We start from the raw sequence: 57,671 nt of genomic DNA on the forward strand, positions 1-57,671 counted from the left end.
GCGTCGCTTGCAGCATGGATCTTTGTGCTCATTCCGCCGCGTGAGCGGCCAAGACCCTGGGCATTCGGCCCCCTTTTGCCCGGCGGGCACCCGTCGCGTGCTGATGCGCCCGCACGATGGTGGAATCGATCATCAGCCATTCAATGTCGGCTTCGCGGGCAAGTGCCTCAAACATGGCATCGAGAACACCCATCTCGATCCAGCGATAATAGCGCCTCTTCACCGTCGCGTAGTCGCCAAGCCGCTCGGGAAGATCTCGCCAGCGCCCACCTGAGCGGGCCATCCAAAGCAACGCATTGAGGAACTTGCGGTTGTCCGTGCGAGGTCCGCGTTTGCCCCTTACCGCCGCCTAGGACCAGTGGCGTCAGGCGCTCCCACTGGTCATCGCGCAGTTCATTACAGTCCATCGCTGATCTTTCAAAAATCAGCGTTGAATCTGATTTGCGCCTCTCTGGGAATCCCCAAATATTAAATCGTCACTACCGCCTAGCGATGACAAGGGCTGTCTGACTGCTCACGAAGGCGAGCCCGATCATGCCGGTTGCGGACTACGAAAGCATGATTGCGAGCACGCCGTCCAAGGTCGCACTGGAAGAAATTCCGGCGATCGTCGGTCGACGAGTGGGTTGCGGAAGACGAGTCGCATAGTGACTCCCAAATGCCAAGGCCCATGCCGCGAATATCACTAAAGAGATGTACGGCAACGCATGATCTCGACGATGACTCTGGCGTATTGGTGTAATCCGCCGTGGCGTTGAGGGGCGAAGTCGTGAAAACTATATGGGTCACTTCGAAACAGGACGTAAGATACGCCCGAGCGTTAGCGAAAACTGCATGCCGAGAATGGCGGTCTCAAAAGCCGATAAACAATATACAAAATACAAACGCCTGCTCGCCAAAGGCGGGCAGGCGCTGGGGTGCATAAAAGAAACGGAAAGCCGTTTAATTCAGGCGCGCGGCGATCACGTTGCGCAGATCGTGATGATGCAGATCGGACAGGGCGCAGCTGAGTTCCTGCACGAGTTCTTCATGATCACGGATATCCGGACCAAAGATCTCCTCAATGCTCAGGAAGGCTCGGGCGAGCTTTGTATGATCCTCTCCGGCGGTGGTACACAGGTCACGGAGTTCGATCGTCAGCGGATCGTTGAGTTCGACCTTGGTGCCTGACGTATCCTCGAGGGCGAACCAGCGGATCCAGGCGGCGATCGCCAGAACGGCGCAAGGCGAGGGCCGGCCGGCCTTGAGATTTTCCCGCAGCGGATCAAGGATGCGCATGGCGAGCTTTTCCGAACCATTGCGCCCGATCCGTCCGACATCATGCTGCAGGGCCGGATTGCGCCAGCGCTGCACGAGCAGCTTGGCGTAGCGGCTCGGATCCGGAGCGGTCGCCGACAGGGTCGGGGCCTGTTCCTCCAGCATGAAGCGCATGGCGAAATCGACCATCAGAGGATCATTGGCGACCTCGGCGATGGTCGCGTGACCGGCCAGCCCGCCCAGATAGGCGAGGACCATATGGGTGCCGTTGAGCATACGCAATTTGGCTTCTTCCCAGGGGGTCACGCTGCTCACGATCTGAGCTCCGCCAGCTTCCCACAGGGGCCTTTCGCCCTCGAAATCCTCGATCACCCATTGCAGATAGGGTTCGGCGCTAACGGGCGCTGCGTCGAGAACGCCCAGAACATCCTGGGCCATGCGCAGATCATCCTCGGTTGTCACCGGGACGATCCGGTCGACCATCGTATTAGGGAATTGTACGTTGCGTTCGATCCAATTGGCTAGTTGATCATCCTTGAGCGCAGCACAATCGATGACGGCCTGACGGACCGTGTCGCCATTGGCACTGAGATTGTCGCAGCTGAGAATGACCGGCGGTTCCTGACCCGCCTTGCGCACGGCGTCGAGACCCTGCATCAAGGTTCCGATCGTCGTCACTGGCCGTTCGGCCGAGAGATCGTTCTGAATCTCGGGGTCATCGGCGAGCAGCCGGCCACTCGAAGGCTCCAGCGAATAGCCGCCCGCGGTGACGGTCATGGTGACGATCTTGGTGGTCGGGTCAGCAAGACGTTCGACGAGCCCACGCTCATCGGCCGGGGCATAAAAAGCCTCACTCAAACTGCCGACGATTTCAGCCTTCGTGCCGGTTGCGTCGCGCTCTAGGACCGTAAACAGGCCATCCTGCTGTTCGAGCGCATCCGGGGTCGTGGGGCGACGAAGGCTTGCCGAGGCGATACCCCAGGAAAGTCCCTTCTTGCCTTCCGCCTCGATCGCGCGTTGCGTGATCACGGCCTGATGAGCGCGGTGGAAGGCGCCACAGCCGAGATGCAAAATGCCACTCTTGAGGTGGGTAACATCAAATCCCGGCCGGCGAACGCTTTTCGGCACCATATCAAGGACGGCGGAGGAAAGCTGAGGCTGTTCGCTGCCCGCATCAATCATGTCGGGTAGATCGATGGTGGTAGCATTGAGCGGTTTTATGCCTAGAGGGGATTGCAAGAAGGTCACGAAAAACTCCTGGTGGACGCGCGAGGAGTGGTCTCTCCTGATTGGACTCGACTCGTCATTGACGTCGTACGGACAAAAACCTGTCCGCGGGTTTGGTCACATCACTGTTGAAGAATGTAAGGGAGGTCACAGGCCGAGGGCAACCCCTGGCCATGTGTAAATATGTCGCACAATCAGAAATGCGTTATTTTGTTATTGACATGTGAAAAACGAAAACGGGTAGCGATTCGAATTGAGCAAATCACCAATTTTTGGGCAAAAAATCACATAAATGCCGCCATTACCGCCGAAACGCGAACTGCAGCATACGAATTTGTGAATTAAAAAAAGTACAAGTGCGGTAATTTCAGCACATCTCACAAAAATTTTTTTCTAAAATTCTCGCGTTCTTGTGCTGGTCCGGGCCATGCTTTAGTGGCCGCTCGAATTTGGACCAATAGTCGTCGTGGAAATTTACACGAGCCAAAACTTCACATAAGACCAAATCAGATCAATGTGACTCCGCATGATTTGGTTCTGGGTGGATTTGGCGTTCGCAAAAGCGGCCGGCGAGTTTCGAGCAGAACCTCATGGGTCACGATCGGCCGGGATCAAGGCGAGCCGCGATATGGTTCAGGCGATCTCGTGCCGATATTATATATATGAAACTGTGGATGATGCGGACTTTGCCGCTTCAAATCCTTTCACTGCATCGGGTGCATCCGGAAACCGGGTTTGCCTCGATGCTTTAGCCACCTGCGAAGATGTCGAGGCTGTGCCTCGCCAGCTTTGCGGTCATTCAGGAAAGTTTGCAGAATATGCGCGCCGAAGCCGAAGCGCTCGTCGAAACGATCAAGCAATCCTTGGGATTGCTGAGGAGGCATCTTTGACGTCGATACATCGACGCGCCGCCTCGCGGAACTCAATGCAAAAGTAGAAAATCCCGATCTCTGGAATGATGCCGAAGCCGCGCAGAAGATCATGCGCGAGCGTACCGAGCTCGAAGAGCGTCTCGGGTCGCTCAAACAATTCGAAACCGAACTCGATGATGCGGCGACGCTGATCGAGCTGGCCGAGGCTGAAGGGGATGAAAGTGTCGAAAAGGAAGGGATCGAACAGCTCAAATCCTTGAAGACCGAAGCCGAGCGGCGTCAGATCGAGGCGCTTTTGTCGGGTGAGGTTGATGCCAATGACACTTATATAGAAGTGCATTCCGGTGCCGGTGGCACGGAAAGCTGCGATTGGGCGCGCATGCTGTTTCGCATGTATGCCCGATGGGCAGAACGGCATAAGTTCAAGGTCGAGATCATCGAAGAGACTGCGGGAGATGAGGCTGGCATCAAATCCGCCACGCTGCTCGTCAAGGGTCACAATGCACATGGCTGGGCGAAAACCGAATCCGGCGTCCATCGGCTGGTGCGCATCTCGCCTTTCGACTCCAATGCCAGGCGGCATACGAGCTTCGCTTCCGTCTGGGTCTATCCGGTGATCGATGACAAGATCGAGATTGATGTGAAGGAAAGCGACTGCCGGATCGATACTTATCGATCTTCGGGCGCTGGCGGCCAGCACATCAATACGACCGATTCCGCAGTGCGTATCACCCATATTCCCTCAGGCATTGTCGTTGCCTGTCAGGGCGAGCGTTCCCAACACAAGAACCGGGCGACAGCCTGGAACATGCTGCGGGCACGCCTTTATGAAAAGGAACTCGAGCGCCGTGAGGCCGAGGCCAATGCCACGGAGGCGACGAAGACCGATATCGGTTGGGGGCACCAGATCCGCTCTTACGTTCTCCAGCCTTATCAGCTCGTCAAGGATTTGCGTACGGGCGTGACATCCGGCACACCGGATGAAGTGCTCGATGGTGACCTTGACCTCTTCATGGAGGCGGCTCTCGCTCAAAAGGTAAATGGCGGAGGGCCGGTCGTCGTCGACGATGTCGAATGATGAGATCATTTGCCGGGCCTCATGCCATACGGCCCGGTAATTCTCTGTGCTGTCACGGATGCGATCGCCATAAACACGATACCCTGTCGCTACCGGCCGGAGGCGTCGCGTTGTCCGGAAAGCGGTTGCTGACAGTTGATCCACAAGCCATTCTGCGCAATGCGCTAAACCAGGTTGAGGCCCATGTTGGCGAAACGGGAACGAATCTTCAATATTCCCCCCGTGGTTCTCACGCTGCTTGTCATTTTCTTCGCCATTCAGGCGATCATGGACTGGCTTTCGCCTGAAAACATGCTCCTTGTGGTGCGGTCCTTCGCCTTCGTGCCGGGCCGTCTCACTTTTGCTATTGATCCAGACCGGATCACGGCTGTTTTGAATGCGCTCGCCCGCGAGGATGAATTCAAGATGCAGGCGGCCTTGTTCTTTTTGGGCAATGGCGAACCGCATTATTGGAGCGTTCTGACTTATGCCTTCCTGCATGGCGGGTGGATGCATGTCGGCATGAATGGTCTCTGGTTTGGGGCCTTTGGCTCGGCGGTGGCGCGTCGTTTCGGATCTCGTCGTTTTCTGCTTTTCTGCGCTGGCGGGGCCGTCGCCGGTGCCTTCATGCATTATCTGACGCATATGGCCGATCTTCAGCCGGTGGTCGGTGCTTCGGCCGTGGTCTCCGCGACAATGGCCGCAGCCATCCGGTTTGTCTTTCAGCCTGGCGCACCGCTCGGACGCAGCCTCGGCTTCATCGACAGCCGGGATGAGGATTTGTACAGGCAACCGGCCTTGCCGCTCCGTGCCATTTTTTCCGATCAGCAGGCGCTGACTTTTCTCACCTTCTGGTTCCTGTCGAATTTCCTGTTCGGTGTTTTACCGGGCTCCTTTGGAGTGACCGATGCGACCGTCGCCTGGGAGGCGCATATCGGCGGCTTTCTGTTCGGGCTCGTCGCCTTTCGCTGGTTCGACCGCGCCAATGGGTAAAGGCCTCCGTGCGTGAAAGCGCGCATTCGCGGCTAAGATGCTGAAACGTCGCGGAGGGCAACATTGCCCGTAAATCACCCATTACTCGTCGTACCGTTTCGTTGTCGTCTGCAACAGACGTTGCCTACCGGAGTCAAGCGACACGGCCCGACGGTGCGGAAGGGCCGCCTTGCGTCAGGCGCATTCTTTCAGGGTGAAGGGAGGGAAGAAACATACGCCCATCCTTCAGAATGAAATCCCAGAGTTTGCTCGTCGCTGTGCTGAGTGTCCGGTTGGCGTGACGGACGATGAACCATTGCCGGATGATTGGCAAGCCATCGACGTCAAGAACCACGAGACGTCCATCTGCTACTTCCGCCTCGACTGTATGCGCGGAAATCAACGTCAATCCTAAACCCGCCATTACCGCCTGTTTGATCGTTTCATTCGAGCCGATTTCCACTTTCACCCGCGGCGGCTGGATAATGATTCCATCAAAGAAATATTCGAAGATACTGCGCGATCCGGATCCTTCCTCCCGCACCAGGAAGCTTTCGTTGGCGAGATCGGTTCGTTTGAGGCAGCGTTTGTGTGCGAGCGGATGATCGGGGGGCGCCACGAGCACCTGCGGATGCGGACCAATCATCCCGCTGTGGACGGGAAAATCGAGCGGAGGGCGCCCCATCAGGGCGATGTCAATCGCATAATCGCGCAGGGCGGTGATTGTCTCTGACCGGTTGCCGACAATGATCGATAATTCGATGTCCGTATGTTCTCGCATGAAAGCTGCGAGCAGTCGCGGAGCAAAATATTTGGCGGTGGAAACGACGCCGATCGTGACATGACTGAGGCCCATGTCGCGATGTGCGCTCAATGAATTGTTGAGCTCCGTCAATAATTGCTCGATGCGGGTGGCGACATTCACGACTTCCTGTCCGGCTGCATTCACCCGCAACCGACCACTCGTACGATCGAACAATGGGACGCCGGCATCTTCCTCGAGAAGCTTGATGCGGGCCGTCAGGGCCGCCGCAGTGACGCCTAGCTCGTCGGCTGCAGCCACGATGGTGCTGAATTTCGAGACGGCCTTGATGGTAGTGAGCTGCTTGAGCGTCAGCCGCTGCATGATATTTTCCTCCCCTAATAGTTGTATATCTGGCTTTGCACTAGTTTTGAGATCGTCAAGACTCAATTTTTTTGAGTTCATCCTCAATATTATTCATTTTTATTTTAGCCGAACTTCCGCGACAGTGCATCAACGAAACAAAACACATAGGGCGGAAATGCTGCGGAGTGCTCGAACCCCGGATCTGCAAAATTATTTGGATCAAGCGAGTGTGGCCGCTCCGGATCTGCGCGGCGCTGCCAGGATTATCGCCGCAATTGCGGCGAGCGCGGCCGAACTCGCTGATCTCATTGCCCTTGGTGGGCTCGCCGGCAAGCTTGGCGCGCAGAAGGGCAGTGCCAATCAGGATGGAGACATTCAGAAAGAGCTGGATGTCGTTGCCAATGATGTTTTCGTGAGTGCGCTGCAACAAGCTGGCGCCGGCGTGGTCGTCTCCGAGGAACTGCGTGATCCGCTTGTTCTCAACAGCGATGGCGTATTGGCCATCGCGATCGATCCGCTTGATGGCTCGTCCAATATCGATGCGAATGTCTCGATCGGTACGATCTTTTCGATCATGCCCATGCTGCCTGCGGCGGCTGATCTCAGAATGCATTTTCTGCAGCCAGGCCATCAGCAACTCGCCAGCGGGTTTGTGATCTACGGCCCGCAAACGTCGATCGTCTTCACGCTGGGCTCAGGGACCACGGTCTTCACGCTCGACCGTAAGGAAGGGCAATTCCGTCAAGCGGTTGAACATGTCTCCATTCCGCGGGATTCCGTGGAATATGCCATCAATGCTTCCAATACACGGCATTGGAGCGATGCGATTCAGGCTTTCATCAATGCCTGTGTGAAGGGCACTGAAGGTCCCTTGAAGCGCAATCATAATATGCGCTGGATCGCTTCTCTGGTGGCTGATTGTTATCGCATCCTGATGCGTGGCGGTTTGTTTCTTTATCCCGCCGACCAGCGCACCGGCTATGGCGAAGGCCGGCTACGGCTCCTTTATGAAGCCAACCCGATCGCCTTCCTCGTCGAACAGGCAGGTGGCAAGGCGACAAACTGTCGCCAGCGCATACTTGACGTCATACCGACTGACATTCATGGGCGTGTCCCGCTCGTCCTGGGTTCGGCGGATCAAGTGGATCTCGTCCAGCGTTATCATGCAGATCCGCAATTCTATGCAGAACAGGCACCGCTTTTCGGCAAACGCGGTCTCATCCGGAACTGAGGGCAAAGACCATGTCCGCGAGACATCCGATCATTTCCGTGACCGGCTCATCAGGGGCTGGCACAACTTCGGTGCGCAAAACATTCGAGCAGATCTTCCGCCGCGAGAAGGTCGGCGCGGCCTATATCGAAGGGGATGCCTTCCATCGCTACGATCGCCTCGAAATGCGTAAGCGCATGGCCGAGGAGGAGGCGAAAGGCAATTTCAATTTCAGCCACTTCGGGCCAGAAGCCAATCTTCTCGAGGAGCTCGAGTCGGTCTTCCGCACCTACAGCGAAACCGGCCTCGCCAAGACGCGCCATTATGTGCATGATCTCGTCGAGGGCGACCAGTACAAATGTCCTCCAGGTACATTCACCGAATGGGAAGCGCTGCCCGAAGGGAGCGAAATTCTCTTCTATGAAGGTCTGCATGGCGCGGTCGTGACCGAGAAGGTCAATACGGCGCAATATGGCGATCTCAAGATCGGTGTCGTTCCCGTCATCAACCTCGAATGGATCCAGAAGATCCATCGTGACCGCTCGGCGCGTGGCTATTCAATGGAAGCGGTCATGGATACGATCCTGCGCCGTATGCCAGATTATATTCACTATATCTGTCCGCAATTCACCGAGACGGATATCAACTTCCAGCGTGTTCCGCTGGTGGATACATCAAATCCGTTCACCGCGCGTTGGATTCCGACGGCGGATGAATCGATGGTCATTATCCGGTTCCGTAACCCGCGTGGCATCGACTTTCCCTATCTGCATTCGATGATCCGCGACAGCTTCATGTCGCGCGCCAATTCGATTGTCATTCCGGGAAGCAAGCTCGATCTCGCAATGCAACTGATCCTGACACCCTACATCATGCAGCTCTGCGAGCGGCGCCGGCGCATCATCTGACGGAGACAGACATGAACATGCTTGCCAAGGTCGAACAATCCGTCACCCATGCGCAGATGGCTAATGCTTTGCGTGTGCTTGCCATGGATGCGGTGGAAAAAGCCAAATCCGGCCATCCCGGAATGCCGATGGGCATGGCCGATGTCGCGACAATCCTCTTCACGCGTTTCATGAAATTCGATCCGGCCGATCCCACGTGGCCCGACCGCGACCGTTTCATCCTGTCGGCTGGCCATGGGTCCATGCTGCTCTATGGCCTGTTGCATCTCCTCGGCTATGGCGACGTGACGCGGGCGGAACTCGAACGTTTCCGCCAGCTCGATTCAAAGACGCCGGGTCATCCTGAATATGGCCACACACAGGGCGTCGAGACGACGACGGGACCGCTCGGTCAGGGGATTGCCACGGCGGTTGGCATGGCGCTCGCCGAACGGATGCAGGCTGCCCGCTACGGCGCTGATATCATCGATCATTATACTTATGTCATCGCCGGAGATGGATGCCTGATGGAAGGCATCAGCCAGGAGGCGATTGCGCTCGCAGGACATCTCCGTCTCTCCAAGCTCATTGTCTTCTGGGATGATAATGGCATCACCATCGACGGTCATATCGGGCTTTCCGATTCAACCGATCAGCTCAAGCGTTTCGAGGCGTGCGGCTGGGCCGCAAGCCGGATCGATGGCCATGATCCCGAAGCGATCGCTGCCGCAATCGAAGACGCGCGGCGGTCCGACCGTCCGGTTCTGATTGCCTGCAAGACGACCATCGGTTTCGGTGCACCGACCAAGGCCGGCACCCATCATGTTCATGGCGCCCCCCTTGGGGCTGAAGAGATCGCCGCCGCGCGGAACAATTTCGGCTGGAAGGAGCCGCCCTTCGAGCTACCTGCTTCTGTTGCCTCCGCCTGGGTGGAAGCAGGGCGCGCGGCGGCGCGGCACCATCGCGCCTGGAGCGAACGCCTGACGGCCTTGAATCCGGAGAAGCGTGCACGTTTCGAAAAGGATCTCGCTGGTCATGCCGAACCGGCCGTTCGCGACGCGGTTCTGGCCTTCATCGGGCAGGCGCGAGAGGCGGGTAAGCCCCAGGCGACGCGCGTCTCCTCACAGAAAGTGCTTGACCTTCTGGCGGAAGCTCAACCGAATTTGATTGGTGGTTCGGCGGATCTCACGGGATCCAATAATACACTTGCCGTCGGCATGAAGCCGATTACGGCGGAAGATTTTTCGGGCCGCTACATTCATTACGGCATACGCGAACACGGCATGGCGGCGGCCATGAATGGCATCGCCCTGCACGGCGGTTTCATTCCCTATGGCGGCACCTTCCTCGTCTTCGCCGATTACAGCCGGCCGGCGATCCGTCTCGCCGCCTTGATGGGTAAGCGTGTTATCCATGTGTTGACCCATGATTCGATCGGGCTCGGCGAGGATGGACCGACGCATCAGCCGGTCGAACATCTTGCCGCCCTGCGCGCCATTCCCAACCTGCTGGTCTTCCGCCCGGCGGATGCTGTGGAGACGGCGGAAGCCTGGGAAATCGCTATAGAGACTGAAACCGGCCCTTCCGCTTTGTGTCTCACGCGCCAGAACCTGCCGATCGTGCGCACCGAAACCGCACAGGACAATCTCTCCCGCCGTGGCGGATATGTTTTGCGCCCTGTCGAGGGGAGAGCCGATGTCACATTATTCGCGACGGGTTCCGAGGTCTCCCTGGCCGTCGAGGCGGCGGAGCGGCTTGTGCAGGACGGCATCAAGGCAGTTGTGGTTTCCATGCCGTGCCTCGAATTGTTTGCCGCACAGCCACTCGACTATCGCCGGGACATCCTCGGCACGGCGCCCCGTATCGCCATCGAGGCGGCGCTAAGGCAGGGCTGGGATGTGGTGCTGCGGCCGGAAGACGATTTCATCGGCATGACCTCCTTCGGCGCCAGCGCGCCGGCTTCCGATCTCTACAAGAAATTCGGCATCACCGTCGATGCCATCATCGAGACTGTGCGCGGCCGCCTCGCAGCCGCCTCTCACTGAGAGACCAGATCATGGCACGTATCACGTTAAGACAACTCCTCGACCATGCGGCGGAACATGATTACGGCGTCCCCGCTTTCAACATCAACAATATGGAGCAGGGGCTCGCGATCCTTGAAGCCGCCGCGGCGGTCGATGCGCCGGTTATCATCCAGGCAAGCCGTGGCGCCCGCGCCTATGCCAATGACATCATGCTTGCGAAAATGATCGAGGCGCTGACGGAAATGTATCCGCAGATCCCAATCTGCATGCATCAGGACCATGGCAATAATGAAGCGACCTGCCTGACCGCCATCCAGCATGGGTTCACCTCGGTGATGATGGATGGTTCGCTCGAGGCCAACGCCAAGACGCCTGCTTCTTACGAATATAATGTCGCCATCACCGGCAAGGTGGTCGAGGCGGCCCATGCGGTTGGCGCTTCTGTCGAGGGCGAACTCGGTGTTCTGGGCTCCCTCGAACATGGCACCGGTGAGCAGGAGGACGGCCATGGCGCCGAAGGCAAGCTCAGCCTCGATCAATTGCTGACGGATCCGGATCAGGCCGTCGATTTCGTGACACGGACCAATGTCGACGCGCTTGCCATCGCTATCGGCACCTCGCATGGGGCCTATAAATTCACCCGCAAGCCCGACGGCGAAATCCTGTCGATGAAAGTTGTCGAGGCGATCCATGAGCGCCTGCCCAACATCCATCTCGTGATGCATGGCTCATCATCCGTGCCGCAGGATTTGCAGGAATTGTTCAATGCCAATGGCGGCGCCATGCCGCAGACCTATGGCGTGCCGGTGGAAGAGATCGTACGCGGTATCCGCCACGGTGTGCGCAAGGTCAATATCGATACCGATTGCCGCCTTGCCATGACCGCCGAATTCCGTCGCGTCGCCGAGACCAACAAGGCGGAATTTGATCCGCGCAAATTCCTGAAACCCGCGATGGACAGTATGCGCAAGCTTTGCCAGCAGCGTTTCGAGGAATTCGGAACCGCCGGAAACGCTTCGAAGATCAAGGTTTTGCCGATGGCAGCCATGGCCCGGCGCTATGCCTCGAAAGAATTGAATCACCGGCTTGGCGCCAGTCAGGCTCAACAAACCGTTGCCGCATAAGGAGGAAATCATGAACGCGATCGACAAGAATGTGAAAGCGGCGGAGGGAGAGCGCAGCCGGTATTCGGCAGGCGTGATGGAATATAGGAAGATGGGCTATTGGCAGCCCGATTACGAGCCGAAGGATACGGATGTCATTGCCTGCTTCCGCGTGACACCGCAGGATGGCGTCGATCCGATCGAGGCTTCGGCCGCCGTTGCCGGTGAATCCTCGACGGCGACCTGGACGGTGGTTTGGACCGATCGACTGACGGCTTGCGAGAAATATCGCGCCAAATGTTATCGCGTCGATCCGGTGCCGAATTCGCCCAATTCCTATTTCGCCTTCATTGCCTATGATCTCGATCTTTTCGAGCCGGGCTCCATCGCCAATCTGTCGGCCTCGATCATTGGTAATGTGTTCGGCTTCAAGCCCCTGAAGGCGTTGCGGCTCGAGGATATGCGGCTTCCCGTCGCTTATGTGAAGACCTTTCAGGGACCGGCGACGGGCATTGTCGTTGAACGCGAGCGTCTCGACAAATTCGGCCGTCCGCTGCTCGGAGCCACGGTGAAGCCGAAGCTCGGCCTCTCTGGCCGCAATTACGGCCGCGTTGTCTATGAGGCGCTGAAGGGTGGTCTCGATTTCACCAAGGATGACGAGAACATCAATTCGCAGCCCTTCATGCATTGGCGCGAGCGTTTCCTCTATTGCATGGAGGCGGTGAAACGGGCGGAAGCGGCGACGGGCGAGATCAAGGGCACCTATCTCAACGTCACTGCGGCGACGATGGAAGACATGTATGAGCGCGCCGAATTCGCCAAGCAACTCGGCTCGACCATCGTCATGATCGATCTCGTGATCGGCTACACTGCGATCCAGTCGATGGCCAAATGGGCGCGCAAGAACGACATGATCCTGCATCTGCATCGGGCTGGCCATTCGACCTATACACGCCAGAAGACGCATGGCGTTTCCTTCCGCGTCATTGCCAAATGGATGCGTCTTGCTGGGGTCGATCACATTCATGCGGGCACTGTCGTCGGCAAGCTCGAGGGTGATCCGAATACGACGCGCGGCTATTACGATATCTGCCGCGAGGACGTGAATCCGCAGAACCTCGAGCATGGCATTTTCTTCGATCAGCAATGGGCCTCGCTGAACAAGCTGATGCCGGTCGCCTCCGGCGGCATTCATGCCGGCCAGATGCACCAATTGCTCGACCTGCTTGGTGAGGATGTCGTCCTGCAATTCGGCGGTGGCACGATCGGCCATCCGATGGGCATTGCCGCCGGTGCGACTGCCAATCGCGTGGCGCTTGAGGCGATGATCTTTGCCCGCAACAGCGGCCGCGACACGCTGGCCGAAGGGCAGCAGATTCTGGAAGACGCCGCGAAGAGCTGCACGCCGCTGAAACAGGCGCTCGATACCTGGAAGGACATCACCTTCAACTATGCCTCGACTGATACGCCGGATTTCGTTCCGACCGCGACGGTCTCGGCCTGACGCCATTGCCAGCGCCGGCTCCCGCCTGATTGGTCCCCCGGTTGGACCGCGAGCGGGAGCCGCACAGACACACGGAGACAGACAATGCGCCTGACACAAGGTTGTTTTTCTTTCCTTCCCGATCTCACCGACGATCAGATCCGCACACAGGTGCAATATTGCATCGACAAAGGCTGGGCGGTGAATATCGAATTCACAGACGATCCGCATCCCCGTAACACATACTGGGAAATGTGGGATCTGCCGATGTTCGATATTTCCGACGCGGCAGCAGTCATGCTGGAGCTCGACGCCTGCCGCAAGGCTTATGGCGATCGCCATTACATTCGCATTTCGGGCTTCGATTCCTCGCATGGCTGGGAGAGCGTGCGGATCTCCTTCCTTGTCGGTCGCCCCAAGGAAGAGCCTGGTTTCCGTGTCGCGCGCCAGGAAGTCGATGGGCGCAACATCCGTTACACGGTGGAATCCTATGCGACGATGAAGCCGGAAGGCCAGCGTTACGAGGCCTGAGCCTCGTTGCTTGCTGACGGCTTTTTGAAACGGCCTTCGGGCGGCGTCTCTGCGGGAGGGCTGCCGCCCGGTGACCCGGTGTGAAACATCCGGTGGAGAACGATCATGGAAGCCAGCGATAGTATGATGTCCGTTTCATCAGGCAATGTCACTGAAACGGTCGATCTGCGCCGGGAGCTGGAAGAAACGCGGATCGAGGAGGTGCTTGACCAGCTCGATCGTGAATTGGTGGGCCTTGCGCCGGTCAAAGCGCGTATCCGTCAGATCGCCGCTTTGCTGCTGGTGGATCGCGTGCGGCGGCGCATGGGTCTCGCAGCAGAGACCCCCACATTGCATATGAGCTTCACCGGCAATCCCGGCACCGGCAAGACTACGGTTGCCCAGCGTATGGCCGATATTTTGTTCAAGCTTGGCTATGTGCGCAAGGGCCATCTGGTCTCGGTGACGCGCGATGATCTCGTCGGTCAATATATCGGCCATACGGCGCCGAAGACCAAGGAGATTCTCAAGAAAGCCATGGGCGGCGTACTGTTTATCGACGAAGCCTATTATCTCTACCGGCAGGAAAACGAGCGCGATTACGGCCAGGAGGCAATCGAAATTCTGCTTCAGGTCATGGAAAATCAGCGCGAGGATCTCGTCGTGATCCTCGCGGGTTACGCGGATCGCATGGATCAATTCTTCCGCTCGAATCCGGGTTTCCGCTCGCGGATCGCGCATCACATCGATTTCCCCGATTATACGGATGGGGAATTGATGCACATCGCCGCAACCATGCTCGAGGCTCAGAATTACCGCTTCAGCCCGGCTGGAGCGGAGGCTTTTGCGGCCTATATCGGCCTGCGGCGTCAGCAGCCGCATTTTTCCAATGCGCGGTCGATCCGTAATGCTCTGGATCGCATCAGGCTGCGGCATGCCAATCGTTTGTTCGCCACCAAGGAGCCGGTCTCGCTCGACAGCCTGATGACGATCGAGAAAGAGGATGTTTTGGCGAGCCGCGTGTTTCAGGGCGGTCTGCTCATCAAGGAGGCGTGATGAATTCCCTTGTGATAGCTCCATCGATCCTCTCGGCGGATTTCGCGAAACTCGGCGAGGAAGTGCGTGCCATTGCCGCTGCCGGCGCCGATTGGGTGCATGTCGATGTCATGGACGGCCATTTCGTGCCCAATATCACCATCGGCCCAGCCGTCGTCGCGGCGCTGCGTCCGCATACGTCGATCCTTTTCGACGTGCATCTCATGATTGCCCCCTGCGATCCTTTTCTCGCGGCTTTCGCGGACGCGGGCGCCGACCTCATCTCGATCCATGTCGAGACTGGCCCGCACCTGCACCGCTCATTGCAGGCGATCAAGGCGCTTGGTAAACAGGCGGGTGTCGTACTCAATCCAGCGACGCCGATCGACACGGTCGCACATGTGCTCGATCTGATCGACCTCGTCCTGGTGATGTCGGTCAATCCAGGTTTTGGCGGACAGGCTTTTATTCCGGCGGCGATCGACAAGGTCGCGGGACTGAAACGTATGATTGGCGAGAGGCCGATCCGCATTGAGGTCGATGGCGGCATCAATCCCGAAACCGCCAGGCAGGTTGTCGAGGCTGGCGCCGATACGCTGGTCGCGGGTTCTGCCGTGTTCAAGGGCGGTCCGGAACGCTACAGACAGAATATCGAGGCGATCCGCGCCGGAGCGAACGGAAGCCAGCGTAATGCCGCTTGAGGCCCTCATTTTCGATGTCGATGGCACGCTCGCCGAGACGGAAGAACTGCACCGCGCAGCCTTCAACGCCACTTTCGGGACCTTCTGGCTCGATTGGCATTGGGATGAGGCGCTTTATCGGGAATTGTTGAAGGTTACCGGAGGCAAGGAGCGGATCCGCCATTATATCGAAGGCTGGAACCCGGCCGGGGCGACCATGGCCCTTGCGCGCCTCGGTGATATTCATGCGGAGAAGAACGCGCATTATGCGTCCTTCATGGAGAAGAAACAGGTCATTGCACGGCCGGGAGTTCTACGGCTGATCCGTGAAGCCCGCGCCAGAAAAATCACCCTGGCGATCGCGACGACGACATCGCTTCCCAATGTCGAGGCGTTGCTTAAGTCGCTTCTCGGGCCGGCTAGCCTCTCCTGGTTCAGGGTGATCGGAGCCGGGGATCAGGTCAAGGCCAAGAAACCGGCACCCGACGTTTACAATCATGTTTTGACCGCGCTTGGCTGTCCGGCCGCCCATTGCATCGCGTTCGAAGATTCACGCAACGGAATCGAGGCGGCCCGGCAGGCGGGTGTCACAATTGTGGCGACGCCGAGCTTCTATTCCGACCAGGAAGATTTCAGTGGCGCCACGACGGTCTTGAGCGATCTCGGAGAGCCCGGCAAACCGTTCAGGCATCTCGGTGGTGCAGCCTTGCCGAAGTCCTATGTCGATATCGACAGTCTGGAACAGCTTCTCGCATTGGCCTGCCTGGCATGAGACATACTTGTTCCTGCTTTACTTTGACAGAAGAACCGCCGTGCGTGGACCCCCGCCGGTCTTGATGCGTGCGACCGACGTCTCTTCATGCAAATCAATGACGGAAACATCGCCCGACATCCAGTTCATGACATAGGCTTTTTCTTCTGCATGACCCGCCGCTCGTGCCAGTGCTATTCCTTCCGGATAGCGGCCGACCTTGATCGTGGTCTTGATTGCGAGTGTCTGCGTATCGACGACAGTCAGCGCGCCCATATGCTGGTTGACGACGAGCAGCTCCCGGCCGTCCCGGGTGACAGCGAGCCCATAGGGCATGCCGCCGGTCTTCACCTCCGCCCGCACCCTCCGGGTCGCCGTATCGATGACGCTGACGGTGCCGCTTCTGACATTGGCCGCATAGAGCGTCTTGTCATCGGGAGCGAGCGCAAGCGCGAAGGGACCCTTGCCGACCTTGATGGTCGCAATCAGCGAGAAGTCTTTCGTTTCGACCACGGCGGCGGTGTCTGTCTCCTGGCTGGCGACATAGAGAAAGCGCCCTTGTCGGTCGGCGACGATAGCAGCCGGAGAGGCACCGACCGTGACGCGCGCCAGCTCCTTGCGCGCGATCGGATCGTAGCGGATCAATTGCGCGCTGGCCCAATCGCCATAGACCAGTTCACCGCCCGGGAGATGCAGGATGCCGAATGGCGCACCGCCGACGGAGATGGTCTGCACAGGTTCCACATTGGCGAGGGTGATGATCGACAATTGGCCCGTCTCGGGATGTGTCACGAAGAGCTGTCCGGAGGATACGTCCGCGGTGATACCGACGGGTCCTTTTGTCAAGCCGATTTCGCGGCGGATCCGGTCTTCTACCGGGTCGATAATGAGAAGACGGCTTTTCTCCTGATCGACGACCGGGATGAGATCGGCGGCGCATACGCGTTCCAGTGGCCTCGAGAGGGCCAACAGAAAGAGCGGAAGGACGAGGATCCTATTGATAGGATTCGCCCGGGTCACGACTTATGCTCGGCCTTGGATTTCAGGCTTTCGAGACCGGTCTTGAAGAAGGTGCTCACGGCCTTGACGGCGGCTTCGTCGTTCAGATTTTCGGGCGGGAAATTGCCGGTATCGCCGCGATAAAGGCGGCCAAACCATTCGACGGTGCTGCCGCCGTTTTCTCCGGGCTCGACCTTGATCGTTGCCGAATAGAAGCTGACCGGCAGGGCTTCGAGATTGCCTTCATCGAGACGGTAGCTATAGGTCATATTCGCCGGATCATATTCATCGAGATCTTCAGTGATCGTGGCGCCTCCCTTGAGGGTGAGCTTGCGTGTGGCACCGACTGTATTGCCTTCCGGCGATTCACTCGCGGACACTTCCGAATTCCATTTGGCAACATCACCAAAATTGGCGATGAGTGCCCAAACGGCCTTTGGATCGGCTGTGACGGAGATTTTTTCCTCAACTTTTTGCGGCGTCGGACCATGGGCGGTGGCGGGCTGTGCGGTCAGGAATGCGAGCGCCAGAAATGTGAAGGCGGCGACGGAAGTTTTCATGAGGATATTGCTCCGAATGTTTGTGAACGAGCCGGCGCGTACGGCGCCATACCCTCGCGGCCACGACCAATGGGATAAGGCCATAGACTGCGAGAAGACAAAGGAGGGCGAGGCCATTGACGATGGCACTCATATTTTTGGGATGTCCCATTTCCTGAAGATGGAGGGTGTCTTCGAGTGAGGCCGTCAATGTGGGTTCATTCGTCAGCCGCGCATAGGAAAGTCCGGTTTTTGCAGCCAGTTCCGTGAGATAGGGCTCGCGGACCGAGGACAGATGTTCATTTCCCTTCGGCATGGCAGCGCCGAAGGGTGCATTGCGCGCTTGATAGCCTTCGCGCTTTTCGGCGTCGGGAGGTGGCGCCCCAAAGCGGTTTTCCTGCTGGACATCCTCCATTTTGTAAAAGCCGATCTCGCGCCCGTTTTCGTCATATTTCGGAATGGGGGAGAGCCCCGATGCTCCCGTGCCGAGGATCAGCCCCTTGACCTTGCTGATGTCGCCCCGAAATTCCGGCGCGCCCGTCGCCGGCAATGGCGGCGCCTCCTGTCCGTCTGTTGCGAACAGGAGATCCGTATGCAGCTCCGCCGCCATGTCGATCGCCTGATAAAGGCCCGAGGCTATATGACTGTCACCCTCCCAGGCCATACGCCAATCGAGCGCATTGATGGCTTTATCGACCGCCTCGAAGGAGGCACAGGCATCGATCGGCTCGAACAGAAGAAACGGCCGCCGTTCGGTGAAGATGGCGAGGGCGATACGCGCGGGGCAAGGTAGATGCGGCAGAGCGGCGCGCAGATCGGCTTTGACGGCTTCCAGTCGGCTCATCGGCTGCCCGTTGCGCATGTAGTCGCGTGTATTCATACTGCCGGTGATATCGACGACGACGAGAAGATCGACCCCTTTCGAAGGCTTGCCGGGTGAGGGCAGCAGCAGACCAATGACGAGGAACAGCGCGGCGGCTAGCAGGAGCCAGAAGCGAACATCCGTCATTCCCTTGAACCGAAACCCGGACGGTCTCGGCGAAGATGCATGATCGTTCATGGCAAACCTTTCGGCTTGCCGGGCAGATCGGTCCATAATTCTTTGGGTTTCGCCACCATTTCGTCGCCAAGGGTCTTTTCGTAACCCGGAAAATCCCGGATGAGGCGCATTGCGACGTCGAGATTGTATCGGGCATCCCAGAATTCCGGGTCGATGCCGAGAGAGCGGCGATAACCGGCGCGCGCGAGATTGACGAGGGGTTCGGCCTGATCGATCCGCGTATTCTCGATGAAGTCAAACGCCTTTCGCAGTCGCGCATTTGCCAGATTGTATTGCGCTGCGGTGAGCAGCGGCGTATCGGCGCCGTGATCGAGCTTGTCGACGAGCGATTGCGCTTCATCCAATTTGTTATGTGTCATCAGGAATTGCGCGCGGGCGAAGAGCACCTCTGGCATGGCATGATCGGCGATGGTGATGTCATGTCCGGAGAGCAGGGTGTCAATGAGCTGATTGTCCGCATTGTGGCTTATGAGCGCCTGGCCGAAAAAGATGAGTGCGCCGAGGGAGACGGCGAGCAGAGTAGCGAGGAGAATGGGTCGCGCCGGCCGCATAAACGACAGCAACGTCATCGCTTTATCACGAACGGGCATGGTCGCTTTCCTTCCCGTCCCGCTTTATCGTCCCTTTGCCCTTTCCGCCGAGGGCTGCTGGATGCGCGAGAACCGGGTTAATCGACGGTGACATGCCCGTCTCGATGGCCTTGGCAAGCAGCAGTAGACAGATCGCGCCAAGGCTGACGCCAACGGCGATCGGGGTCAGATCATATGACGCCACGCGCTCCTCGTAGGTAATCGGCCGCGTCTCCAGCCTGCTGATTTCGGCGACGGCTTCCTCGACGGCATCGGGATTTTCGACCTCGAAAGCCCTGTAGGGAATGCCCAGTTTCTTGAAGAAACGATCCAGGTGGCGTTCCGGCATGGACTGGGATGTGTCCTCGCCGGGTGCCGGAGGCGTCGTAATACCATTGGCATTGGCCGCGCGCAGAAACAGCCAGTAAAGATGAACCGGCGTGCGGGTGAAGCCGGCCATCAGTTTGTCCTGCACTTCATGGCTGATGACGGCTGCTCCATCGGAAACCAGCAGGATGGCGCGCGAGGGCTGGACGGATTCCCGTTCCAATGCGCTCAGCGCCATCGCAAGACCTCTGCCGATATCCGTATAATCGAGTCCGGGACGATCGATGGAGGCGACAGCGGCGAGGACCGCATCCGTATGATCCGTCATCGGCAGCACAGCGATGGGAGCGGTGGAAAAAGCGACGACGCCGAAACGGTCGTGGAGACGATGCCGCACGTAATCTTCCAGCACATGACGTGCAGCACCGGCCTTGGAAATTTCATCACCCCTGGGAGTATGCCCGGCGAATGTCTCGTTCATGCTTCCGCTGCGATCGATGAGCAAAATCGTCTCGGCACCTTGTCCGATACGCTTGACTGCCCCGCCGCCACTATAGGGGCCAGCCAATGCGACAATGACAGATCCGATTGCCAGCGCGGCGATGGCGGGCAGAGCCCATTCCAGGAGTCGTGAAAGATCATCGCGTGGCAATCCCTCGGTCGAGGGATATGCATGCGCGCGCAGAATATCCGTGAAGAAAGGCAGGATGGCGAGTGGCAACAGCCAAAGAAACAGGGGAGATTGAAAACCGCCGTTCATTCCGCTGCTCTTTCGATCGTGGCGAGTTGCCGGCTGAAGGCAAGCAGGGAATCTGGTGGCAAAATGGTTTGTGCACCACGTTCGTCGCTGGCGAAAAAGGCACGATGCGATGAGGCGAAGAAACGGGCGAAGCTTTCCGCTTCCTTTTTGTAGGCCGGATGCTGAACGAGAAAACTGGCGATGTCTTCCGAGAACAATCGGCGGCCAGCTTTCATATCGATGGCCCGGTGCATGGCCAGCAGCGCATTTCTGAAACGGTCTCCGGGAATGCTATTGTCGTCATGCCCGATGTGTCTGTGCACAAGTCTTGCGGCCTGAGAGAAGGGTCGGCTCGGGCGATGATGAAACGGCCACCAGCCGCGCTCGAAAGCGAGCCCAGTCAGCGATAGCAAGGCAAGAACGCCACTGATGATGACGCCGAGACGATCATTCCGCTGGTCGATATGCGGCGGCGGCGTGTCGGGGCGCAGGAGGTCTTGCGGATCATTGAACGCCGGTTGTACTTCCCGCAAGGGAGAGACGTTGAAGCCCCATGGCGGCACCTGCGCCTGCGCCAAAGCCGCGCCGGAGTGGAAGGTCAGTGTCAGCCCGGGCACGGTCAATTGCCGCGTATCGAGCGTATCGTAGAAATTCTGATAGGTGAGATGCAGCCGCCATTTGCCCGAAGCCGGGCTTCCCTCGACGGAGAGACGGCGCAAATCCAGCCAATAGGTGATGGGACCCGGGCGCGGAAGCGAGGCGCGTTGCAGGTCCCAGCCTTTTTCTGCCGTGATGGTGATGTCGAAATTGAGAAGATCGCCAAGAAAATAGCCGAAGGGACGCGGGGCCTGCCGCTCGATGGAGAGGATTTGGGCCTTGGCGGTCGCGCCGCACAGGATGAAGGCGACAAGAAGCAGACGCAGGACCGGCATTACGTCTCCATGAGTTGCTGGGAGACGGCATCAATATCGAGGCGGTCGGTGACATAGACGGGGGCTTGTCTGTGCCGCAGGAAAAGGCGGTGCAGGGCGTCTTTGCGTTCCGTGGCGGCGTCGATCAGCTTTTTGCGCAAGGAGGGACGCAGAAACAGGAGGCGCTCGGCGCCTGTTTCGAGATCGCGCAGTTTCATCAAGCCCCAGGACGGTAGATTGTTGTGCTCCGCTGTATCCTCGATGACGATCGGTACGATGTCATGCCGCCCAAGATCCTCAAGTAGACGGTCCGTAAAGGCGAGGGGGAAACGGAAATCTGACAGCAAAAAGACGAGTTTCGCGTGTCCGGCAAGGTAGGGGAGGGCCTCGCGCAAGCCAGAAGCATTGGCTCCAGCCGAAGGAACGCGGTCGAATTTATCAATGATGAGCGTTTCGAGGCCCGGCCGTCGCGATGGCTTTATGGTGAAATCCTCATGAATCTTTGTATCCGCGCCAAGCATGCCGAAAGCATCGCCGTAACGATAGGCCGCGCGCGCAAGCGCGATACAGAGATCCCTTACCAATTCCTGCCTTGAAGCCCAGCCCTGATAAGCCATGGATGCCGACAGATCGACCAGCGCATAGACATCGACAGCACATTTCGGCGTGAAACGCCGGACATGGATATCTCCGAATGGATCGCGCAAGGTCGCGCGCAAATCGATCCTGCGCGTCTCGGGATGGCGCGAAAAGGGGACGTGGTCGCGGAACAGTCCTGTGCTGCCAGACATTGCTCCGCGATGAAAACCCGGTTTCGTCGTATGCAGCAATTGACGGACGCGGTAGGCCAGAAGTGCTTCCTCGTTCATGCGGGTCTCTGCTCCAGGCATCACGGCGCGGGGACAGTTGCGAGAACGGCGCGGCACAGAGCGCGAGACAAATTCTCCTGCCGCATTTCATAAATCGGATCGAAAAAGACGCGATGACCCACCGTCTCGAAGAAAACCTCGCGTATATCTTCCGGCAGCAGAATGTCGCGGCCTTGCAGAAAGGCGCGTACACGCGCAGCCTTTACGAGAAAGGCCAAGCCGCGTGGGCTGCCTCCACCCTGAACAAGCCGTTCCATATCGACGTTTTCGATCTCGATGCCATGGTCGGCGGGACGTGTCAGGGCATCCCACAGCGTGACGACATAATGTTGCAGTGTTGGGCTCGTATAGACTTGATCCTGAATTGCCCGCGCGACATCATCGAGTAAACGGTAATCGACTGTCGCCGCGCGTGTTGACTCGATCAGCCGGTCGGTATCATGAAAACGTGTATCGAAGATCAATTGCCGCCGGATCTCGGGATCCTCCGGCGCCTCAATATGGACCTCCATGAAGAAGCGATCACGGGCCGCCGCAGGAAGCTCGAATGTTTCTTCCCGTTCGACGCGATTGCGATCGGCGAAAACCTGGACGAATGGAAAGCTATAGTCGCGGTCGAACGCGAACAGGCTGCGCTCCGCCATCAGACGCAGGAGCATGGCATGGACCTGAGGCCGTGCCCGGTTGATTTCATTGAAGAAGAAGATTGAAAGCGTCTCACCGTGCCGCAGCAGAGGGCCTGGATCGACACGCGGCTGACCCTGGGCGTTGAGATAGCTGTTATAGATCAGATCGGAGGGCATCAGATCGCTTGTGCCTTCGATCCGCTCGAAAGCGCCGCCGATGGCATGGGAGAAAGCGCGCAGCAAAGTGGTTTTGCCAGTACCGACATCACCTTCCAGAAGCACATGGCCGCGCGCGAAAATAGCGATGGTGATGAATTCGATCGCCCGTTCCTGACCGAGAATGATGCTGCCGATCTGATGTTGCAACGCTTTTGCCGCGTCGCGCCATGACGAGAGATCGAATGAGGGCGTATTAAAGGACACGGCGCTCATGAGGGATCTTCCTGTCCGGGAGGTCGCGGCTGCGGCCGCAGGCTGGAGCCTTGGAGGGCTTCGAGATGTTTCCGAAATGCACCATCAAGACAGGATTGAGCATCCTCACTCTCATGGAATCGCGGAACGATTTCCTCGGAAAGCGAAATGCTCTGGAGTATGATCGGATGATTCCGAACGGCTCTATTGATATTCGGCCACCTGTAAAAGCTGCTAGGATAGAATCGTGAATGTGACGCATGATCACATAATCATGCGTCAATATTCACAGTCAGAACAGGCCGACGAATGACTGATAATACTGCTGCAGCACTCTCATACTGCGAAAGCCGGCGTCGAAAATCAGTCGGTCAGCTTATTCACTTCATAGACGAAATTGCCCGTTTTCTTGAAAGCGTCAACGCGCTTCTTGTTGCGATCTTCCATGGCGGCGATGGAGATGCTCTGTTTGGCGAGCTCCTTCGGGCTATGCCGGGGGTCGAATTTCGTACCCGCGATCTTGGCGGGGAAACCCGGTTTCGGTTCCCAGCAATTGCCCGGCGCGACGCAGGTTTGGCCATCATAAGCAGAGGCTTGCGTGGAGATAGCGGTGAGCCCGCCACCGATGATGCAGGAAAGTGTAACAACGCCGGCAATTTTCTTGAGCATGATTTCCTCCCGATCACTGATTGTTCCGAGGGGTGACTGTGCCCCAGGGACATTCGGCATGGTTCTCCATGACGAATAGGATGAAATAGGACGACGGTGTAAATTGCCTCGCTGTTGCCTTAGCGCAAGCACATGCCGCCCTTCATTGGATGTTGAATCAGATTATTGGAACGATATTATTTGTCATTCTGTGTCGTGACGGAGCGTCCGGAGCAGAGGCCTGGCGCATTCTCGGGGATCTCGGCCTCATGCGGATTGTATGACGAAAAACTGGCCTTTTCCTGATCCGTCAGCCATGGCGCATCGTCGACGCCATCCTTGTAAAGATGACGGACCCAGGCCATGACCTGCAGAATTTCATCCAGAGACAAATTTCCGTATTGCGGACCCATTTGCGCCTGGGCTCCGCCGAAAATCGTCTCGAACAGACCCTGATCGGTCATGTTCTTCGGATAGGTCCAGTAATTATCATTGAGACCGGGACCAATCTTGCCTTCGGCGAGATGGCCGTGACATCCTGAACATGCGGTCAGAAAGATTTCCGACCCGGTGCGGAGACAGCTTTTGTCTGAATTGTAAGGATTATGGCCGGTCGCCAGAAATTTCTTGACGCCTTCCGTATCGCGACCCTCGGGGAGCGCGTCGGAAAGATCGAGCGGCTGACCCGTTACCGTGTTGCGGAGGTCGAGAGTCGTCGTTTGCGTCAAGGCCGCGGCGCTGATCGCGGTCGCAAAGAAACCAAAACTCACGCTTCTCAGGAAATTCTTTTTATTCATCGTATGTCCAGACCACTTGTCCCAAATTTTACCGCAGGATTGTCGCATGTCTCTCAGGTGCCTTTGTGGATGACCGGCACGCCTTCATCCGTGAGGATTTTGAGGATTTGAGGCCTGGCCTTTTCAAGCCCGGCGTTGACGGCTTGCAGGAGAACATTGTCATCCTTGCGGATACCTATGGATTGATCATATTGAAACGCCATAGGGGAGCCATCGCTGCGCAAGACGTCTTCCTTGATGACAGCCATGCGCAAGGGGGTTGTGGAATTCTTTATGTAGCGGCCGACCTCGGGGGCGAAGGCAACGGCGATATCGGCATTGCCCATCACGACTTCGCTAACGAGCCGCGCAGGTGGAATTTGCGTATATTGATTGCGTGGAGACCGGAAATTAACCAGTGAATAGAGATAGGCCATGTTGTCTTCATATTTGCCGATCTCTTTCAGCATGACTTCTCCCGGAGAGCCGAAGGATACGGCGATATGTCCGGTTTTCAGCAGACGTTGATCGTGCCATGAATCGACATCGAGATCTTGGTCCGCCCGCGAGATGAAGACATAGCTCGAACGATAATAAGGGAGGCTTGTCTGCACACGCTGATCGCCACTGTCGATGCCAATGACGACATCGCAGGCTTTTTTGTCGAGATAATCGCGAACAAGATAGATCGCCGGCTTTTCTGACCAGACGAAGACTGGCTTGCGATCCATGGCAGCGGCCAGTGCAACCGCGATACGGTTTTCAAAGCCGGTCCCATCTTTCATGGAATAGGGTGGTTCATTCTGGGCGGCGCAGATTTTAAGCTCGTCTTGCGGGACTTCAGCCAGCGCTTGACCACCCAGGGTCACGAAGATCAGACCGTTGAAAAAACTCTTGAATAACCGGCGATGACCGCGCATGGCTTCGGCTCCTTGGCTTATCGCGTCCTCTCGTGCAATGCTTTGCCCCGAATCACCATCAAAGTTCATGGTGTGATGGCGTTGGAGCGGTGCATCGAGGGACGAATGTCGTTCCCTCATCCTGCTTCACCCGTGCCTGCCGTTCTCTGCCGCAGGACGACGGTGCGGATTTTCTTGATTTTTTCTGAACAGGACGTTTCGTCGATTGCCGCGTGGCGCGGGCATGGGTCTGTGCCACGTGGCAATTGTGCTTGAGATTATTATTTTGAGATTATTATTTATTGGCGGCGAATTCGCCGACTGTCAGGTCATCAAAGGGTCCCTTGCCATCGAGCGAGAAGACCATGACGCCGCCACCCATCTGTGTGTAATGGGCGAGTTTTTTGAAGGCACCGACCGCACCGAGACCGGCCGTCGGATCCTGGAGGTCGAAGACGAGACCGACGCCCGGCCATCCGCCAACGCCATAATTGATGGCGACGAATTGTGTGCCTTTATGAGTATAGGTGATCGGATAACCGATGACGCCGGAAGGAAGCTTGAATTTCCACAGAAGTTCGCCGGTATCGCTGTCACGTGCCTTGATGTAGCCGTCAAGCGTTCCGTAGAAGACGAGATTTCCGGCGGTCGCCAGCGTGCCGCCCCATACGGCGAAACGCTCCATCTTCTCCCATTTGAAATTGCCGGTGATGGCATTATAGGCCTTGATCTGGCCTAGACCCTCGAAGTTCTGGCGGTCGCCTTTGGGGCCTGGATACATATTCAGTGTCGCACCGACGAAGAATTGTCCGGCGCGATAGGGCAGCATGAAGGGCTCCCAATCCATACAGATATGGTTGATGCCCATGAAGAACAATTGTCTCTTCGGATCGTAAGAATCATGGCCCTGGTTGTGGTAGCCCATGGCCGAGGGGCAGACATCCCGCGCGAGATGATCCATCCGCGTGCCGAATTCGGGATCGCGCACAGGCGTGCCGGATTTCAGATCGACTTTCTTGAACACATTGACGGTGTCGTCAATCTTGTTGGCCGATACGAGATCGCCATTGGTACGGTCTAGCGTATAGACGATGCCGTTGCGATCCGGATGCGTCAGCAGCTTACGCATCTTGCCGCTCGCATCTTTCTGGTCGGACAGCATCATGACGTTGACACCGGCATAATCCCATTCGTCATGCGGAGTCTTCTGATAGCCGAATTTGGCTTCGCCCGTATCGACGTCGCGGCCGAAAATGGTCATTGTCCATTTGTTGTCGCCTGGACGCATGGTTTCGTTCCAGGGCGCGGGATTGCCTGTGCCGAAATAGACGAGATTGGTACCGGGATCAAAGGCATACCAGCCCCAGTTGGTGCCGCCACCGATCTTCCAGGCGTCGCCTTCCCAGGTGGCGAGGCCGAGGCCCTTCTGGCCATAATGGGCGTTCTTGATGTTGAAATCCTTGGCGAGCAGCAGATCCTCATCGGGACCGGTCGCATAAGCACGCCATTTCTGCTCGCCGGTGCGGACATCATATGCGGTTACGTAGCCGCGCACGCCGAGTTCCGCGCCGGAGGAGCCGACGAGAACGACATCCTTGACGACATAGGGGGCAACCGTCAGAGTCGAGCCGACCTTGATGTCGGAATTTTCCATTTTCCAGAAGGTTTCGCCCGTATTCGCATTCAGGGCGACAATATGACCATCAAGCAAAGTCTTGAGAACCAGCGGTGGCGTTTTGTTGTCACCCGGCCAATAAGCGAGGCCACGATTGACGACATCGCAGCATGCAACGGCACGCGCCGCGGGATTTTGCTTGGGTTTGTCTTCCCAGAGAATCGTGCCGGGATCGTCGAGATCAAGTGCGAATGTGGTGTTGGGGAATGGCGCGGAGATGAACATCTTGCCATCGACAACTAATGGCGCACCCTCGTGTCCATTGAGCACACCGGTGGAAAACGACCAGGCCGCCTTGAGGTTTTTGACATTATCACGGTTGATCTGCGTCAACTGGCTGTAATTGTCGGAATTATAATTTTTTCCGGGCATTACCCAATTGTCGTCACTTTGCGACAATTGGTTCAACTTATCGTTCGCTTGGGCGGGGCTGCCCCATCCACCTTGGAGAACAAGGATTAATGCGGCCGCCGATGCCGCTGCGGACAATTTCTTCATAGCCGTCCTTCTCGTTCCTGCCCTGTGTGGCTCCAGATTTTTTGCGACTTCCGCACTGGATACCATATTCATATTCGATGTTTGTGCGTCGATTGCAATCAGCCTTTATGCGTATCCATATACTTGTTGTTTTGAATACATCTAAAAGACTGAATGGAAAATTTCCCGCATCGGCGGGAATTTTGAGAATGTTCAGCAAGTTGGGGATAAAGACCGGTGATACAAGATCGGCCGGGCCATGGATATGACAGTGACGCATCTGTCATATCCATGGCACATACGATTTTACCAAGAAGACTTGCCGAAGGAGAAGTTAATTTGTTTATATGCTCACAACTTGTCGTGAGGAATTTTTTCCCGTCGGTGTGGTTCATTCATATACGAGCGATCGCAATGATGTAACCGTACACTCTATGACTCTAGCAGGCGTTTGCCATGCCAGCGCAGATGGTCTTCCATAAAGGTCGAGATGAAATAATAGCTGTGATCATATCCAGGCTGCAGGCGTAGCGTCAGAGGGATTCCAGCTTTTTCACATGCCGCCTTTAGCAGTTCGGGCCGCAATTGCTGTTGGAGAAACTGGTCCGCCTCGCCCTGATCGACGAGAAGGTCACGTATCCGTGCGCCGTCCTCGATGAGTGCGACGGCATCGTGTTTGCGCCAGAGTGTCTTGTCGGCGCCAAGATAGCCCCCGAGCGCTTTCTCTCCCCAGGGAACCTGACCGGGCGCAACAATTGGCGCGAAAGCGGAAACAGACCGGAACCGTTCCGGATAGGTGAGGGCGATGGTCAGGGCACCATGGCCACCCATTGAGTGGCCGGTAATCGACTGCCGTCCGGTATCAATCGGAAAATGCTCGGCGACGAGCGCGGGCAGTTCCTGGGTGATATAGTTCCACATGTGATAATTGCGGGCAAAGGGCTCTTGCGTCGCGTTGACATAAAAACCCGCGCCGAGGCCGAAATCGTAGGCGCCTGCGGGATCATCGGGAACGCCTTCGCCGCGTGGCGAGGTGTCCGGCGCGACGAAGATCAGGCCAAGTTCGGCACAGACCCGGCGAAACTCGCCTTTTTCCGTGACATTGGCATGTGTGCAGGTCAATCCGGAAAGATACCAGACCACGGGCAGCCGGCTTCCCTGCGCATGCGCGGGAACGAAGACGGAAAAAGTCATATCCGTCTTCGTGGAACTTGAAGCGTGGCGATAGACGCCCTGTGTGCCCCCAAAGCTCCGATTTTCCGAAACGGTCTCAAGACTCATGTGGATCCCTGCTGAATAGATGCCGATCGTCCAATGCCAGGAAAGCGATTGTTCAGGCAGATTTGAGTGTTCCCGAATTTCCCGATTGTTGATGCGGAAAATTCGGAAACTTCGCGGGCTGGGGAGAAGGAGCCGGGGCCGAAACGGGAAATGTTCGGATCTCCGGCTCCAGCTCTTTTGCTAGCCCGGATTAGTCGGCGGTGAAGCTGTAGACGGCAAGCTTGTTGCCGTCGAGGTCGCGTACATAGCCGGCATAGGCATTCGGCGCCCAACCACGTTCGCCAACTGCACCTTCATCCTTGGCGCCAAGGGCGAGGGCCGCCTCATGGAAGGCCTTGACGGCGGTGCGATTGGGGGCGCGGAAGCTCACGGTGACACCGTTGCCGACCGTTGCCGGTTGCCCATTCGCGGGCTTGAGCACGAAAAATGAGGGTGAGCCGTTCTCGCCCCAGATCGAGCCGTTATCGCCGAGATCGGCCGAGCGCGTATAGCCCAAGGTTCCGAGCACCTTGTCGTAAAATTCGCGGGCTTTGCCGAGATCATTGGTGCCGACCGTCACATGTGTGAAAATAGTCATGTCTACTCCCTTTAAACTACGCGCAGACGATGCCGCGTCGTTTCGTCAATCCTGGCACTGCCGCCGGAATTGCATTTCTGAAAATGTTGCCGGAACGGGATGCGATGGTTCGTATCCGTTCGACCTTAGGAAACCGGGCAATGGGCAGGAAGATGCATCACACAACAAAACAACGTGAATGATTCCTACTCGCGCCACGGTGCAACAGGTGATCTGCCGAGACCTTGTAAAGCGCGATATGCGTGGTCAGCCAGAGCGGGATGATGGGAAGGGGCTATAACGGAATCTTCGGTTTCGTCTTGACGATTGCGTGGCCCGGACCGTTCCTGACAGGGATCCGTTCTCTTGTCGGCGTCCGGTGCAAAGCTACGCCTTGTGGCGGCCCTGCGAGAGGGATTTCGACCGCATTTTGCTCGCGCATCCAGGCTCAAGGGACCGGCATCCAGGGAGCCGGCACCGACTTCTCTCATTGTCGCTTCCACCCACCATTAATTTTTTCTATTGTGCTTCATGGATTGATCGACAAAAAGGGCGTGTCGTGCAATTCATTATTGCCGTATAGGGATAATGGAATGAGCCGTTGGGATGGCATTGACGAATTCGTTGCGGTCGCGATGACCGGCAGTTTTGCGCGTGCCGCCAAGGCTCTGGACGTCTCGACATCTCACGTCAGCCGGGTGATTGCCCGCCTTGAAAGCGAATTGCAGGCCCAGGTTTTTCTCCGCACGACGCGCGCCGTCACGCTGACAGAAACCGGGCGGGCGCTGGCGGATCAGTTTCAACGGATCATTCATGAACGTGATGAAGCCTTTGCCATGGTCTTGGGCGGCGGTGAGCCTCAGGGCGAGTTGCGACTGACCTGTTCCAGCGCCATGGGCGAACGTTTCGTGGCACCGATCGTGCGCCGCTATGCGCAGGAAAATCCCAAGCTTTCGGTGACGATCGATCTGACCAATCGTGTCGTCGATCTCGTCTCCGAAGGTTATGATCTCGCGATCCGAACGGGCCAGCTTGCGGATTCACGGCTCATCGGATCGCGCATCGCCTATCGCCGGCTTTATCTTTGCGCGGCCCCCACCTATCTCGATCGCGTCGGACGACCGCAGACACTTGCCGATATCGCTGACCATGAATGTCTGATCGGCACTGTCTCCACATGGCATTTTCATGTTGATGGGAGCGACCAGGTGTTCCGTCCCAAGGGGCGTTGGCGCTCGAATAGCGGCATCGCAATCGTCGATGCGGCGGTCGCCGGCATGGGCCTGTGTCAATTGCCGGAATTTTATGTGCTGCCGCACATTGCCTCCGGCGCCCTTGAAGTCGTGCTTGACGACATGCGGGCGAGTGACGAACCGATCTGGGCCGTTTATCCGCAACGCCGTTTTCTTTTGCCGAAGGTCCGCTGTCTTGTCGCCCGGCTACGCGCTGAATTAGGGCCTGCGCTGAATTCCTGCGATGAGGTTGAGCCGGACGAAGACCTCGCTCTCCCGCCGGAGGTCGAGGCTTGATTCCTGTCCTTCTCCCCGTTGCCGGCCGCAGGCCGGCATAGTCACGATCGAGATTCGGCGGCGGGCCGGCATAGTCGCATCTCATATCGGGGGTTAGGCCGGTACATTCGCAGCTTCCTGGCTCTCCTCGAATATTTTCACGAGTTGGCGTGCCTCGCTGAATAGGGCTGCCGTCAATGGGATCATCGGATCGTCGGCGGAGACGACCAGCCCGATTGAATGCTGGACGACAGGATCGACGAGCGGGATAGAGACGAGGCCAGGGACATTGCCGAGCATGTTCGCGAGCTTGCTCGACATGATGCTGGTCCACGCTCCGGTTTGTAGATGTGTCATGAGTACGGTGAGGGAATCGGTTTCCAGCACGACCTTGTCGGGGGAGCGGTCGGTGCCCAGCAATTCGTCGATGATACGGCGATTCTGCATATTGGGTGACAACAGGCACAAGGGCAGGGACGCAGCCTCGTGCCAGGAGATCTCGCTGCGTTTGCTCGTCTCCGAGACAGAGGCTACGACGAGGCGATAATCCTCCCGGTAAAGCGGCAGGCTTTTGACGCGGCCGAGAGGCTCGTGATCGAGATAGGTGATCCCTGCCTCGATCTCTACTGCCGCGATCATTTCGCGTATCTGTGTTGATGCACGTCCGAGCACGGTAAAGCGGACATGGGGATGGCGTGCGCGGAACGGTGTCGTCAGCGCGGCGACGATCGGCAGGGCGGTGGGGATGGCCGCAATCCGCACGTGGCCTGTGAGGCCGCTGCGCAAACCCTGAATCTCGCGGCGCATGGCGCGCGTGTCGGCGACAATGCGGCGTGCCCAATCAAGGACGCGTTCACCTTCAGCGGTGAAGCCCTGGAAACGCGAGGCGCGGTTGACGAGACGAACACCCAAAATATCTTCGAGTTGTTTGATCGCCGCCGACAATGTGGGTTGTGTGACACCGCAAGCCTCGGCGGCATGGCCGAAATGGCCCTCGCGTGCAAGGGCGAGAAGAAATTCCAGTTTATCGATCACTGAACCGAATAGCCTCCCGTTGCCATTTCACCTCTTGCGGGTGAATTGCCGTGTTTGCGGCTTCCCATCAAAGTGCATTCTTCCTCACGAAAATGGAACAGGTTTTTGAATGAATGCGTCGGCGCCTTTCGTGTGAATGCATGGCGTTTCACTCCCTTTGAGACTGCCGCTCCACAGGCTGTTCCATGAGCCTTGTTGCGGCGGGAAGGGGGATGGCAGCGGCGAGGTTTTCTCCGCCGGTTCCGCTCCGTCGAAGGTCCCATAGTCCCTCATTGGGCTCCGAGGAGCGTCAAAGCTCCTTGTATTTTATAAACATATGAAAATAATATTGAATTTTAGATCATTCAATCGGGATAATGCTGTTTAATAGATAAATTAGTATATAGCAAGACTATATTGATAGAAATGTTCTATTGCAACACGAAACATCATTATTGATTGCCTATTGCTTGACGGACCATATTTCTTTCAACGCGTCCCTGGCGTGATTGGCGGGGAAGCTCGCGCTACGCCGGTTCTCCGTTTGGTTCGGGCAGCTCTTGAAACATAAGCGTTTTCAATCCATTTCGTATTGGTGTCCCGGAGAACCATCCTCTCGCAAGGATAATCAAAAGCAGGGACAAGCATTGAGAGGAAACCCTGATGGCGATTTACGAACCATGGGATGAAGCTCTGGCCGAAGCCATCGTCGAGCGACACAAGGATCGGGAAGGCGCCACCCTGCCGATCTTTCATGCGCTTCAGGAGGTGTTCGGTTGCGTTCCGGCTGAAGCCGTGCCGATGGTCGCCAGGGCTTTGAATTTGTCGCGCGCCGAAGTGCACGGCGTTCTGACCTTTTATTCGGATTTCCGGCAAGAGCCGCCCGGCCGGCACATCCTTAAACTGTGTCGCGCCGAGGCTTGTCAGGCGGCTGGCGGCGATGCGCTTGCAGAGGATCTCCAGCAACGGCTGGGTATCCGGCTTGGCGAAACGACTGCCGATCATCTCATGACCGCCGAACCGGTGTTTTGCCTCGGCCTTTGTGCGGTCGCGCCATCAGCGATGCTCGATGAACGTCCCGTTGGGCGGCTTGATGCAGCCAAGCTGGAAGCACTCGTCGCGGAGGCGCGCTCATGAATGCGCGTTGCTATATTTCTTGCGATGCGGCGTCGATCGCCATCGGAGCGGACGATGTTGCCGAAGCCCTGATGCGGGAGGCTGCGACGTGCAGCCTTCTGGTCGAGATCGTCCGGACCGGCTCGCGCGGGCTCTTCTGGCTGGAGCCGATGATCGAGGTCGAGACGGCCGAGGGCCGGATTGCTTATGGCCCGGTGACGGCGCAGGATCTTCCGGGCCTCATCGTGGCCGGCATGCTGGAGGGCAAGGCGCATCCTCTGCGTTTGGGTGAACCGGAGAAAATTCCTTATCTCGCGAAACAGCAGCGGCTTACCTTTGCGCGCTGCGGCGTTATCGATCCGCGTTCGCTCGATGCCTATTTCGCGCATGGCGGTTACCGTGGTCTGGCCCGTGCGATTGCGCTTGGCGCCGCCGCGACCGTCGAGGAAGTCGTTGAATCCGGTCTGCGGGGCAGGGGCGGCGCGGGTTTCCCGACAGGCATCAAATGGCGGACGGTCGCGCAGACACCACCCGGCCGAAAATATATCGTCTGCAACGCCGATGAAGGCGATAGCGGGACTTTTTCCGATCGCATGATCATGGAGGGGGATCCCTTCAGCGTGATCGAGGGCATGACAATCGCCGGGCTCGCCGTCGGTGCGACCTATGGTTATGTCTATATGCGATCCGAATATCCGCATGCCACGCAGACGATGAATGCGGCGATCAAGGCCGCGCGTCAGGCAGGTTTGCTCGGACCGGACCTTATGGGATCCGGCAACGCCTTTGATATGGAAGTGCGGGTCGGTGCCGGCGCCTATGTATGTGGTGAAGAAACGGCACTTCTTGAAAGTCTCGAAGGCAAGCGTGGCCTCGTCCGCGCAAAGCCGCCGCTGCCGGCGCATGTCGGGCTTTTCGGCTGTCCCACTGTCATCAACAACGTCATGTCGCTGGCCACCGTCCCGTTCATTCTGGCGGAAGGGGCGGCGACCTACAAGGATTACGGCATGGGCCGCTCGCGCGGGACAATGCCGATCCAGCTTGCTGGCAATGTCCGCCATGGCGGCCTTGTCGAAGTGGCGTTCGGTGTCACGCTCGGGGAACTCGTCGAAGGCTTCGGTGGCGGAACACGCAGCGGCCGGCCGGTGCGGGCGGTGCAGGTCGGCGGCCCCCTCGGCGCCTATTTCCCGGTGGAGCTTTTCGACACGCCCTTCGATTATGAGGCGTTTGCCGCCCGTGGCGGGCTTATCGGCCATGGCGGGATCGTCGTCTTTGACGACACGGTCGATATGCTGAAACAGGCGCATTTTGCGATGGAATTTTGCGCCCATGAGAGTTGCGGCAAATGCACACCTTGCCGCATCGGCTCGACACGCGGGCAGGAAACCCTCGACAAGATCCGTCATGGCGTCGCGGTCGAAGAGAATCTCTCCCTCATCGAGGATCTCTGCGAGACGATGAAGCTCGGCTCGCTTTGCGCGCTCGGCGGTTTCACACCCTATCCGGTGATGAGTGCGTTGACGCATTTCAGGGATGATTTCACGCCCGCCCCGATGCGTGAGGCGGCGGAATGAGCCTGATGACGGCCGAACTGTGGAGGAACCGCGGTTCGGCCGTTCTCACGTAAGGGCAAAAAGTTTCAAACGGCGGGCCGCGACGGACGGCCCGCATTATGGACCGCTCTTGGGACCGCACGGGGACACTCTTGGGACCATTCTGGCGCGTCCGGGAACCATTCGAGGAGACGCCAGCATGTCGCTTATCCAGGAGATCGATTACGGTACGCCGCCTTCCAAATCCGAACGTCAGGTGACGCTGACCATCGATGGGACGGAGATCAGCGTTCCGGAAGGCACATCGATCATGCGTGCGGCCATGGAAATGGGGACGCAGATCCCCAAGCTCTGCGCTACTGATTCCCTTGCGAGTTTCGGCTCCTGCCGGCTCTGTCTCGTCGAGATCGAAGGCCGGGCTGGAACACCTGCTTCCTGCACGACTCCCGTTGCGGCCGGCATGGTCGTGCATACGCAAACGGAACGCCTGGCCCGTCTGCGCAAGGGCGTCATGGAATTATATATCTCGGACCATCCGCTCGATTGTCTGACCTGTTCGGCGAATGGCGATTGTGAATTGCAGGATATGGCCGGTGCCGTCGGCCTGCGCGAAGTGCGTTACGGCATGGAGGGCAGCAATCATTTCGCCAAGGATTCGGATCTGCGCCTGCCGAAGGATGAGTCGAATCCCTATTTCACTTACGATCCTTCGAAATGTATCGTCTGCAACCGCTGTGTGCGTGCCTGCGAGGAAGTGCAGGGCACTTTCGCTCTGACCATTTCCGGGCGTGGTTTCGAAAGCCGCGTGTCGCCGGGGATGAACGAGCCCTTCCTCCAATCTGAATGCGTCTCCTGCGGCGCCTGCGTTCAGGCCTGCCCGACCGCGACCCTGAACGAGAAATCGGTCATTGAAATCGGCACGCCGGAACATTCTCTCGTCACGACCTGCGCCTATTGCGGCGTCGGCTGCTCCTTCAAGGCCGAAATGCGCGGCAATACACTCGTACGGATGGTGCCTTGGAAAGAGGGCAAGGCCAATGAGGGCCATTCCTGCGTCAAGGGCCGTTTCGCCTATGGCTATGCGACGCATGAGGACCGTATTACCAAGCCGATGATTCGCGCCAGCATTGAGGATCCGTGGCGTGAGGTGAGCTGGAGCGAGGCAATTGACTATGCTGCCTCCGAATTCAAGCGCATACAGGCGAAATACGGACGCGACGCGATCGGCGGCATCACCTCGTCCCGCTGCACCAATGAAGAAACCTATCTCGTCCAGAAATTGATTCGCGCCGGCTTCGGTACTAATAATGTCGATACCTGCGCACGCGTGTGTCATTCGCCGACCGGCTATGGTCTCAAGATGACGTTCGGCACCTCGGCTGGCACGCAGGATTTCGCTTCTGTCGATGAAAGCGATGTCATTTTCGTGATTGGCGCCAATCCGACCGATGGCCATCCGGTCTTTGGTGCGCGCATGAAGAAGCGGCTGCGGCAGGGCGCGCGTCTGATCGTCGCCGATCCGCGCCGCATCGATCTCGTGCGATCGCCGCATATCAAGGCGGATTATCATCTTCCGCTCAGGCCCGGTTCCAACGTCGCTTTCATCAATGCCCTGGCGCATGTCATCGTCACCGAAGGATTGGTCAATGAAGCCTTCGTACGGGAACGGTGCGATTGGGCGGAATTTGAAGCCTGGGCACGATTCATCGCCGATGACCGTCATTCACCGGAATCCGTCGAGTCCATTACTGGGGTTCCGGCCGCAGAGATGCGGGGGGCGGCGCGGCTCTATGCGACCGGCGGGCGCGCGGCGATCTATTACGGTCTCGGCGTGACCGAACATAGCCAAGGCTCGACCATGGTCATGGGCATGGCCAATCTCGCCATGGCGACCGGCAATATCGGTTACCGCGGCGTCGGTGTGAATCCGCTGCGTGGACAGAACAACGTCCAGGGCTCCTGCGACATGGGGTCTTTCCCGCATGAGTTTCCTGGCTACCGCCATGTCTCGGACGATTCGACCCGCGCGGTTTTCGAGGCACTCTGGGGCCGGCATCTGTCTGCGGAGCCCGGCCTGCGCATTCCCAACATGCTCGATGAAGCGGTCGGCGGACGCTTCAAGGGTCTGTATATCCAGGGTGAGGACATCGCCCAATCCGATCCGGATGTGCAGCATGTGACGGCGGGTCTTGCCGCCATGGAATGTGTCGTCATCCAAGATATATTCATGAACGAGACGGCGAAATATGCGCATGTCTTCCTTCCGGGTTCTTCCTTCCTCGAAAAGGACGGAACCTTCACCAATGCGGAACGGCGTATCAACCGTGTTCGCAAGGTCATGCCGCCGCTCGCCGGTTATGCTGACTGGGAAGTCACGATGATGCTGGCGGAAGCCTTCGGCTATCCGATGCATTACAAACATCCGGGCGAGATCATGGATGAAATCGCCGCGACGACACCTTCCTTCGCCGACGTCTCTTACGCCAAGCTTGACGAGATGGGCTCGGTGCAATGGCCCTGCAACGAAAACGCTCCGCTTGGCACGCCGATCATGCATGTGGGCAAGTTCGTGCGTGGCAAGGGGCAGTTCATGCTGACGGAATTCGTCGAGACCGACGAACGCACGTCGCGTAAATTTCCGCTGATCCTCACAACCGGTCGGATTCTCGCGCATTATAATGTCGGCGCTCAGACGCGGCGGACTCCGAATACCGCTTGGCATCCGGAAGACGTCCTCGAAATCCATCCTTTCGATGCCGAGAGCCGCGGTCTCACGGATGGCGATCTTGTCGCCATCGAGAGCCGCGTCGGCATGGTCACGCTGCATGCGAAGATCTCTGATCGTATGCAGCCCGGCGTGGTCTATACGACGTTCCATCATCCGATGAGCGGCGCCAATGTGATCACAACGGATTATTCGGATTGGGCGACCAATTGTCCTGAATATAAGGTTACTGCCGTGCAAGTTCGAAAGACCAATAGGCCGAGTGAATGGCAGGAAAGGTTCGTCGAACATCACGAGAAATCGACCCGTATTCTCGAGAGTGCAGTGACCGAAGCGGCGGAGTAGACTATGTCTAGCAAGAATGAAACGCTGATTCGCATGGCTAATCAGATTGCGACCTTCTTCCGTCCCTATTCCCGGGAAGAGGCCGTGAAGGGCATTCGAAGCCATATTGAAGCCTTTTGGTCACCGACCATGCGGCGCGATCTCTGCATATTGATTGCGAAAGACCCGGACGGGCTCGATGCTATCGTGATTGAGGCGGTGCCCTGCGAGATCGAGAACCACGAGAACGCGTGAGAGGGCGGCAGCATCGTCTTGTCACGGATCGTCTTGCGGATGTTTCGGCAAGACCTCTTCTTGCAGTCTCGGTTCGGGCCAAGCGTTAAACCGCCTCGGGCTTGAGCTGAGACGGCAGTGATGATGCGTGTCTGCTTCACGTGTCGATGGAAAGCACTCTGGTCTTGGGATCAGTGCGCAATATCAGGCGGGCTTCCAGGCCCACCTTCATGAGATCTGGCACAATGACTGATCCGCTCATCGATCCGTTTCGCCGGCGGATCAGCTATCTTCGCGTCTCCGTCACGGATCGCTGTGACATGCGTTGCCTTTATTGCATGGCGGAAGACATGGTGTTTCTGCCACGTTCCGAAGTCCTTTCGCTTGAGGAACTGGAACGGCTGTGCAAGGGCTTCATTGCGACCGGTGTGCGCCGTCTGCGGATCACCGGCGGTGAACCGCTCCTGCGGCGGGGTATCGACGATTTTCTGTCCGCGCTCGGATCCTGGATCGGCCGTGCCGAAGGGCCGGGGCTCGACGAATTGACGCTCACCACCAATGGCAGCCAGCTTGCGCTTCATGCCGATGCCTTGGCCGCAGCAGGGATCAAGCGGATCAACGTCAGTCTCGATACACTTGATCCGGCGCGTTTTTCCACCATCACGCGGACTGGTAAATTGCAGGCGACTCTCGACGGCATCACGGCCGCGCGGGAGTCGGGCCTTGCCGTGCGTGTCAATACGGTCGCCATGCGCGAGGTCAACGAGGATGAATTCGACGATTTGATTGCCTGGTGCGGGGCGATTGGCGCTGATCTCTGTCTCATCGAGACCATGCCCATGGGTGAAGTCGGTGAGAACCGTGTGGATCGTTATTTGCCGCTGTCCCTTGTTCGTAGCCGTCTTGCCCACCGTTGGACGCTGGAAGAAACCCGGTATGAAACGGGTGGTCCCGCGCGTTATGTTCATGTGCGTGAAACCGGCCGCCGTCTCGGTTTTATCACACCTATGACCCATGGTTTCTGCGAAAGCTGCAACCGCGTGAGAATGACCTGCACGGGCAAGCTTTATCTGTGCCTGGGACACGAGGATTATGTCGATCTGAAACAGGTCTTGCGGAGTGGTACGGATGAGACCCGCTTGATCGAGGCCATTCGTGCGGCGATCGGCATTAAGCCTAAGGGGCATGAATTCGATCTTGTCTCCACATCCGGGACTGCGGGAAATCCGGCGCGCCACATGAGCATCACTGGTGGGTAAGGATGTAGCGCCTTCGATGTGACGTATCTTCATTCGGGATGCGGCGCCACCTGATGCCAGACCTTGATCTTTAGGCTTTTTGCCGCGCAAATTCGGAGGAAAGGCGAGTTTCTTGGCCCCTTTTCAACGCTTTCGGTTGAGTTTAGAAAAGTTCTTGCATCGCAGCAGAAATCGCGTAGTCTCAAACGTATTCACAAGGACCCGGTGAAATTCCGGGTGGCTCTTCTGGCCGCCGATCCGCCAGACATCGCTAAACCATATCGACTAATGGTGACGGCCAAGAGGCCGGGTAATTCCCATCACGCGACGTCGACAGCTCTTGCTACTGGTTTTCCGATCCGTTCACGGTTCATAACGTGAAAATAACACGCTGAAATCGCTTCAGCCATTTTACTTGCGACAATTTATTTAGGCTGCAATTCCATCAGGAATTGGCCGCTCTATCATGCAGTAGCACGAGAGTTCATTATTGAGGGCGTTTCGATCTTTGATTGGGCAGCGACATCATTAGTTGCAATGGTATTGCTACAATTCATTGATTTCGATGCAATATAATTCTCACACAAACTACCGTTTTTTGGGCTTCTTTGGTCTTTTTATCGTCGCCGGTATCACTTTGTTCTGGGTGATGCTGTGTGGACTCAGATCTGTTCATTCGCTGCCGGCGCCGCCCCTGTCAGCGACATCCTGTATTGATGAAAAATTCAAATATCTGGCGGAGCGGGAGATCGACAATGTCGATTTTCTGGCCATCGGATCTTCGGTGACATGGCGAAACCTTGATCTAACGCCCTTCGTTTCAACCCGTATCGCCAGCGATCCTTTAAACGCGGCACCTTGCTATCTCAACTTCCACCAGACAGCGTTTTTAGGAGAATTTCTTCTCGACCATTTGAAACATGTCAAGACGGTGATGACGATTGTGGCACCGCGAGATTTCGAACAATGTTCGCAAGGCGATGGTGCCTTTTTCGATAAAGACCAGGCGGCGTCCTATGTGTTTGGCCATGGGTCTCCATTTCTCATTTATGCGACAAATTTCCGGCCGTTGCCCTTTTTCAAGGATGCTATAGCCATTGCGCGCAGGCGCTCAGACATCGCCGTGCCGGGCGGTTCTGTCGTCATGGGACCTTACGGCTCCGGCCCGATCGAAGGCCATATCGATGAGACGATTGATTGGCCTCCTCCCGCTATCCTCGATAAAGAATGTTTTCGCGCCCTCACCCTATTCGAACAGTTCCTCAAGGCGCGTGGAATAGAATTTGTCGTCGTTCGCTTCCCAACCCGTCCGAGCCTGAGGCCGCAAGGCGATCCTCAACGAGAGCTCGAGGACAATTTCGACCGGCAATTGCGGGAGTCACTCCACGCCGAGACGACGAAGCTCATTCCCGGTCGAACGCTTCTCAATGATCGCGCTGTCTATTTCGACAACGTGCATTTCAGCTGGCATGGCGCGCAAGCGTTCTCGGCGGCTCTCGCCGCTCAGATACAAGCCATGACAGAATCAATGAAACATCAGGGAGGGATGTAGGTGGATCGCGTCGCTTCGCGATCGCCTATGCCTGCTCCCGCACAAGCGGTTTCTTTTTAAGTGTATGGAATTTATTGCAGAATCGAATTTTTGTTTTCTGCTCCAGGCTGCAGGATGGAGGGAAATCGTGCTTTTCAATTCATTCAAATTTATTCTGATCTTTCTGCCGGTCACGCTCATCGGTTATTTTCTCTGTGCGCGGATCAACAGGACGCTTGCCTATATCTTTTTGAGCGCGGCCTCTTTCGCTTTCTATAGCGCCTGGAGTTTCGCTTACGGCGTACTGCTCGTCGTACAGCTCACAGCCAATTACCTCATAGGCTATCGCCTGGGAATTTGGCGCGATTCCGATTCCCGTGCTGCCAGGACATTATTGACAACCGCCATCGTCATGAATTTGGGGCTCCTCGGCTATTTCAAATATACAAACTTTTTCTTGTCGACATTGGGAAACATCCTCGACGTTCGTTTTGTCACCCTGAACATCATTTTGCCCCTGGCGATTTCCTTCCATACGTTCCAACAGATCGCCTTTCTGGTCGATGAATATCGCGGCAAAGCGGCTCGCTACACTTATCTGGAATATCTTCTTTTTGTTCTGTTCTTTCCGCAATTGATCGCCGGCCCTATCGTTCATCATTGGCAGTTGATTCCACAGTTTCAGAAATCGGCCATGCGGTTCGATCCTGGCTATTTCGCCACCGGACTGACATTCTTCGTGTTCGGCCTTGCCAAGAAAGTCCTCGTGGCGGATCAATTGTCTGGCATCGCTGATCCGGTCTTTGACGGTGCTCTTGCCGAGACCCCTGGATTCATCGCCGCGTGGATCGGCACGATGGCCTTCGGATTAGGGCTCTATTTCGATTTTTCCGGCTATTCGGATATGGCGATCGGCCTCGCGCGAATGTTTGGCATCAATCTGCCCTATAATTTCAACTCGCCTTACCAAAGCACGTCCATCATCGATTTCTGGAACCGCTGGCATATAACGCTTTCGCACTGGCTGCGTGATTATCTGTATATTCCGCTCGGCGGCAATCGATGCGGAAGGATCCGCCGATATGTCAATCTGATAGCGACGATGCTGCTCGGTGGTCTTTGGCATGGCGCGTCCTGGAACTTTGTCGTTTGGGGCGGGTTGCATGGCTTCTATCTGATCATCAATCACTTCTGGCGAAATCTGAGAGGGCATGATGCGCATGTCCAATCCCGCTTTCCCGCAATCAATTGGCTGATCACGCTACTGGCCGTAAGCGGCGCATGGGTGTTCTTCCGCAGTCCCACATTCGCGCATTCATTGATTGTTCTTAAGGCTATGGTGGGTCAGACATATCTTGCTGGCGTCCCGCTGGTTCCGATACCCAATTCCAGCCTGGCTCTTCTCATCCTCGCCGGTCTTATCGCATTCACTTTGCCGAACTCACAAACCATCGTCGATGGGTTGGCGCAGATAACACCGGTCAGGATCGTTCTGCGCTGGCGTCCCAGCCCGCTCTGGGCCGGGGGGCTCGCCGTTCTCGCCCTATTTGCCGCGACGCGGTTCAATATCGTGCGTGAGTTTGTTTATTTTCAGTTTTGAAGGACTATGTGGGGGACATAGGATATTGTGGGAGCGTTTCCGGATTTATCCCAAACATTCCGGATGTGAAAAATTGCAGGGTCCTGATTACGAGCTGGCGAATAAGGCCGCTGTTTCTTTTGGGCTGGTCGTCAGCAAAATGACGAGCCTTTGCCCATATGCGCCTGTATATCGGATTCAGGATGACGAATGGGATATAGTTATAAAGAGGACTGGATATCCGAGATCATCCGCTCAAGTCATCGCCGACTGGCTTCACACGTTAAGAGCACGGAACATAAAGATTGTTGCACCCTTGAGTCAATTTGCACCGAACCCTCGTGTGATACAGGATTCCGATGTTTGGTCTTGGGTCATCTATCCGTTTGTAGATGGTCATTCATATACAGCTAGCAGAGATGAGCTCAGACAAGCGGGGCGTCTGCTTGGACAAATACACTTAGAAGGTGAAAATCTCGGCCGTGACATGTTAACCATCAATGAGCTTCCTATACCCAGCAAAACAAAGGTCGCAGCGAATTTACAAAAATGCGCTGACAACATCGATCGTTGGTGTCCGGAAATTCTAGGCCAGTTCACTGCGAAAGTGGCTAATATCACTGGTGAAATCTACGATACTTTTAGAGATCGCAGATTGGCTTTGCCACTATCAGCTTGCTGTTGGGATTTCAAAGCCTCCAATCTAATTTTCTCTGACGTCGGCGTACCTACGCTAATCGACCCAGATCACGCTGGAAGAATCCCTAGATTGTATGATACGGCTTGTGCAGTGCTTTTGTTTCATTGCGATCTGAACTCATCGCCAGGCACATTGTGGACTCGATCTCAATGGCGTGATTTTTATGAAGGTTACTTTGAAATTTTGGCTTGGATGCAACAGGAATACGCAAACTGGATATTTGTCCTCAAAGCCGCATGGCTAGACGAAGCTTTGTGGCTTTTGGCACATTTTACGGAGGGGTGGCAGCGGGAGGGCGAGCGAACATACCTCAGAGAGCTAGCAATGGTGGATTTTGATATATACACCTTAGGTTAGAGTATCGAGGCTGCCAGCCCATCGGGAGTGGCGTATCCGGCGCAAATAGGGGCGCGATTTCGGCCAAATGGGCGTCGAGAAGACCTGTTTGACCATGCAAATATCAGCAGCCGGACAGCGGTAACAAATCCTCTTGTTAGGTGCTCTTTATCGGAGTGTTTCCGGATATATCCGAGACGCTTTAAGCGAGATCGAAAAATCCCTTTGCCGTATCTTTTTGGCTGTTGCCGAACTGGCCGGATTGTCGCTTCCATGCCCGAGCATAGGCGCCATCAGCAGCCAGAAGCTCCGCATGAGTCCCCTGTTCGACGATCCTGCCGTGATCGAGCACGATCAGACGGTCCATTTGGGCGATGGTCGAAAGCCTGTGGGCAATGGCGATCACGGTCCGTCCCTGCATCAGGGCGGTGAGCTGTTCCTGAATCGCCGCTTCGATTTCGGAATCGAGAGCCGATGTTGCTTCATCGAGAATGAGAATTGGCGCATTTTTGAGGATCACCCGGGCGATGGCGATCCGCTGGCGTTGTCCGCCGGATAATTTGACGCCGCGTTCCCCGACCTGCGCCTCGAAACCGCGGCGGCCTTGGTGATCCTCCAGCCTTTCGATGAACTCGAGCGCATGTGCCTGCTCCGCCGCCGCGCGGATTTCTTCTTCCGTCGCACTCGGCCGCCCATAACGAATATTGTCGCGGATCGAGCGATGCAACAGCGACGTATCCTGTGTCACCATGGCGATATGGGCGCGCAAGCTCTCCTGTGTGACTTCGGCGATATCCTGCCCGTCGATGAGGATACGTCCAGATTCCACATTGAAGAAGTGCAGGAGCAGATTGACCAACGTGGATTTGCCGGCGCCGGAATGGCCGATGAGGCCGATTTTCTCGCCTCCGCGGATGGAGAGATCGAGATCATGCAGGACGCCGCGCTGCGTGCCATAGCCAAAGGTGACATGATCGAAACGGATCGCGCCTTCGCCAACCCGCAGTTTTCTCGCTTCGGGAGAATCGGACATCTGGCGCGGTACGGCGACGGAGCGCATGCCCTCCTGCACCGCGCCGACTGCCTCGAAAATGGTGGTGACGCTCTGGGAGATCCACCAGGCCTGATTGGTGACCTGCCAGACAAGCGGCAGCGCCGTCGCCACGATGCCAAGCGAAATCATGTCGTTTGTCCAGAGGGCGAGGGTGGTCGCGCCCATGGCGGTGATCAGGCTCGCATTCAGCAAGGACAGGAGCAGGCCGAAGATCGTATTCAGCCGCTGCTGCGCACGGAAGGCGCGTGTGTGGTCGTCGACCGCCTCGCGGATAAAAAGATCTTCCTCGCGGGCGCGGGCAAAGAGTTTGACCGTCAGAATATTGGTGTAACTGTCAACGACGCGGCCGGTGAGGGCGGAGCGTGCATCCGAATTGGCGCGCGAGCGATCGCGCATGCGCGGTACGAAGGCCCATAGCAATAAAAAGAAGAGAACGAACCAGAGGGCGAGCGGCAAGGCGAGCAGTATGCTTTGCGTGCTCAACATCAACAAGGCGCTGGTACCGAAGACAATAACCCGCCAGAGCGTATCGACTGAGGAGACGATTGTTTCTCTCAGCGATGCGCCGGTCTGGACCACGCGGCTCGCGATCCGCCCGGCGAAATCGTTCTGAAAGAAAGCCCAGCTTTGGCGCACGACATGCCAGTGGTTCTGCCAGCGCGTGAGATTGGTGAGGCCGGGCGTCAGGATCTGGTTGGCGACGAGACCATGCATGAAAAAGACGGCGGGCCGCACAAAAAGCACGACCACCAGAATGAGGGTAAGCTCGCGCCCATGGGATGACCACAGCCTGTGCGGCTCGGTATCACCGACCATGCTGATGACGCGCCCGAGAAAATAGGGCAATGCGAGATCGACAAGCCCGACCATGCAGCTCGTCGCAAACAGCATGAAGACGAACGCTTTGACCTGTTTCGCGAAATGCCAATAGAAGCCAGTCAGGCTTTGCGGCGGAGCGGCATCGGGGGCGATTTTGGTCGGCTGCAGGAGATTTTCAAGAAGATGAAGCATGGAATATCTGGCGCCGGAGGGTTCGAGGGCGCCTGTTGCCTGAGCGCATCCTGATGGAAGAAAGGTCTTGTCTTGATGTCATTCCCGGTGATTACCGGGATGTTGAGGCATGGTTCGTTCCAATGATGACGCCGATGATGGGGCCGATTGGACGCCATTGGTCGTCGCGGTTGAGGGCTGGCGCATAGAGGCTGGAAATGGAGCCATCGAGGAACAGGGCATCGGGGCAATGAAGAATGTCCCGAAACAGACTCGCGAAGCGGAAGAAAGTGACCGGCTCCTCGGAAATGGCAAAGATCACTTCATGGTTGTTTCTGACGCCGACGCCGTTGCGGATCTTCTGCGAGGTCCCCGTCATCGCGATCTTCGGATGCAATTGATTGTCGGTGACGAGCAAGGGGCCGGACTGGGTCGCATAATCCGGCTTGAGACCGGATTGCAGAAAGTGGCCGGTTTCCATGACTCCGGCGGTGCCATAACGGCTGAAATAGAAAACCCCGTTGGGTTTCATGTGGAAATTGCCTGGCCCGTTGCGCATGTTCGCCGAATGCAGCAGATGTCCTTCCTGAATATAAAGCCCGACGGGTGTGAGATCCTCGTGGAACATGCCGGCGTTCATGGCGAATTCCAGCCTTTCGCCGCGCGGCTGCAAACCGGCGCGCAGGGCGCTGAACCCTCCATAGGCTTGTCCGTCCGGCTGTTGCCAGAAAAGACGCAGATCGCTCTTGCGGCTGTCGAAACGGCAGATCGTAAAGTTCAAACCCTCATCGGAAAGGGATGAGCAGGGCTCGGCTTGTGCCGGGTGCAGACCGAAACAATAGGAAATGGCAAGCAGAAGGAGCAAGATCCGCAAGGCCGGCGCAATGTGTTTAGTGAAATTAAACATCCGAACTGACCAATTTGTTTCTTTCAGTTTGACTAAACGCAACGGAGAGATACATTGGCACCATGAAACTCGGCGAATGGCTGGAGCGCAATCAACTCACTCGGTCGGAGTTCGCCCGAAAGATCGGCCTTTCCAAAGGCTCGATTTCACAAATGTGCAACCAGCACAAGCCCTGGCTCTCCCGCGAAACGGCGGAATTGATTCTACGCGCGACGGAAGGTGCCGTCACGCCGAACGATTTTCTCGATTCCGGGCTCTTCTTCTCGCCTTCACTCGTTGATCCTGAACATTCCCGCGCAAGCCCAGACATTTGCCGCGCAAGCAAGGAGCGCTTCATCATGCGTTACTCGGTCGCTCAAGCCATCGAAGCCATCGGCAAGGGCGAGCTGGTCATCGTCACCGATGACGATGATCGTGAAAATGAAGGGGATCTCATCTGCGCCGCCGCATTATGCACGCCGGAGAAGATGGCTTTCATCATTCGCCATTGCTGTGGCATCGTCTGCGCCCCGCTCACCAACGAGGAAGCCCGCAGGCTGCATCTCGCGCCGATGGTCGCCGCCAATGATGCGCCGCATGGAACCGCCTTCACCGTCTCGGTCGATGGCAAACATGGCCTGACGACGGGCATTTCCGCGGAACAGCGCTCCAATACGGTGCGGGCGCTTGCAAACGGCAATATGGGCGCCAATGATTTCGTGCGGCCCGGGCATATTTTCCCCTTGATCGCGCGGGAGGGCGGTGTGCTCATGCGGTCGGGCCATACCGAAGCGGCGGTCGATCTCTGCCGGCTTGCCGGCCTGCCGCCGGTCGGCGTCATTTGCGAATTGACCAATGATGATGGCACTGTCATGGCCGGGGCCCAGATCGAGGCTTTCGCTGTCCAACATGGGCTGAAACGGATTTCCGTCGCTGATCTCATCGCCTACCGGCAGGAGCGCGAGAAACTGGTCGAGCGTGTCGCGACCTTCACCGTCGAGGGGATCTGCGGACCGCTTACCGGCTATGCCTTTCGCACCCCGTATGACAGCGTGCAGCATTTTGCTTTCGTGCAAGGGGAGATCGGAGATGGCCGGGATATGCCGGCGCGTCTGCATCGCGTCGATATCATTGCCGATGTGATTGCCGGTGGCGTGACCATTCATCGGATCCTGTCGAAATTCCATGACGAAGGGCGTGGTGTGCTCATCCTTCTGCGGGATGGGACTGCCGGTGTCCCCGCGCAGATTGCCGGGGCGGACAAGATGGATTCCGAAGCGCAACGGACCAGGGAATGGCGCGAGGTGGGGCTTGGTGCGCAGATCCTGCGGGATCTCGGCATCAGCTCGATCAGGCTTTGCGCTTCGAAGCCGATGACCTATGTTGGCCTTTCCGGCTTTGGAATCGAGATTGTTACGACGGAAGGGCTGGAATAATCCAGCCGCCGGGGAAAGTTCGTGTCTGTGTTGCGCCGTCCATCTTTTTCCTCGGTGGCTCTCACAATCGCCTTCTGGGGTCTGGTCTGCGTAACATTCCTGCTTCTTGGTCTTGCTGTCTGGTATCAATTCTCCGGATTACGGCGCTGGCTCACTTTGGTGCTTCTCGGATGCTGTGGCATTGCCTTGCTCCTCCTGCAGCAGCGCGAGCATGACCGCCTTGCCTGGCTTGGGCTTGCCCTGGTTGCTATTGCGGCCTGGGCATGGTGGGGGTCGATCAAGCCGTCCAATGATCGTGAATGGGCGCTCGACGTCGCGCATGGCGTGACGGCGGAAATCGATGGAGACAGGCTCGTCCTGCATAATGTGCGGAATTTCGATTGGCGCTCGGAGACCGATTTCACACCGCGTTGGGAAACGCGGATCTATTCGCTCGATGCGTTGAAATCCGTCGATCTTATCAGCTCCGTCTGGTCGAATCCGGCTATCGCCCATACGCTCATCAGTTTCGGCTTCGATGATGGCCGCTTTCTCGTCTTCTCGGCGGAAATTCGCCGTAAGAAAGGCGAGGCATTTTCCGAGATTGGCGGCTTTTTCAAGAAGTTCGAGCTTGTTCTTATCGCCGCCGACGAACGCGATATTCTGCGGCTACGCACCAATATAAGGCGCGAGACGGTTTCCCTTTATCGGCTTGATCTGACGACACGGCAGCGCCGCGCCTTGCTCTTGTCCTTCCTCGACATGGGCAATGCACTGGCGCGGGAGCCGCAATTCTACCAGACGGTCACTACCAATTGCACGACCGTGATCTTCAAACTGGCGCGGCTGATCGAGCCGGGCACACCGCTCGACTGGCGTATTCTGCTCTCGGGCTATCTGCCGGATTATCTCTATGATCACGGCATCATTGAGCATGATTTGCCGCTCGCGGCGGTTCGGCGCGAGGCGGTGATCAGCGAACGAGGACAGGCCGCCGGGACATCGCCGGATTTTTCTGCGCGCATCCGGGCTGCCGTGCCCTGAAGCGGTGTCTCACCGTGTGTCCCGCGATAGAGAGGGCGCTCACGCCCCCATTAGTGTCAGCACATGGACCGCGACGGAACGCGCAAGGGATTCAAGATCATAACCGCCTTCGAGGATCGAGACGATGCGCCCGTTGGCGTGACGCTCGGCGAGTTCCATGATCTTTGCGGTCACCCACAGGTAATCAGGCTCGACGAGATTGAGATTTCCCATGGGGTCGAGGCGATGGCTGTCGAAGCCTGAGGAGATCACGATGAAATCCGGATGGAAGGTATCGACCGCTGGCAGGATGCGGTTTTCCATCGCCTCCCGGAAGGCAACGCCGTCATCGCCGGCTTTGAGCGGCGCATTGACGATATTGTTGAACTCGCCGGTTTCACTGGCAGCGCCCGTGCCGGGAAATAGCGGCATTTCATGCGTGGAGGCATAAAGAACGCTGGCGTCGGACCAGAAAATATCCTGGGTTCCGTTGCCGTGATGGACATCGAAATCAATGATGGCGACGCGCTCGGCACCATGGACGGCTTGCGCGTGACGGGCAGCGATGGCCGGTGTGTTGAAGAAGCAGAAGCCCATGGGCGTCTCCTTCTCCGCATGATGACCGGGAGGACGGGCGGCCAGAAAGGCATTTTTCGCATCGCCGCGCATGACTTCATTAACGGCGGCAGTCGTACCACCCACGGCATGGGCGATGGCTTCCCAACTGCCGGGACTGAGGATCGTGTCGGGCGCTATTTCGACATAGCCTTCCGCCGGACAAGCCTTCTGAATCGCGTCGACATAGGCTTCTGGATGCACGCGTAAAATGGCTTGGCGGTCATTTCCCGGCGCCAGCGCGCGATGCAGCATTTGAAAACGTTCATGCTCCAGCATCTGGTCGATGACGCGAATCCGGTCGGCGCGTTCGGGATGGCCGGGGCCGGTGTCATGGCCGGCGCTGGCGGGGTGACTGAGGAACAAGGTTGTCACAAGCGATCCATAAGCGAAACAGGGTTGGTCCGGATGGAGAACTGGCGTGAAGCATAGGTCGAGCCATCCGCAATCGGATAGTCATTAGGGTCTGCCGAAAGATCCGCGTGGGACGTCACTCTGTTCACGGCGATGCCGCAGGTGCGCAGGGGTTCTTGTCCTCGTGCCGGATGACCCAAAGGGTCGGCAGGATCTTAATTCATCCACGCCTCGCAAATCGCAACCGGTCATCAGGGACGAAAGGCCGCCGCCTTGCGATCGCGCGGCCAAATATTGATGCATGATAGACATCAACACTTGGAATAAAATTACGATAAACGCAGGATTGGCGTCATGCAACTCGCGATTATAGCCCGAAGGTTCCTTTCGGGTGGGACGGGTCGAACGAAGTCCGGGACGCGAGGATGCGAGATTTCGGCATGGCTCCGTCACCGATCGTCACCTCGACGATTTCCGGCGGCCGGTTGAACCGGACGGGCACGAAGGAGGTGCCGAGCCCGCCTGAAACGATCATGTGGTGGCCATCTCGAACGACGTGGCCGTACATCATTTCGGGTGGCAGATTGAGTTTGCTATGGGCAGCAATTCCCGGAAGATTGATCTGTCCCCCATGGGTGTGACCGGCTAGGGTGAGCGCAATGCGATGCCCGGATAATTGGGCGCGGGGGTTGATGATCCGGGCGAAAATATGCGGCTCATGCGCGAGGAGAAGAACGGGTGCCTCGTCGTGAATCTGGGCGAGCGTGCCGGGCAGATCCTCGGGGCCGCGTTTCCATCTGTGATGGTCGTCGAAATAGCCTGTCTGGTCGCCGAGACCCGCGATCCAGAACGCCTGATTATCCTTTTCGAGCCGTAGGGATTCGTTCTCGAGAAGTTTGATCGGTGTATGGACCAGGGCGCGGCGGATCGATTCCCCTTTGTCTCCTCGCATCGAGGGCAGGGGGCCGTGCAATAAATCATGATTGCCGAGTACGGCATAGGTTCCCAAAGGCGCGTGCAGAATGGAGAGCGCCTCCGCCCATTGTTCGGGCCATACGGGCAAGCTTGCGACATGATTGCCGCCGTTGAAATCACCGAGAATGAAAATGATGTCGGGGGCCAGAGCATTGGTCGCCTCGGCGATCAGACGCACACGGGCCGGAGACATCCACGGTTCGCAGGCATGAATATCGGAAAGGATGGCCGCTCGCAGAGTCAGGTCCGAGGGCCAATGCGGAAGCGTTAGGCCATATTGTGTAATATCGAGTCTGAGGCCCGCTTCGACCACTGTCGAATAGGTGCCGACCCCCGCCGTTGCAAGGATGCAGGTGCCAGCCCCCTGGAGAAAATGCCGACGGGTGATCAGAGCCATGGCAATCGTTGTCGCCTCGTAAAAAGAAAAACCAATGCGATTGTTGGCATCCGCTCGAACGGATGGACAGGCCGGACCTGTCGGAATGAGACGAAACCTTTGTTGCCTTTGCTTTGCAGACTTGACCATGCAAAACGAAAGCCCGACTAGAGCATTTTTGATTTCTGTAGAACTGCTTCGCGATGAGAACAGCTTGAAAATACTTTAATTTTTTAACTGGAGCGTTTCCGGATAAAGCCGAAATGCTCTAGCGTTGCTCCGTACAAGCACGGTCAATCCTGCCTGCCGTTTTCATATAGGCTGTTTCGGAACGATTTGCTTGGAATGTTGTCTATTTGAAGAAGAATACCGCGCGACTCGTCATATTTGAAGATGTGCGGTCACTTTTGCGTGAATCGCATCGAATGGTTTCGAAATGCTTCAGGGGAGGGAAATATTTAGAGCTGCTCTGATGTGAAATCGGATGGATTGTCGAAGGACTCTGCTTTCAATCAAGTACGGGCGGGAAATCCAAAAGAAGCATGCCGCTTTTGTATTCATTGTACTTGATTCGCTGCGATGGAACTATTGGTCGTCGATGGTTTTGGCCGCAGAAAACCGAATGGATCTCGTCGCGACGAAATTTTGGTGCGAGTGCTGCTTGTATACATGAACGCGTTGATGAGCGCCACGCCGTTTCCCGGATCCTCCAGCAGCACACAAAGCGGGCTGAAACAGGGTGCAATGTTTCAAACACTCTCTCCTTGGAGAAATAAGCAGGTACGATGGCCATGCACGTGATCTGCGATGCACGTGCATGCACCAAGCTTCAATGCTTATGGTTTTTGTGCGGCTTCGCCTCGTCGAAATGCTGGGCACATTCAGGCGATAGATTTGAGACATGCGCTTTCATACAGGTAGTCACTTTATCGACATCCGGCACGAATTCACTGCACAGTCGGACGGCATCGGCCTGACAGGCTTCCTGTTCATCCTGCGTGTAGTCTTGGGCGAAGGCACCGCCTGCAGGGAGCAGGATAAGCATACAGGTAAGAAGCAATCCATGGCGCATCGGCAAAGTCCCCTTGCTCGCTTCCCGAATCCGGAAAGCCTCTTCAAGAATGGTTTGGGTGGAATGTCTCCATTCCCCCGCGTGGAAGTGAAAGCAGAATCAGAAGGATCGAAACACCAGACATTTTGGCGTGGCGGCATTTCGATTCATCTCTCGCAGTTTGGCTCCAGGACAGGTTCAGACATATGTGGCAAAGACGCAAGATCCGGGGCATCTCCGAAAATTGCGCCGGTCATGCCAAAGGTCTTGCCACAGGCAGGCTTGAGACAATGACCGATTTCTCGACCAGTTCAAAGTTCAGCCAGACCTTGTCGACAAGGATTTGACGAAATGCGACGGGAAGGCATTTTTATCGCGGGTGCGTAATCGACCGGCCAATGAAGAAAAAAATCATTGGGGACGATGATTTCACGGAAACTATTGGTTCTTGCCGTAGATCCATTCCGGATGATGCTTTTCTATCCAATCGAGAATCGCATCCAAAGTCCGGCGTAGAGCCGGCACATCTTCGATAAGAAGCAAAAGTCCAAGCGGCAGCATCCAGAGGCCAAGGATCGGCAGAAAGGCCAGCAAGCCCCCGAGCATCAATAGAAGGCTAACGGCAAGGCGTTGCCAGCGCTGTGACGGATCCCGCAATTTCGTGACCATGTCGCGCAGACGGGCAGGAAGCCGGCTGATCAGCCTTTCGAGCCGGCGATCTCGATGGTCTTGAGCGGACCCGCCTGCGGGACTCTTTATGGTGCCGTGACCCCTGGCCTCAGCGCCTTGCGGTTTAGGCATCGGATGTCTTTCATCATTTCGTGCCGTGAATATTTGGCGAAATGAACGCTTGAGCATGCCGTAGGTTGCAGGTGGAGCCGCCTTATTGCCCATGATCGCAGGGATGCTCTTCTTCTCTCCAACGAGGTGATTGCATCTGCACCTGGCTACCCAGCGGTGCAGAAATCATAACGTCGCCAGATGGTTACGTGTATCCAGAGATCGACAATTCGTCGAATTCCTTATCGATCGTATGTGTTTGTCCTATCAGAGTGTACTGATGCGATGTGGGAGGATCACCCGCGCGTGCAAACTGGCAACGGACTGGTCGCTTGGACGACCAGTCCCCGGTGTCGGGTTGAATTCGACGCATTCAATTTTTGCAGCGGCGGATCACTCGTTTAGACCCAGCGCACGACATGTTTGTCTCTGTCAGGATTATTTTGCGAGGGCTTTAAGCCCGGCCGCATAGATCCCTTCGACCGTTTCCTTGGCCTTGGCGTCAGGCGCGCCAGCTGCCTTGTAGTGGCCAGACCAGTGGATTATCGACCCCTTTCCATGAGGTTCAACGCTGATGGTCGATTCATAATCCGTGACAGGTAGGGGACCAGATTTTATCTTATAGGTGTAGCTGTGCTTCTCGTCGCTCCACTTGACAAGATCTTCGACGATCGTGCCGCCGCCTTTCAAGGATAGTGTACGCTCCTTGCCATCGCTTGAAAGTTCGCATTTTTCGATGGCTGGATGCCAGTTACCGATTCCGCAGAAGTCTCCGATCTTTTTCCAGACATCGGCAACCGACTCTGACGTCGAAATTTTGTCTGAAGATTCCAGAGCCGAGGCAGGTAAAGCCGATGCGTAAACGGTCATTGTGCAGATGATTGCTGCAGAAAAACTCTTTTTCATCCATGTCCTCCCTTTTTGGATCGGTATATTTCCGATGCGCATTTCTTCATAGCCGATTCGAAGCTGAAAGCGAAAGCGGGTAATGTGAAGTAAATGTTATTAGGGAATCAGGTGTCTAAATTGATTGAGCTTATACGCTTGTCTCATGATTAAACTTGTCTTGGTCCAAGTGTCTGGCTCTGTAACATCCCGATAACATGCGTCGAAAGTTGGTTTGAGTTTCATGAAGTCGCTTCTCGCCTCATGCCGACGAAGATCATTGACTGCGTTGTCCAGGCCGCCCCAGGTCGGACCAAATGGGAAGGTGTAATGTTGGCTTGACGCCAAACTTCCGCGATCCCAACGGGTTGGGATTGACAGGACTCACTATATGTTCTGCGTAATCAACTGAATATAAAGAGACTTAAACTCGATACGGGAGAGTCGCGCTCACCCGCCATATTGTATTGCCAACATCGTCGGCAACGAGCAATTGACCGCGTTTGTCGATCAGAACACCGACGGGACGTCCCATCGCTTGCCCTTTCTTGTTCAGAAATCCTGTAAGAATCTCCTCAGGGGACCCCGAAGGATGACCGGATTTGAAAGGAATGAAGATCACACGATAACCAGCACGCGGTTTACGGTTCCAGGAGCCATGCTGGCCGATGATCGCGCCGTCTTCAAAGCCTTTCCCCAAGCCCGTCTGATGTACAAAGGTCAGGCCGAGTGAGGCCGTATGCGAGCCGAGTGCGTAATCGGGCTTGATGGCCTTCATTACGAGATCGGGGCTTTGGGGGGTGACGCGTGTGTCCACGATCTGCCCCCAATAACTATAGGGCCAGCCGTAAAAACCACCTTCCTTTACTGAGGTGAGATAATCGGGCACCAGATCATTGCCGAGTTCGTCGCGTTCGTTGACGGCGACCCATAGAGTACCGGTCTCGGGATTCCAGTCCATGCCGACCGGATTTCGCAAACCCGACGCGAATAGCCTTGATGTGCCCATGCGCGGATCGATCTCGAGGATGGCGGCGCGGTTTTCTTCCTCTTCCATACCGTTTTCGCCAATATTCGAATTTGACCCGACGCCGACATAGAGCTTCGACCCGTCTTCATTGGCGAGGAGACTCTTGGTCCAATGATGATTACGACCGGACGGCAGATCCGCAACCTTGATGCCTCTTGCTTCGATTCGTATGGCGTCAGCCCGATAGGGAAAGCGCATCAACGCGTCTGCATTGGCGACATAGAGTTCGTCACCGATGAGCGCCATACCGAAGGGCGAAAGGAGATTGTCGAGAAAAATGGAACGTATCTCGGCCGTTCCGTCGCCATCGGCATCGCGGAGCAAAGTGATCCGGTTGGCACTTGGCTGATGCGATCCCGCGCGTTTCATGATGAGTGTTTCGATCCAGCCGGATAATCCTCTGCTCAGGCCACGTGGTTTCGGCGGGGCGTCGCTTTCGGCGACGAGAATATCCCCATTTGGCAGGGCATAGAGCCAACGCGGATGGGAAAGATCTGTCGCGAAGGCTGAAACCTCGAAATTTTCCGCAGGTCTTGGCTTTTTTCCATCCGGCCAGCCAATAGCCTCAGCGATATTGACCCTTGGAAGCCATGACGTTTTCGGAAGGGGAAGTACCGGGTCGGAGCCATATTGGGCATTTTCCGACAGGGTCGACGGGCGTTCACGGATGGCTAAAGCCAGGCAAAGCGAGCCGAGACCCGCCGCGGCGAGCAAGGCTTGAAGATGATATCGGCTCATTCACGAAGCTCCTTTCGACAGCCATTCGAGAGATGGGATTGTCGAAACTCACTCATGCGAACCCGTGGAGAAATCGTTGGTTCAGTTCTGATGGGGATCTTCGTGGTCGGCGGGTACGTTGCTCACCACTGCGATCGAATCTCGCGCCGCTATAAACGAAACAAAGCCCAGCAGAAAAACTCTGCTGGGCTTTGCCGGAAATTCTGGTCTGAGACCTAGCCAGTGACGTTGTCGTTTCACGTCCTGGCCAGGAAAAATTTTCAGCCGCGCTTAGTGGGCCGTGGCCTTGATGCCATCGATCCCCTGTTTGATCAGTTTCTGACCAAAAGCACCTTTGGTTTCGTCTTTCAGGAGGATTTCCGCAGCAGCGGTCGCGGCATCGGCGGCAACCGCCTTGACCTGCGCCAGCGCCTGCGCTTCGGCATTGGCGATCTTGTTCTCCGCCTGCTGGGTCCGGCGCTGCACGAATTCCGTCAGACGCTCATGCGCTTCCTTGGCAAGCAATTCAGCTTCAGCACGGGCCTGTGCGACGAGGGCTTCGGCTTCGGCTTCCGCGTCAGCCCGGCGCTTCTCGAAGGAGGCGAGCAGGGCGGCAGCTTCCTCGCGCAGGCGGACGGCTTCGGCGAGCTCGTTACGGATCCGTTCGGCACGGTGATCAAGTGCCGCATTAATCTTCGTATGCACACCAAGATAGAGCAGGATGCCGACAAAGATCAAAAATCCCAGCGCGACGTAAAATTCTTCGTTTATTTCCATCTCGCTAATCCTGCTCGCTTCCTGGCTTTCGCGTTCCGGTGCCACGGAATGTTCGGCCCGGTGCGTTCCTCTGGTTCAAAAACGATGCGGTCTCTCGCATCCAATTCTCTGGAAATAAGGGCGGAAACCCATTCCGCCCCATGAAGCCTCTCTTCGCTTATGCCTTGGCTTTCAGCGCGGCGGTGAGCTTCTTTGTGTCAGGCGCCTTGCCGACAAATTGCTGGAAGATCGCGCCGGCGGCTTCCTGCGCGATGGCCGTGACATTGCTCATCGCACTGGCCTTCATTTCGGCAATGCGGGTCTCGGCCGCGTCCAGCTTGGCGGCGAGTTCAGATTCGACCTGTTTCTGACGGGCGTCGGATTCGGCGCGCAGCTTGGCCTGATTTTCCTGCGCGAGCGCGACAGCCTTGGCTTTGGCCTCGGCGATCGTCTTTTCCTGCAAGGCTGCGGCTTCCTTGGCTTGCGCATGGAGCGCTATCGCTTCCTGCATGTCGGTCCGCAGCTTTTCCTTGCGGTTGTGCAGGATACCGCCGATGCGCGGCAAGGCGAGGCGCGACATCAGGAAGTAGAGGAGAAGGAAAGAGATACCGAGCCAGAAGAAAAGTGGCACAAAGTTCGATGAGTCAAAGGGCGGAAACGCTTCTTTGTGCACCTCTTGGCGCACTTCGGCCATCATGGCCGCATCTGCGGCTTCGCTTGCTTGTTCGGCGCTCTGTGCCATGGCGATATCCTGAAATCCCGAAAATGGCTTTATGCATCTGATGCATTGTGCATCGCTTGCCGGATCGCCGATAGGCAGGAACGGCAGAGCGTAAGGAACATCCGGGAGCCTCTATGGGGCTCCCGGATGGGAAAACCTAATCAGATCACGAAGAGGAGCAGAATCGCGACGAGGAAGGAGAAAATCCCCAGACCTTCGGCGAGAGCCGCACCGATGAACGCGCGACCGAACTGGGCGTCGGAAGCAGTCGGGTTACGCAGCGCGCCCGAGAGGAAGCTGGCGAAGATGATCGCCACGCCGATGGCGGCGGCGCCCATGCCGATGACGGTAATGCCCGCGCCGATGTATTTTGCTGCCAGGGGATCCATTGAAAACTCCTAAGGGTAGAGGAAAGGGCGACTTTTTGTTGTTGCAGATCTTTATTCAGTGGCCCGGGTGAACCGCGTCATTGAGATAGACGCAGGTAAGGATGGTGAACACATAGGCTTGCAGGAAAGCCACCAGCAGTTCGAAAGCGAGGAAGATAACGACCATCAGCAGCGGCAGCGGAGCCACGATCGTGAAGAACGACCCGGCCGCGAGCAGACCGGCGACGAAGCCACCCATGACGACCAGGGTGATGT

General features: G+C 56.9%; 51 protein-coding genes, 1 pseudogene and 1 other annotated feature (1 of these 53 running past the window's edge). Of the genes and pseudogenes, 23 read left to right on the forward strand and 29 right to left on the reverse strand.

What is annotated here, in order from left to right:
* Together DL88_RS15540 and DL88_RS15545 are read right to left on the reverse strand one after the other, a co-directional pair.
* Positions 1-407, reverse strand: a pseudogene (locus DL88_RS15540) (IS5 family transposase); the annotation flags it as partial.
* A gap of 535 nt (positions 408-942) precedes the next feature.
* Entirely contained in the window at positions 943-2,505 is a 1,563-nt protein-coding gene (locus DL88_RS15545; protein ID WP_156971145.1) for a mannitol dehydrogenase family protein, read from the reverse strand.
* Positions 2,506-3,302: 797 nt separating this feature from the next.
* Between DL88_RS15545 and prfB the strand changes: the two genes are divergently transcribed.
* Positions 3,303-4,434 (forward strand): peptide chain release factor 2 gene (gene prfB / locus DL88_RS15550; protein ID WP_156971146.1). Its coding sequence is split into 2 segments (ribosomal slippage): positions 3,303-3,371 and positions 3,373-4,434, totalling 1,131 coding nucleotides; the frame shifts between segments, so codons are not numbered across the junction.
* A 183-nt stretch (positions 4,435-4,617) separates the two neighbouring features.
* Positions 4,618-5,406 carry a rhomboid family intramembrane serine protease gene (locus DL88_RS15555; RefSeq protein WP_051956053.1) on the forward strand — a complete coding sequence of 263 codons (789 nt, stop codon included), beginning with the start codon at positions 4,618-4,620 and terminating at the stop codon, positions 5,404-5,406.
* Positions 5,407-5,539: 133 nt separating this feature from the next.
* Here DL88_RS15555 and DL88_RS15560 read toward each other — a convergent pair whose 3' ends face one another.
* The gene (locus DL88_RS15560; RefSeq protein ID WP_051956054.1) at positions 5,540-6,511 is read right to left on the reverse strand and encodes a LysR family transcriptional regulator; all 972 of its coding nucleotides are present in this window, start codon (positions 6,509-6,511) and stop codon (positions 5,540-5,542) included.
* 157 nt (positions 6,512-6,668) lie between these two features.
* Between DL88_RS15560 and DL88_RS15565 the strand changes: the two genes are divergently transcribed.
* From DL88_RS15565 to DL88_RS15605, 9 genes are all read left to right on the forward strand, one after another.
* Positions 6,669-7,724, forward strand: a complete 1,056-nt coding sequence (locus DL88_RS15565; protein WP_084705229.1) for a class 1 fructose-bisphosphatase — start codon at positions 6,669-6,671, stop codon at positions 7,722-7,724.
* 11 nt (positions 7,725-7,735) lie between these two features.
* Positions 7,736-8,611 (forward strand): phosphoribulokinase, encoded by an 876-nt coding sequence (locus DL88_RS15570; protein WP_034998116.1) that lies wholly within the window; start codon positions 7,736-7,738, stop codon positions 8,609-8,611.
* Positions 8,612-8,622: 11 nt separating this feature from the next.
* Entirely contained in the window at positions 8,623-10,635 is a 2,013-nt protein-coding gene (gene tkt / locus DL88_RS15575; RefSeq protein WP_034998120.1) for a transketolase, read from the forward strand.
* A gap of 11 nt (positions 10,636-10,646) precedes the next feature.
* On the forward strand, positions 10,647-11,741 hold the full coding sequence (gene fba / locus DL88_RS15580; protein ID WP_034998123.1) for a class II fructose-bisphosphate aldolase: 1,095 nt from the start codon (positions 10,647-10,649) through the stop codon (positions 11,739-11,741).
* Between the two features lie 10 nt (positions 11,742-11,751).
* Complete coding sequence (locus tag DL88_RS15585; protein WP_034998126.1) at positions 11,752-13,224, forward strand: form I ribulose bisphosphate carboxylase large subunit; 1,473 nt, start codon at positions 11,752-11,754, stop codon at positions 13,222-13,224.
* Between the two features lie 84 nt (positions 13,225-13,308).
* Positions 13,309-13,734 carry a ribulose bisphosphate carboxylase small subunit gene (locus DL88_RS15590; RefSeq protein ID WP_034998129.1) on the forward strand — a complete coding sequence of 142 codons (426 nt, stop codon included), beginning with the start codon at positions 13,309-13,311 and terminating at the stop codon, positions 13,732-13,734.
* Positions 13,735-13,839: 105 nt separating this feature from the next.
* On the forward strand, positions 13,840-14,769 hold the full coding sequence (cbbX, locus tag DL88_RS15595; RefSeq protein ID WP_051956055.1) for a CbbX protein: 930 nt from the start codon (positions 13,840-13,842) through the stop codon (positions 14,767-14,769).
* Positions 14,769-15,449 (forward strand): ribulose-phosphate 3-epimerase, encoded by a 681-nt coding sequence (gene rpe / locus DL88_RS15600; RefSeq protein ID WP_034998132.1) that lies wholly within the window; start codon positions 14,769-14,771, stop codon positions 15,447-15,449. Before cbbX ends, rpe begins: the two co-directional genes overlap by 1 nt.
* Entirely contained in the window at positions 15,439-16,200 is a 762-nt protein-coding gene (locus DL88_RS15605; protein ID WP_034998135.1) for an HAD-IA family hydrolase, read from the forward strand. Before rpe ends, DL88_RS15605 begins: the two co-directional genes overlap by 11 nt.
* An 18-nt stretch (positions 16,201-16,218) precedes the next feature.
* On the opposite strand, the gene DL88_RS15610 is transcribed toward DL88_RS15605, so the two are convergent.
* The 14 genes from DL88_RS15610 to DL88_RS15675 form a co-directional block, all read right to left on the reverse strand.
* Positions 16,219-17,199 (reverse strand): YncE family protein, encoded by a 981-nt coding sequence (locus DL88_RS15610; protein ID WP_051956056.1) that lies wholly within the window; start codon positions 17,197-17,199, stop codon positions 16,219-16,221.
* Complete coding sequence (locus DL88_RS15615; protein WP_034998140.1) at positions 17,196-17,738, reverse strand: SRPBCC family protein; 543 nt, start codon at positions 17,736-17,738, stop codon at positions 17,196-17,198. Before DL88_RS15615 ends, DL88_RS15610 begins: the two co-directional genes overlap by 4 nt.
* On the reverse strand, positions 17,644-18,726 hold the full coding sequence (locus DL88_RS15620) for a VWA domain-containing protein (protein WP_245270905.1): 1,083 nt from the start codon (positions 18,724-18,726) through the stop codon (positions 17,644-17,646). Before DL88_RS15620 ends, DL88_RS15615 begins: the two co-directional genes overlap by 95 nt.
* A 47-nt stretch (positions 18,727-18,773) precedes the next feature.
* Positions 18,774-19,367, reverse strand: a complete 594-nt coding sequence (locus tag DL88_RS15625; RefSeq protein ID WP_245270906.1) for a hypothetical protein — start codon at positions 19,365-19,367, stop codon at positions 18,774-18,776.
* A complete protein-coding gene (locus DL88_RS15630) occupies positions 19,354-20,433 on the reverse strand; it encodes a vWA domain-containing protein (protein ID WP_051956057.1) in 1,080 nt (359 codons plus the stop codon). The genes DL88_RS15625 and DL88_RS15630 overlap by 14 nt, the downstream gene beginning before the upstream one ends.
* Entirely contained in the window at positions 20,430-21,344 is a 915-nt protein-coding gene (locus tag DL88_RS15635; protein ID WP_051956058.1) for a hypothetical protein, read from the reverse strand. Before DL88_RS15635 ends, DL88_RS15630 begins: the two co-directional genes overlap by 4 nt.
* Positions 21,344-22,192: a DUF58 domain-containing protein gene (locus tag DL88_RS15640; protein WP_034998144.1), complete on the reverse strand. Its 849-nt coding sequence runs from the start codon at positions 22,190-22,192 to the stop codon at positions 21,344-21,346. The genes DL88_RS15635 and DL88_RS15640 overlap by 1 nt, the downstream gene beginning before the upstream one ends.
* Positions 22,193-22,212: 20 nt before the next feature.
* Complete coding sequence (locus DL88_RS15645; RefSeq protein ID WP_051956059.1) at positions 22,213-23,250, reverse strand: AAA family ATPase; 1,038 nt, start codon at positions 23,248-23,250, stop codon at positions 22,213-22,215.
* A gap of 342 nt (positions 23,251-23,592) precedes the next feature.
* On the reverse strand, positions 23,593-23,898 hold the full coding sequence (locus tag DL88_RS15650) for a methanol dehydrogenase [cytochrome c] subunit (protein WP_084705230.1): 306 nt from the start codon (positions 23,896-23,898) through the stop codon (positions 23,593-23,595).
* A 176-nt stretch (positions 23,899-24,074) separates the two neighbouring features.
* Positions 24,075-24,674, reverse strand: a complete 600-nt coding sequence (gene moxG, locus DL88_RS15655) for a cytochrome c(L), periplasmic (RefSeq protein ID WP_034998147.1) — start codon at positions 24,672-24,674, stop codon at positions 24,075-24,077.
* 53 nt (positions 24,675-24,727) lie between these two features.
* Entirely contained in the window at positions 24,728-25,573 is an 846-nt protein-coding gene (moxJ, locus tag DL88_RS15660) for a methanol oxidation system protein MoxJ (RefSeq protein ID WP_034998150.1), read from the reverse strand.
* Positions 25,574-25,847: 274 nt separating this feature from the next.
* Complete coding sequence (locus tag DL88_RS15665) at positions 25,848-27,725, reverse strand: methanol/ethanol family PQQ-dependent dehydrogenase (protein WP_034998154.1); 1,878 nt, start codon at positions 27,723-27,725, stop codon at positions 25,848-25,850.
* Between the two features lie 411 nt (positions 27,726-28,136).
* On the reverse strand, positions 28,137-28,985 hold the full coding sequence (fghA, locus tag DL88_RS15670; RefSeq protein WP_034998159.1) for an S-formylglutathione hydrolase: 849 nt from the start codon (positions 28,983-28,985) through the stop codon (positions 28,137-28,139).
* A gap of 190 nt (positions 28,986-29,175) precedes the next feature.
* Entirely contained in the window at positions 29,176-29,562 is a 387-nt protein-coding gene (locus DL88_RS15675; RefSeq protein ID WP_034998162.1) for a VOC family protein, read from the reverse strand.
* A 572-nt stretch (positions 29,563-30,134) separates the two neighbouring features.
* Between DL88_RS15675 and DL88_RS15680 the strand changes: the two genes are divergently transcribed.
* On the forward strand, positions 30,135-31,070 hold the full coding sequence (locus tag DL88_RS15680; RefSeq protein ID WP_051956060.1) for a LysR family transcriptional regulator: 936 nt from the start codon (positions 30,135-30,137) through the stop codon (positions 31,068-31,070).
* A 93-nt stretch (positions 31,071-31,163) separates the two neighbouring features.
* Here DL88_RS15680 and DL88_RS15685 read toward each other — a convergent pair whose 3' ends face one another.
* Positions 31,164-32,084, reverse strand: coding sequence for a LysR family transcriptional regulator (locus tag DL88_RS15685; RefSeq protein ID WP_034998167.1), 921 nt, complete (start codon positions 32,082-32,084; stop codon positions 31,164-31,166).
* 642 nt (positions 32,085-32,726) lie between these two features.
* Between DL88_RS15685 and DL88_RS15690 the strand changes: the two genes are divergently transcribed.
* The 8 genes from DL88_RS15690 (at position 32,727) to DL88_RS15725 (ending at position 43,420) form a co-directional block, all read left to right on the forward strand.
* The gene (locus tag DL88_RS15690; protein WP_034998170.1) at positions 32,727-33,200 is read left to right on the forward strand and encodes a formate dehydrogenase subunit gamma; all 474 of its coding nucleotides are present in this window, start codon (positions 32,727-32,729) and stop codon (positions 33,198-33,200) included.
* Positions 33,197-34,753, forward strand: a complete 1,557-nt coding sequence (locus DL88_RS15695) for a formate dehydrogenase beta subunit (RefSeq protein ID WP_034998174.1) — start codon at positions 33,197-33,199, stop codon at positions 34,751-34,753. The genes DL88_RS15690 and DL88_RS15695 overlap by 4 nt, the downstream gene beginning before the upstream one ends.
* A gap of 178 nt (positions 34,754-34,931) precedes the next feature.
* The gene (gene fdhF / locus DL88_RS15700; RefSeq protein WP_034998179.1) at positions 34,932-37,802 is read left to right on the forward strand and encodes a formate dehydrogenase subunit alpha; all 2,871 of its coding nucleotides are present in this window, start codon (positions 34,932-34,934) and stop codon (positions 37,800-37,802) included.
* Between the two features lie 3 nt (positions 37,803-37,805).
* The gene (locus DL88_RS15705) at positions 37,806-38,036 is read left to right on the forward strand and encodes a formate dehydrogenase subunit delta (RefSeq protein WP_034998181.1); all 231 of its coding nucleotides are present in this window, start codon (positions 37,806-37,808) and stop codon (positions 38,034-38,036) included.
* A 224-nt stretch (positions 38,037-38,260) separates the two neighbouring features.
* Entirely contained in the window at positions 38,261-39,274 is a 1,014-nt protein-coding gene (gene moaA, locus DL88_RS15710; protein WP_034998183.1) for a GTP 3',8-cyclase MoaA, read from the forward strand.
* Between the two features lie 194 nt (positions 39,275-39,468).
* Positions 39,469-39,524, forward strand: a sequence feature (sul1 is cis-regulatory element that is thought to sense ions involved in sulfur or methionine metabolism; They are found in Alphaproteobacteria).
* A 294-nt stretch (positions 39,525-39,818) separates the two neighbouring features.
* Positions 39,819-40,805, forward strand: a complete 987-nt coding sequence (locus tag DL88_RS15715) for a hypothetical protein (RefSeq protein ID WP_156971148.1) — start codon at positions 39,819-39,821, stop codon at positions 40,803-40,805.
* 127 nt (positions 40,806-40,932) lie between these two features.
* Positions 40,933-42,384, forward strand: a complete 1,452-nt coding sequence (locus DL88_RS15720) for an MBOAT family O-acyltransferase (protein WP_034998265.1) — start codon at positions 40,933-40,935, stop codon at positions 42,382-42,384.
* A gap of 25 nt (positions 42,385-42,409) precedes the next feature.
* On the forward strand, positions 42,410-43,420 hold the full coding sequence (locus DL88_RS15725) for a phosphotransferase enzyme family protein (protein WP_156971149.1): 1,011 nt from the start codon (positions 42,410-42,412) through the stop codon (positions 43,418-43,420).
* Between the two features lie 181 nt (positions 43,421-43,601).
* Here DL88_RS15725 and DL88_RS15730 read toward each other — a convergent pair whose 3' ends face one another.
* On the reverse strand, positions 43,602-45,464 hold the full coding sequence (locus DL88_RS15730) for an ABC transporter ATP-binding protein (RefSeq protein WP_034998190.1): 1,863 nt from the start codon (positions 45,462-45,464) through the stop codon (positions 43,602-43,604).
* 91 nt (positions 45,465-45,555) lie between these two features.
* Positions 45,556-46,350 carry a phosphodiester glycosidase family protein gene (locus DL88_RS15735; protein WP_034998193.1) on the reverse strand — a complete coding sequence of 265 codons (795 nt, stop codon included), beginning with the start codon at positions 46,348-46,350 and terminating at the stop codon, positions 45,556-45,558.
* A 62-nt stretch (positions 46,351-46,412) separates the two neighbouring features.
* Between DL88_RS15735 and ribB the strand changes: the two genes are divergently transcribed.
* Together ribB and DL88_RS15745 are read left to right on the forward strand one after the other, a co-directional pair.
* Positions 46,413-47,765, forward strand: a complete 1,353-nt coding sequence (gene ribB, locus DL88_RS15740; protein WP_034998197.1) for a 3,4-dihydroxy-2-butanone-4-phosphate synthase — start codon at positions 46,413-46,415, stop codon at positions 47,763-47,765.
* A gap of 21 nt (positions 47,766-47,786) precedes the next feature.
* A complete protein-coding gene (locus DL88_RS15745) occupies positions 47,787-48,788 on the forward strand; it encodes an Lnb N-terminal periplasmic domain-containing protein (RefSeq protein ID WP_051956062.1) in 1,002 nt (333 codons plus the stop codon).
* A gap of 39 nt (positions 48,789-48,827) precedes the next feature.
* Here DL88_RS15745 and DL88_RS15750 read toward each other — a convergent pair whose 3' ends face one another.
* Both DL88_RS15750 and DL88_RS15755 read right to left on the reverse strand, forming a co-directional pair.
* The gene (locus tag DL88_RS15750; RefSeq protein WP_034998200.1) at positions 48,828-49,757 is read right to left on the reverse strand and encodes a histone deacetylase family protein; all 930 of its coding nucleotides are present in this window, start codon (positions 49,755-49,757) and stop codon (positions 48,828-48,830) included.
* Positions 49,758-50,103: 346 nt separating this feature from the next.
* Positions 50,104-51,108: a metallophosphoesterase gene (locus tag DL88_RS15755; RefSeq protein WP_084705234.1), complete on the reverse strand. Its 1,005-nt coding sequence runs from the start codon at positions 51,106-51,108 to the stop codon at positions 50,104-50,106.
* An 880-nt stretch (positions 51,109-51,988) separates the two neighbouring features.
* On the opposite strand from DL88_RS15755, the gene DL88_RS20445 reads away from it, so the two are divergent.
* The gene (locus DL88_RS20445; RefSeq protein WP_156971150.1) at positions 51,989-52,432 is read left to right on the forward strand and encodes a hypothetical protein; all 444 of its coding nucleotides are present in this window, start codon (positions 51,989-51,991) and stop codon (positions 52,430-52,432) included.
* 144 nt (positions 52,433-52,576) lie between these two features.
* Here the strand turns inward: DL88_RS20445 and DL88_RS15765 are convergent, their stop codons facing one another.
* The 7 genes from DL88_RS15765 to DL88_RS15795 form a co-directional block, all read right to left on the reverse strand.
* Positions 52,577-52,939, reverse strand: coding sequence for a hypothetical protein (locus DL88_RS15765; protein WP_156971151.1), 363 nt, complete (start codon positions 52,937-52,939; stop codon positions 52,577-52,579).
* Between the two features lie 417 nt (positions 52,940-53,356).
* The gene (locus DL88_RS15770) at positions 53,357-53,824 is read right to left on the reverse strand and encodes an SRPBCC family protein (protein ID WP_034998203.1); all 468 of its coding nucleotides are present in this window, start codon (positions 53,822-53,824) and stop codon (positions 53,357-53,359) included.
* Between the two features lie 403 nt (positions 53,825-54,227).
* On the reverse strand, positions 54,228-55,571 hold the full coding sequence (locus DL88_RS15775; RefSeq protein WP_034998205.1) for a PQQ-dependent sugar dehydrogenase: 1,344 nt from the start codon (positions 55,569-55,571) through the stop codon (positions 54,228-54,230).
* Positions 55,572-55,841: 270 nt separating this feature from the next.
* Complete coding sequence (locus tag DL88_RS15780) at positions 55,842-56,327, reverse strand: F0F1 ATP synthase subunit B family protein (RefSeq protein ID WP_034998208.1); 486 nt, start codon at positions 56,325-56,327, stop codon at positions 55,842-55,844.
* Between the two features lie 157 nt (positions 56,328-56,484).
* A complete protein-coding gene (locus tag DL88_RS15785) occupies positions 56,485-57,048 on the reverse strand; it encodes a F0F1 ATP synthase subunit B family protein (protein WP_034998210.1) in 564 nt (187 codons plus the stop codon).
* A gap of 140 nt (positions 57,049-57,188) precedes the next feature.
* Positions 57,189-57,416, reverse strand: a complete 228-nt coding sequence (locus tag DL88_RS15790; protein ID WP_034998213.1) for a F0F1 ATP synthase subunit C — start codon at positions 57,414-57,416, stop codon at positions 57,189-57,191.
* Positions 57,417-57,471: 55 nt separating this feature from the next.
* Positions 57,472-57,671, reverse strand: the 3' portion of a protein-coding gene (locus DL88_RS15795; protein ID WP_034998214.1) for a F0F1 ATP synthase subunit A. 562 nt of this gene lie beyond the right edge of the window; 200 of the gene's 762 nt are visible here — the last part of the coding sequence; its start codon lies off the right edge, out of view; the stop codon is at positions 57,472-57,474.

The organism is Beijerinckia mobilis, assembly GCF_000745425.1.
GTDB classification, from domain to species: domain Bacteria; phylum Pseudomonadota; class Alphaproteobacteria; order Rhizobiales; family Beijerinckiaceae; genus Beijerinckia; species Beijerinckia mobilis.

Bases quoted from the DNA above. Each gene is read 5' to 3' on its own strand.
- DL88_RS15555 (WP_051956053.1), top strand. From the start codon at position 4,618: ATGTTGGCGAAACGGGAACGAATCTTCAATATTCCCCCCGTGGTTCTC.
- DL88_RS15560 (WP_051956054.1), bottom strand. From the start codon at position 6,511: ATGCAGCGGCTGACGCTCAAGCAGCTCACTACCATCAAGGCCGTCTCG.
- DL88_RS15565 (WP_084705229.1), top strand. From the start codon at position 6,669: ATGCTGCGGAGTGCTCGAACCCCGGATCTGCAAAATTATTTGGATCAA.
- DL88_RS15570 (WP_034998116.1), top strand. From the start codon at position 7,736: ATGTCCGCGAGACATCCGATCATTTCCGTGACCGGCTCATCAGGGGCT.
- tkt (WP_034998120.1), top strand. From the start codon at position 8,623: ATGAACATGCTTGCCAAGGTCGAACAATCCGTCACCCATGCGCAGATG.
- fba (WP_034998123.1), top strand. From the start codon at position 10,647: ATGGCACGTATCACGTTAAGACAACTCCTCGACCATGCGGCGGAACAT.
- DL88_RS15585 (WP_034998126.1), top strand. From the start codon at position 11,752: ATGAACGCGATCGACAAGAATGTGAAAGCGGCGGAGGGAGAGCGCAGC.
- DL88_RS15590 (WP_034998129.1), top strand. From the start codon at position 13,309: ATGCGCCTGACACAAGGTTGTTTTTCTTTCCTTCCCGATCTCACCGAC.
- cbbX (WP_051956055.1), top strand. From the start codon at position 13,840: ATGGAAGCCAGCGATAGTATGATGTCCGTTTCATCAGGCAATGTCACT.
- rpe (WP_034998132.1), top strand. From the start codon at position 14,769: ATGAATTCCCTTGTGATAGCTCCATCGATCCTCTCGGCGGATTTCGCG.
- DL88_RS15605 (WP_034998135.1), top strand. From the start codon at position 15,439: ATGCCGCTTGAGGCCCTCATTTTCGATGTCGATGGCACGCTCGCCGAG.
- DL88_RS15615 (WP_034998140.1), bottom strand. From the start codon at position 17,738: ATGAAAACTTCCGTCGCCGCCTTCACATTTCTGGCGCTCGCATTCCTG.
- DL88_RS15620 (WP_245270905.1), bottom strand. From the start codon at position 18,726: ATGACGGATGTTCGCTTCTGGCTCCTGCTAGCCGCCGCGCTGTTCCTC.
- DL88_RS15625 (WP_245270906.1), bottom strand. From the start codon at position 19,367: ATGCCCGTTCGTGATAAAGCGATGACGTTGCTGTCGTTTATGCGGCCG.
- DL88_RS15630 (WP_051956057.1), bottom strand. From the start codon at position 20,433: ATGAACGGCGGTTTTCAATCTCCCCTGTTTCTTTGGCTGTTGCCACTC.
- DL88_RS15635 (WP_051956058.1), bottom strand. From the start codon at position 21,344: ATGCCGGTCCTGCGTCTGCTTCTTGTCGCCTTCATCCTGTGCGGCGCG.
- DL88_RS15640 (WP_034998144.1), bottom strand. From the start codon at position 22,192: ATGAACGAGGAAGCACTTCTGGCCTACCGCGTCCGTCAATTGCTGCAT.
- DL88_RS15645 (WP_051956059.1), bottom strand. From the start codon at position 23,250: ATGAGCGCCGTGTCCTTTAATACGCCCTCATTCGATCTCTCGTCATGG.
- DL88_RS15650 (WP_084705230.1), bottom strand. From the start codon at position 23,898: ATGCTCAAGAAAATTGCCGGCGTTGTTACACTTTCCTGCATCATCGGT.
- moxG (WP_034998147.1), bottom strand. From the start codon at position 24,674: ATGAATAAAAAGAATTTCCTGAGAAGCGTGAGTTTTGGTTTCTTTGCG.
- moxJ (WP_034998150.1), bottom strand. From the start codon at position 25,573: ATGCGCGGTCATCGCCGGTTATTCAAGAGTTTTTTCAACGGTCTGATC.
- DL88_RS15665 (WP_034998154.1), bottom strand. From the start codon at position 27,725: ATGAAGAAATTGTCCGCAGCGGCATCGGCGGCCGCATTAATCCTTGTT.
- fghA (WP_034998159.1), bottom strand. From the start codon at position 28,985: ATGAGTCTTGAGACCGTTTCGGAAAATCGGAGCTTTGGGGGCACACAG.
- DL88_RS15675 (WP_034998162.1), bottom strand. From the start codon at position 29,562: ATGACTATTTTCACACATGTGACGGTCGGCACCAATGATCTCGGCAAA.
- DL88_RS15680 (WP_051956060.1), top strand. From the start codon at position 30,135: ATGAGCCGTTGGGATGGCATTGACGAATTCGTTGCGGTCGCGATGACC.
- DL88_RS15690 (WP_034998170.1), top strand. From the start codon at position 32,727: ATGGCGATTTACGAACCATGGGATGAAGCTCTGGCCGAAGCCATCGTC.
- DL88_RS15695 (WP_034998174.1), top strand. From the start codon at position 33,197: ATGAATGCGCGTTGCTATATTTCTTGCGATGCGGCGTCGATCGCCATC.
- fdhF (WP_034998179.1), top strand. From the start codon at position 34,932: ATGTCGCTTATCCAGGAGATCGATTACGGTACGCCGCCTTCCAAATCC.
- DL88_RS15705 (WP_034998181.1), top strand. From the start codon at position 37,806: ATGTCTAGCAAGAATGAAACGCTGATTCGCATGGCTAATCAGATTGCG.
- moaA (WP_034998183.1), top strand. From the start codon at position 38,261: ATGACTGATCCGCTCATCGATCCGTTTCGCCGGCGGATCAGCTATCTT.
- DL88_RS15715 (WP_156971148.1), top strand. From the start codon at position 39,819: ATGCAATATAATTCTCACACAAACTACCGTTTTTTGGGCTTCTTTGGT.
- DL88_RS15730 (WP_034998190.1), bottom strand. From the start codon at position 45,464: ATGCTTCATCTTCTTGAAAATCTCCTGCAGCCGACCAAAATCGCCCCC.
- DL88_RS15735 (WP_034998193.1), bottom strand. From the start codon at position 46,350: ATGTTTAATTTCACTAAACACATTGCGCCGGCCTTGCGGATCTTGCTC.
- ribB (WP_034998197.1), top strand. From the start codon at position 46,413: ATGAAACTCGGCGAATGGCTGGAGCGCAATCAACTCACTCGGTCGGAG.
- DL88_RS15755 (WP_084705234.1), bottom strand. From the start codon at position 51,108: ATGGCTCTGATCACCCGTCGGCATTTTCTCCAGGGGGCTGGCACCTGC.
- DL88_RS20445 (WP_156971150.1), top strand. From the start codon at position 51,989: ATGCGCTTTCATACAGGTAGTCACTTTATCGACATCCGGCACGAATTC.
- DL88_RS15765 (WP_156971151.1), bottom strand. From the start codon at position 52,939: ATGCCTAAACCGCAAGGCGCTGAGGCCAGGGGTCACGGCACCATAAAG.
- DL88_RS15770 (WP_034998203.1), bottom strand. From the start codon at position 53,824: ATGAAAAAGAGTTTTTCTGCAGCAATCATCTGCACAATGACCGTTTAC.
- DL88_RS15775 (WP_034998205.1), bottom strand. From the start codon at position 55,571: ATGAGCCGATATCATCTTCAAGCCTTGCTCGCCGCGGCGGGTCTCGGC.
- DL88_RS15780 (WP_034998208.1), bottom strand. From the start codon at position 56,327: ATGGAAATAAACGAAGAATTTTACGTCGCGCTGGGATTTTTGATCTTT.
- DL88_RS15785 (WP_034998210.1), bottom strand. From the start codon at position 57,048: ATGGCACAGAGCGCCGAACAAGCAAGCGAAGCCGCAGATGCGGCCATG.
- DL88_RS15790 (WP_034998213.1), bottom strand. From the start codon at position 57,416: ATGGATCCCCTGGCAGCAAAATACATCGGCGCGGGCATTACCGTCATC.